51 protein-coding genes and 1 tRNA gene (2 of these 52 only partly in view) are annotated in these 56,644 nt (G+C 67.1%); 33 read left to right on the top strand and 19 right to left on the bottom strand.

The features are described from left to right. The 3 genes in view from B146_RS0114690 to B146_RS0114680 are tightly spaced (each overlapping or abutting the next) and all read left to right on the top strand, a layout consistent with a single transcriptional unit that may run on beyond the window. A protein-coding gene (locus tag B146_RS0114690; RefSeq protein ID WP_019997212.1) for a branched-chain amino acid ABC transporter permease crosses the window boundary here: on the top strand, window positions 1-991 show its 3' portion. It extends 59 nt beyond the left edge of the window; 991 of the gene's 1,050 nt are visible here — the last part of the coding sequence; the start codon falls outside the window, past its left edge; its stop codon occupies window positions 989-991. After that, window positions 988-1,740: an ABC transporter ATP-binding protein gene (locus B146_RS0114685; RefSeq protein ID WP_019997211.1), complete on the top strand. Its 753-nt coding sequence runs from the start codon at window positions 988-990 to the stop codon at window positions 1,738-1,740. The genes B146_RS0114690 and B146_RS0114685 overlap by 4 nt, the downstream gene beginning before the upstream one ends. Then, complete coding sequence (locus tag B146_RS0114680) at window positions 1,733-2,467, top strand: ABC transporter ATP-binding protein (protein ID WP_019997210.1); 735 nt, start codon at window positions 1,733-1,735, stop codon at window positions 2,465-2,467. Before B146_RS0114685 ends, B146_RS0114680 begins: the two co-directional genes overlap by 8 nt. 26 nt (window positions 2,468-2,493) lie before the next feature. Here B146_RS0114680 and pcaQ read toward each other — a convergent pair whose 3' ends face one another. Next, a complete protein-coding gene (gene pcaQ / locus B146_RS0114675; protein WP_026358623.1) occupies window positions 2,494-3,414 on the bottom strand; it encodes a pca operon transcription factor PcaQ in 921 nt (306 codons plus the stop codon). A 92-nt stretch (window positions 3,415-3,506) separates the two neighbouring features. Here pcaQ and pcaDC point away from each other — a divergent pair, with 92 nt between their 5' ends. Genes pcaDC through B146_RS0114640 form a run of 7 tightly spaced genes read left to right on the top strand, consistent with a single transcriptional unit; the run spans window position 3,507 to window position 9,677 of the window. Beyond that, window positions 3,507-4,685, top strand: a complete 1,179-nt coding sequence (pcaDC, locus tag B146_RS0114670; RefSeq protein ID WP_019997208.1) for a bifunctional 3-oxoadipate enol-lactonase/4-carboxymuconolactone decarboxylase PcaDC — start codon at window positions 3,507-3,509, stop codon at window positions 4,683-4,685. Then, the gene (pcaH, locus tag B146_RS0114665) at window positions 4,682-5,404 is read left to right on the top strand and encodes a protocatechuate 3,4-dioxygenase subunit beta (RefSeq protein WP_019997207.1); all 723 of its coding nucleotides are present in this window, start codon (window positions 4,682-4,684) and stop codon (window positions 5,402-5,404) included. The genes pcaDC and pcaH overlap by 4 nt, the downstream gene beginning before the upstream one ends. Continuing rightward, complete coding sequence (gene pcaG / locus B146_RS0114660) at window positions 5,404-6,030, top strand: protocatechuate 3,4-dioxygenase subunit alpha (protein WP_019997206.1); 627 nt, start codon at window positions 5,404-5,406, stop codon at window positions 6,028-6,030. Before pcaH ends, pcaG begins: the two co-directional genes overlap by 1 nt. A 4-nt stretch (window positions 6,031-6,034) precedes the next feature. After that, on the top strand, window positions 6,035-6,769 hold the full coding sequence (locus tag B146_RS0114655) for a 3-oxoacid CoA-transferase subunit A (RefSeq protein WP_019997205.1): 735 nt from the start codon (window positions 6,035-6,037) through the stop codon (window positions 6,767-6,769). Then, entirely contained in the window at window positions 6,766-7,437 is a 672-nt protein-coding gene (locus B146_RS0114650) for a 3-oxoacid CoA-transferase subunit B (protein WP_019997204.1), read from the top strand. Before B146_RS0114655 ends, B146_RS0114650 begins: the two co-directional genes overlap by 4 nt. A gap of 1 nt (window position 7,438) precedes the next feature. Then, window positions 7,439-8,641, top strand: a complete 1,203-nt coding sequence (pcaF, locus tag B146_RS0114645; RefSeq protein ID WP_019997203.1) for a 3-oxoadipyl-CoA thiolase — start codon at window positions 7,439-7,441, stop codon at window positions 8,639-8,641. A gap of 4 nt (window positions 8,642-8,645) precedes the next feature. Continuing rightward, complete coding sequence (locus tag B146_RS0114640) at window positions 8,646-9,677, top strand: 3-carboxy-cis,cis-muconate cycloisomerase (protein ID WP_019997202.1); 1,032 nt, start codon at window positions 8,646-8,648, stop codon at window positions 9,675-9,677. Between the two features lie 27 nt (window positions 9,678-9,704). On the opposite strand, the gene B146_RS27845 is transcribed toward B146_RS0114640, so the two are convergent. After that, window positions 9,705-10,715 (bottom strand): LysR family transcriptional regulator, encoded by a 1,011-nt coding sequence (locus B146_RS27845; RefSeq protein ID WP_155897510.1) that lies wholly within the window; start codon window positions 10,713-10,715, stop codon window positions 9,705-9,707. A gap of 124 nt (window positions 10,716-10,839) precedes the next feature. Between B146_RS27845 and B146_RS0114625 the strand changes: the two genes are divergently transcribed. Beyond that, a complete protein-coding gene (locus B146_RS0114625; RefSeq protein ID WP_019997199.1) occupies window positions 10,840-11,172 on the top strand; it encodes a hypothetical protein in 333 nt (110 codons plus the stop codon). A gap of 133 nt (window positions 11,173-11,305) precedes the next feature. Here B146_RS0114625 and B146_RS0114620 read toward each other — a convergent pair whose 3' ends face one another. From B146_RS0114620 to B146_RS0114595, 6 genes are read right to left on the bottom strand one after another with little or no spacing between them, the layout of a single operon-like run. Then, on the bottom strand, window positions 11,306-12,349 hold the full coding sequence (locus B146_RS0114620; protein ID WP_019997198.1) for an enoyl-CoA hydratase/isomerase family protein: 1,044 nt from the start codon (window positions 12,347-12,349) through the stop codon (window positions 11,306-11,308). Further along, window positions 12,346-13,140, bottom strand: a complete 795-nt coding sequence (locus tag B146_RS0114615) for an enoyl-CoA hydratase-related protein (protein ID WP_019997197.1) — start codon at window positions 13,138-13,140, stop codon at window positions 12,346-12,348. The genes B146_RS0114620 and B146_RS0114615 overlap by 4 nt, the downstream gene beginning before the upstream one ends. A gap of 10 nt (window positions 13,141-13,150) precedes the next feature. Beyond that, on the bottom strand, window positions 13,151-14,278 hold the full coding sequence (locus B146_RS0114610) for an acyl-CoA dehydrogenase family protein (RefSeq protein ID WP_019997196.1): 1,128 nt from the start codon (window positions 14,276-14,278) through the stop codon (window positions 13,151-13,153). Beyond that, window positions 14,278-15,468: an acetyl-CoA C-acyltransferase gene (locus tag B146_RS0114605; RefSeq protein WP_019997195.1), complete on the bottom strand. Its 1,191-nt coding sequence runs from the start codon at window positions 15,466-15,468 to the stop codon at window positions 14,278-14,280. The genes B146_RS0114610 and B146_RS0114605 overlap by 1 nt, the downstream gene beginning before the upstream one ends. Window positions 15,469-15,507: 39 nt before the next feature. Further along, window positions 15,508-16,275, bottom strand: coding sequence for a 3-hydroxyacyl-CoA dehydrogenase (locus B146_RS0114600; RefSeq protein ID WP_019997194.1), 768 nt, complete (start codon window positions 16,273-16,275; stop codon window positions 15,508-15,510). A gap of 10 nt (window positions 16,276-16,285) precedes the next feature. Continuing rightward, window positions 16,286-17,950, bottom strand: coding sequence for an acyl-CoA synthetase (locus B146_RS0114595; protein WP_026358622.1), 1,665 nt, complete (start codon window positions 17,948-17,950; stop codon window positions 16,286-16,288). A 128-nt stretch (window positions 17,951-18,078) separates the two neighbouring features. Here B146_RS0114595 and B146_RS0114590 point away from each other — a divergent pair, with 128 nt between their 5' ends. Then, the gene (locus B146_RS0114590) at window positions 18,079-19,092 is read left to right on the top strand and encodes an AraC family transcriptional regulator (protein WP_051091578.1); all 1,014 of its coding nucleotides are present in this window, start codon (window positions 18,079-18,081) and stop codon (window positions 19,090-19,092) included. Here the strand turns inward: B146_RS0114590 and B146_RS0114585 are convergent. The 3 genes from B146_RS0114585 to B146_RS0114575 all read right to left on the bottom strand — a co-directional run bounded on the left by B146_RS0114585 (window position 19,089) and on the right by B146_RS0114575 (window position 22,250). Beyond that, window positions 19,089-19,973, bottom strand: coding sequence for a GNAT family N-acetyltransferase (locus tag B146_RS0114585; protein WP_019997191.1), 885 nt, complete (start codon window positions 19,971-19,973; stop codon window positions 19,089-19,091). The genes B146_RS0114590 and B146_RS0114585 overlap by 4 nt on opposite strands. A 254-nt stretch (window positions 19,974-20,227) precedes the next feature. After that, entirely contained in the window at window positions 20,228-21,505 is a 1,278-nt protein-coding gene (locus B146_RS0114580) for an NAD(P)/FAD-dependent oxidoreductase (RefSeq protein ID WP_019997190.1), read from the bottom strand. Between the two features lie 76 nt (window positions 21,506-21,581). Beyond that, a complete protein-coding gene (locus B146_RS0114575) occupies window positions 21,582-22,250 on the bottom strand; it encodes a haloacid dehalogenase type II (protein WP_026358621.1) in 669 nt (222 codons plus the stop codon). A gap of 355 nt (window positions 22,251-22,605) precedes the next feature. Between B146_RS0114575 and B146_RS0114570 the strand changes: the two genes are divergently transcribed. The 6 genes from B146_RS0114570 (at window position 22,606) to B146_RS0114545 (ending at window position 30,122) form a co-directional block, all read left to right on the top strand. Further along, a complete protein-coding gene (locus B146_RS0114570; protein WP_019997188.1) occupies window positions 22,606-23,982 on the top strand; it encodes an aspartate aminotransferase family protein in 1,377 nt (458 codons plus the stop codon). 212 nt (window positions 23,983-24,194) lie between these two features. Beyond that, entirely contained in the window at window positions 24,195-24,899 is a 705-nt protein-coding gene (locus B146_RS0114565) for an HAD-IA family hydrolase (protein ID WP_019997187.1), read from the top strand. A 52-nt stretch (window positions 24,900-24,951) separates the two neighbouring features. Continuing rightward, window positions 24,952-26,562, top strand: a complete 1,611-nt coding sequence (locus tag B146_RS0114560) for an ABC transporter substrate-binding protein (RefSeq protein WP_019997186.1) — start codon at window positions 24,952-24,954, stop codon at window positions 26,560-26,562. Window positions 26,563-26,647: 85 nt separating this feature from the next. Then, window positions 26,648-27,604 carry an ABC transporter permease gene (locus B146_RS0114555; RefSeq protein ID WP_019997185.1) on the top strand — a complete coding sequence of 319 codons (957 nt, stop codon included), beginning with the start codon at window positions 26,648-26,650 and terminating at the stop codon, window positions 27,602-27,604. Beyond that, window positions 27,601-28,464, top strand: coding sequence for an ABC transporter permease (locus B146_RS0114550; RefSeq protein WP_019997184.1), 864 nt, complete (start codon window positions 27,601-27,603; stop codon window positions 28,462-28,464). The genes B146_RS0114555 and B146_RS0114550 overlap by 4 nt, the downstream gene beginning before the upstream one ends. Beyond that, complete coding sequence (locus B146_RS0114545) at window positions 28,461-30,122, top strand: ABC transporter ATP-binding protein (RefSeq protein WP_019997183.1); 1,662 nt, start codon at window positions 28,461-28,463, stop codon at window positions 30,120-30,122. The genes B146_RS0114550 and B146_RS0114545 overlap by 4 nt, the downstream gene beginning before the upstream one ends. A 4-nt stretch (window positions 30,123-30,126) precedes the next feature. Here the strand turns inward: B146_RS0114545 and B146_RS0114540 are convergent, their stop codons facing one another. Continuing rightward, window positions 30,127-30,603 (bottom strand): Lrp/AsnC family transcriptional regulator, encoded by a 477-nt coding sequence (locus tag B146_RS0114540; protein ID WP_019997182.1) that lies wholly within the window; start codon window positions 30,601-30,603, stop codon window positions 30,127-30,129. A gap of 200 nt (window positions 30,604-30,803) precedes the next feature. Between B146_RS0114540 and B146_RS0114535 the strand changes: the two genes are divergently transcribed. Beyond that, window positions 30,804-32,129: an NAD(P)/FAD-dependent oxidoreductase gene (locus tag B146_RS0114535; RefSeq protein WP_026358620.1), complete on the top strand. Its 1,326-nt coding sequence runs from the start codon at window positions 30,804-30,806 to the stop codon at window positions 32,127-32,129. A 115-nt stretch (window positions 32,130-32,244) separates the two neighbouring features. Here the strand turns inward: B146_RS0114535 and eutC are convergent, their stop codons facing one another. Both eutC and B146_RS0114525 read right to left on the bottom strand, forming a co-directional pair. Continuing rightward, entirely contained in the window at window positions 32,245-33,054 is an 810-nt protein-coding gene (eutC, locus tag B146_RS0114530) for an ethanolamine ammonia-lyase subunit EutC (protein WP_019997180.1), read from the bottom strand. Beyond that, a complete protein-coding gene (locus tag B146_RS0114525; RefSeq protein ID WP_019997179.1) occupies window positions 33,051-34,442 on the bottom strand; it encodes an ethanolamine ammonia-lyase subunit EutB in 1,392 nt (463 codons plus the stop codon). The genes eutC and B146_RS0114525 overlap by 4 nt, the downstream gene beginning before the upstream one ends. A 314-nt stretch (window positions 34,443-34,756) precedes the next feature. Between B146_RS0114525 and B146_RS0114515 the strand changes: the two genes are divergently transcribed. The 9 genes from B146_RS0114515 to B146_RS0114475 all read left to right on the top strand — a co-directional run bounded on the left by B146_RS0114515 (window position 34,757) and on the right by B146_RS0114475 (window position 45,888). Continuing rightward, window positions 34,757-36,187 (top strand): NAD(P)-dependent oxidoreductase, encoded by a 1,431-nt coding sequence (locus B146_RS0114515; RefSeq protein ID WP_019997178.1) that lies wholly within the window; start codon window positions 34,757-34,759, stop codon window positions 36,185-36,187. An 11-nt stretch (window positions 36,188-36,198) separates the two neighbouring features. Next, window positions 36,199-37,548 (top strand): NAD-dependent dihydropyrimidine dehydrogenase subunit PreA, encoded by a 1,350-nt coding sequence (preA, locus tag B146_RS0114510; RefSeq protein WP_019997177.1) that lies wholly within the window; start codon window positions 36,199-36,201, stop codon window positions 37,546-37,548. Window positions 37,549-37,876: 328 nt separating this feature from the next. Then, window positions 37,877-39,205 (top strand): omega-aminotransferase AptA, encoded by a 1,329-nt coding sequence (locus tag B146_RS0114505; protein ID WP_019997176.1) that lies wholly within the window; start codon window positions 37,877-37,879, stop codon window positions 39,203-39,205. A 7-nt stretch (window positions 39,206-39,212) separates the two neighbouring features. Continuing rightward, the gene (locus B146_RS0114500) at window positions 39,213-40,460 is read left to right on the top strand and encodes a Zn-dependent hydrolase (protein ID WP_019997175.1); all 1,248 of its coding nucleotides are present in this window, start codon (window positions 39,213-39,215) and stop codon (window positions 40,458-40,460) included. Between the two features lie 157 nt (window positions 40,461-40,617). After that, the gene (gene hydA / locus B146_RS0114495) at window positions 40,618-42,066 is read left to right on the top strand and encodes a dihydropyrimidinase (protein WP_019997174.1); all 1,449 of its coding nucleotides are present in this window, start codon (window positions 40,618-40,620) and stop codon (window positions 42,064-42,066) included. Between the two features lie 4 nt (window positions 42,067-42,070). Further along, window positions 42,071-42,889 carry an ABC transporter ATP-binding protein gene (locus tag B146_RS0114490; protein ID WP_019997173.1) on the top strand — a complete coding sequence of 273 codons (819 nt, stop codon included), beginning with the start codon at window positions 42,071-42,073 and terminating at the stop codon, window positions 42,887-42,889. 81 nt (window positions 42,890-42,970) lie between these two features. Continuing rightward, window positions 42,971-43,909 carry an ABC transporter permease gene (locus B146_RS0114485; RefSeq protein ID WP_019997172.1) on the top strand — a complete coding sequence of 313 codons (939 nt, stop codon included), beginning with the start codon at window positions 42,971-42,973 and terminating at the stop codon, window positions 43,907-43,909. Next, window positions 43,906-44,871 (top strand): ABC transporter permease, encoded by a 966-nt coding sequence (locus B146_RS0114480; RefSeq protein WP_019997171.1) that lies wholly within the window; start codon window positions 43,906-43,908, stop codon window positions 44,869-44,871. The genes B146_RS0114485 and B146_RS0114480 overlap by 4 nt, the downstream gene beginning before the upstream one ends. Before the next feature lie 30 nt (window positions 44,872-44,901). Continuing rightward, a complete protein-coding gene (locus tag B146_RS0114475) occupies window positions 44,902-45,888 on the top strand; it encodes an ABC transporter substrate-binding protein (protein WP_019997170.1) in 987 nt (328 codons plus the stop codon). A gap of 139 nt (window positions 45,889-46,027) precedes the next feature. Here B146_RS0114475 and B146_RS0114470 read toward each other — a convergent pair whose 3' ends face one another. Continuing rightward, the gene (locus tag B146_RS0114470; protein WP_019997169.1) at window positions 46,028-46,984 is read right to left on the bottom strand and encodes an AraC family transcriptional regulator; all 957 of its coding nucleotides are present in this window, start codon (window positions 46,982-46,984) and stop codon (window positions 46,028-46,030) included. A gap of 688 nt (window positions 46,985-47,672) precedes the next feature. On the opposite strand from B146_RS0114470, the gene B146_RS0114460 reads away from it, so the two are divergent. Beyond that, window positions 47,673-50,138 (top strand): PAS domain-containing hybrid sensor histidine kinase/response regulator, encoded by a 2,466-nt coding sequence (locus B146_RS0114460; protein ID WP_019997167.1) that lies wholly within the window; start codon window positions 47,673-47,675, stop codon window positions 50,136-50,138. 135 nt (window positions 50,139-50,273) lie between these two features. Here the strand turns inward: B146_RS0114460 and B146_RS0114455 are convergent. Together B146_RS0114455 and B146_RS0114450 are read right to left on the bottom strand one after the other, a co-directional pair. After that, window positions 50,274-50,349, bottom strand: a tRNA-Thr gene (locus tag B146_RS0114455). Window positions 50,350-50,471: 122 nt separating this feature from the next. Further along, window positions 50,472-51,443 carry an NAD(P)H-dependent flavin oxidoreductase gene (locus B146_RS0114450; protein ID WP_019997166.1) on the bottom strand — a complete coding sequence of 324 codons (972 nt, stop codon included), beginning with the start codon at window positions 51,441-51,443 and terminating at the stop codon, window positions 50,472-50,474. A 219-nt stretch (window positions 51,444-51,662) separates the two neighbouring features. Here B146_RS0114450 and B146_RS0114445 point away from each other — a divergent pair, with 219 nt between their 5' ends. The 4 genes from B146_RS0114445 (at window position 51,663) to B146_RS0114430 (ending at window position 55,408) form a co-directional block, all read left to right on the top strand. Further along, on the top strand, window positions 51,663-52,475 hold the full coding sequence (locus B146_RS0114445; RefSeq protein ID WP_019997165.1) for a hypothetical protein: 813 nt from the start codon (window positions 51,663-51,665) through the stop codon (window positions 52,473-52,475). Window positions 52,476-52,530: 55 nt separating this feature from the next. Further along, entirely contained in the window at window positions 52,531-53,340 is an 810-nt protein-coding gene (locus B146_RS0114440) for an exonuclease domain-containing protein (RefSeq protein WP_040408636.1), read from the top strand. A gap of 67 nt (window positions 53,341-53,407) precedes the next feature. Next, window positions 53,408-55,069, top strand: a complete 1,662-nt coding sequence (locus tag B146_RS0114435; RefSeq protein WP_019997163.1) for a cisplatin damage response ATP-dependent DNA ligase — start codon at window positions 53,408-53,410, stop codon at window positions 55,067-55,069. Window positions 55,070-55,138: 69 nt separating this feature from the next. After that, window positions 55,139-55,408: a DUF6460 domain-containing protein gene (locus tag B146_RS0114430; RefSeq protein ID WP_019997162.1), complete on the top strand. Its 270-nt coding sequence runs from the start codon at window positions 55,139-55,141 to the stop codon at window positions 55,406-55,408. Between the two features lie 9 nt (window positions 55,409-55,417). Here B146_RS0114430 and B146_RS0114425 read toward each other — a convergent pair whose 3' ends face one another. Then, window positions 55,418-56,317, bottom strand: a complete 900-nt coding sequence (locus B146_RS0114425; protein WP_019997161.1) for a histone deacetylase family protein — start codon at window positions 56,315-56,317, stop codon at window positions 55,418-55,420. A gap of 15 nt (window positions 56,318-56,332) precedes the next feature. After that, window positions 56,333-56,644 carry the 3' end of a quinone-dependent dihydroorotate dehydrogenase gene (locus B146_RS0114420; protein WP_019997160.1) on the bottom strand. 804 nt of this gene lie beyond the right edge of the window, so the window shows 312 of its 1,116 coding nt (coding positions 805-1,116); its start codon lies beyond the right edge, outside the window; it ends in the stop codon at window positions 56,333-56,335.

The following is a 56,644-nucleotide window of genomic DNA, read 5'->3' as shown; positions in this document are numbered from 1 at the left end:
CCGCGTGCCGGGGCTGGAGGCGCTGCGCCGCCGCTCGCGCTGGCGCATGACCGAGATCGGCTTCTGGCTGGCCGCCCTTGTCAGCCTCTTCCTGCTGCCGGACCATCTCCTCCTTCTCAACGAGATCGCGATCCTGGCGCTCTTCGCGCTCTCGCTCGACCTCATCCTCGGCTATGCCGGCATCGTCTCGCTCGGCCACGCCGCCTTCTTCGGCTTCGGCGCCTATGCGGCGGGCCTCTTCGCCCGCGACATCTACGGCGAGCCGGTGACGGGGCTGCTCGTGGCGGGCGCGGCGTCGGGGCTTCTCGGCTTCGCGACGAGCTTCCTCGTCCTGCGCGGCTCGGACCTCACGCGGCTGATGATCACGCTCGGCCTCGCCCTGATGCTGTTCGAGGCGGCCAATCGCTTCGCGGGGCTGACCGGCGGGGCGGACGGGCTCCTCGGCATCACCATGCTGCCGATCCTCGGGCTCTTCGAGTTCGACCTCTGGGGGCAGGTCGCCACCAGCTACAGCCTCGCGGTGCTCTTCGTGCTCTTCCTTCTCGCGCGGCGGATCGTCCATTCGCCGTTCGGCCTGTCCTTGAAGGCGATCCGCAACAACCCGTTGCGCGCCGCCGCCCTCGGCATGGCGCCCAAGCGCCGGCTCGTCGCGGTCTATACGATCGCCGCCGCCTATGCGGGCGTCGCGGGCGCGCTTCTCGCCCAGACCACGCAGTTCGTCTCGCTCGACGTGCTGGCGCTGCACCGCTCGGCCGACGCGCTCCTCGTGCTGGTGCTCGGCGGCGTCGGCACGCTCTACGGCGGCATCGTCGGCGCGGTGATCTTCCGCGTGCTGCAGGAATGGCTCTCGGGCATCACGGCGCAATACTGGCAGTTCTGGATCGGCTTTATCCTCGTCGCGATCGTGCTCGTCGGGCGCGACCGGCTGACCGGGGCGCCGCGCCGGCTCCTCTCAGGCATGCGCCACCGCCTCAAGGGGAGGGCGGCATGAGCGCGGTTCTCGAAACCCACGCCATCGAGAAGCGCTTCGGCGGCCTCGTGGCGACGAACAAGGTCTCGCTGTCCCTCGAACGGGGCGCGCGGCACGCCCTGATCGGGCCGAACGGCGCGGGCAAGACGACGCTCATCAATCTCCTCACGGGCGTCCTGTCGGTGAGTTCGGGCGCGATCCGGCTGGAGGGGGAGGACATCACCCATCTCAAGCAGGACGGGCGCGTGCGTCGGGGCCTGACGCGCACCTTCCAGATCAACCAGCTCTTCGCCGACCTGACGCCGCTCGAGACGATCTGCCTCGCGATCTCGGAACGCGAGCGCGGCGGCGGGCGCTGGTGGGCGCCGCTCGCCGCCCACAAGGCGACGGTGCGCGAGGCCGGCGAGATCATCGAGCGCTTCCTTCTCGCGGACGTCTGCAACGAGCGGACGGGCGACCTTGCCTACGGCAAGCAGCGCCTTCTGGAGATCGCCACCGCCGTGGCCTTGAGGCCGCGCGTGCTCCTGCTCGACGAGCCGGCGGCCGGCGTGCCGGAGGAGGAGCGCCACGAGATCCTCGGCATCGTGAAGGCGCTGCCCTCGGACGTGACGATCCTCCTGATCGAGCACGACATGGACCTCGTCTTCGCCTTCGCCGACCGCATCTCGGTTCTCGTCTCGGGCGCTCTCCTGACGGAAGGCACGGCGGCGGAGATCGCCGCCGATCCGCGCGTGCGAACGGCCTATCTCGGGGAGGACGGGGATGACTGAACTCCTGACGGTCGAACGGCTGGAGGCCGGCTACGGCGAGGCGCGGGTGCTCGGCGGCGTGTCCTTCGCCATGAAGCAAGGCGAGACGCTGGCGCTTCTCGGCCGCAACGGGACGGGCAAGACGACGCTCATCAACTCGATCGTCGGCGTGACCACCCACCAGGGCGGCAGCTTGCGCTTTCGCGGCGAGGACGTGACGCGCCGCTCGCCGGAAGCGCGCGCCGCGCTCGGCATCGGCTGGGTGCCGCAGGAGCGCAACATCTTCCGCTCCCTCACGGTGGAGGAGAACCTGACCGCGGTGGCAAGGCCCGGCCCCTGGACCGTGGAGCGCGCCTTCGACATGTTCCCGCGCCTTCGCGAGCGCCGCGCCAATCTCGGCAACCAGCTTTCGGGCGGCGAGCAGCAGATGCTCGCCGTCACCCGCGCCCTCGTCCTCAACCCGAAACTCCTGCTCCTCGACGAGCCGCTCGAAGGGCTCGCCCCGGTGGTGGCGGACGAGCTTCTGCGCGCGCTCGCGCGGATCGTGAAGGGCGAGGGCCTGTCGGCCATCATCGTGGAGCAGAAGGCGAAGAAGATCCTGAAGCTCGCCGACCAGGCGATCGTCCTCGATCGCGGGCAGGTGGTGGAGCGCGGCACGGGCGCCGGCTTCCTCGCCGACCCGGCTATTCTCGAGCGTCACCTCGGCGTTGGCGCCGGAACGCGGCCGCCGGCGGGGGTGCCGGCCTGAGGCGCCCGCTCCTGAAGGCGCGCCGGTCAGCCGCGACGGATGTCGGCGGCGACGCCGCGCAGCTCGTCGAGGAGAACGGCGGCGGCGGGCGAGGGCACGTCGCCCGCGCGCATCGTGATGCCGACCGGCCCCCGTGTCTCCGCCGTGTCGACGGCGAGGCGATCGAGCGTGCCGCGATGGAGGTCTTCGAGAACGACGCCTTCGGAGATCAGCCAGATCGCGTCGGTCGCCAGGATATAGGCGCGCGAGAAGGCGAGCGATACGGTCTCGACCACGCGCGCGGGCGTCGGCAGGTTCGCGGCGGTGAAGAGCCGGTCCACGGTCGGGCGGATCACCGAGCCCGGCGGCGGCAGCAGGAATTCGAAGGGCAGCACCGTTTCGGGGCGCAGCGTGCCACCCGCGAGCGGATGGCCCGCGCGCACGGCGAAGACGATCACCTCCGAATAAAGATGCTCGAAGGCGAGACCCGTCATGGTCTCGGGCTCGCCCATGCGCCCGATGACGATATCGAGTGCGCCTTCGCGCAATTGCGCCGTCAGATAGGCGGTCGGGCCGGTGACGATGCGCGGAACGGCGCCGAGACTGTGGGCGAGATAGCGCCGGATCGCGAGCGGCAGGAGACGGGCCGAAACGGTGGGCAGCGCACCGACGCGCACCGGCAGCGCGCTCGGCGAGGCGGCATCCGCCACGTCTTCCAGGCCCCGGCGCAGGGATGCCAGACTCGCCTCCGCATGGCGCAGGAAAATCTCCCCATAGGGCGAGAGCAGCGCGCCGCCGCGTTCCCGCGCGAGAAGCGGCGCGCCGAGAATCGTCTCCAACTCCTTGATCGCCTTGGAGACGGCGGGCTGCGTGATCGCCAATTCCTCCGCCGCCCGCCCGACGCTGCCCTGCCGGGCGACCGCGACGAAGGTCCTCAGGTGACGCAGGCGAAGGGCGGAAGAGAGCATCGTCATAACCTGTGAGTTATCGTCGGCGCACGAATCCTCATTTTACAGGCCGTTTCAAGCGGCCTAATCCGAAAGGCAGGGAGGACGGTTTCATGGCATTCGTGACCGCGAACGGCATTTCGATCCACCATCGCATCGAAGGGCGGAGAGGCGCGCCGCGCCTCGTCTTCCTCAACTCGCTCGGCTCGGACCTCAGGATCTGGGCCGACGTGGCGGATCGTCTGCGGGATCGTTTCGAGATCCTCCTGGTCGACAAGCGCGGCCACGGCCTGACCGAGGCGACGCCCGGCCCCTATTCCATTCCGCTTCTCGCCGAGGACCTGACCGCGCTGCTCGACGCGCTCGGTTGGCGCAAGACCTCGATCGTCGGCCTGTCGATCGGCGGGCTCATCGCGCAGCATGTCGCGATCCACGCGCCGGAGCGGGTCGAAAGCCTCGTCCTGATGGACACGGCCGCCCGCATCGGCGAGGCGCAGGCCTGGAACGACCGGATCGCCACTGTCCAGAAAAGCGGCGTCGCGGCGATCGGCGAGGCCGTTGCGTCGCGCTGGTTCTCCGAAGCCTTTCCCGCCGAGCATCCCGCCCGTTTTGCCGCATGGCGCGCCATGCTGGAGGCGACGCCGCGCGAGGGGTATGCCGGGGCCTGCGCGGCGGTGCGGGACGCGGATTATCTCGGGGAGGTCCCGCGCATCGCCGCGGCGGTTCTCGCCATCGTCGGCGATGCCGACAAGCCGACCTCGCCGGACCTCGTGAAGGGGACCGCCGACCTCATTCCCGGCGCGCGCTTCGCCGTTGTCGCGGGCGCGGGCCATCTGCCCTGCCTGGAGCGGCCGGCGGAGGTCGCCGCGCTCATTGCCGATCACGTCGAGGCCAGCCGCGCGACGACCGCCGCGACGCGCTTCGACGCCGGCATGGCGGTGCGTCGGCAGGTGCTCGGCGACGCGCATGTGGACCGCGCGAGCGCGGCGATCACGCCCTTCGACGCGCCCTTCCAGCACTTCATCACGGAAGGCGCCTGGGGTTCGGTCTGGGCCGGCGACCGGTTCACGCGGCGCGAGCGCTCGATCGTGACCATCGCGCTCCTCGCCGCGCTCGGTCAGGACGACGAGGTGGCGATGCATGTGCGCGCGACCCGCAACACGGGCGCGAGCGCCGAGGACATTGCCGAAGCGCTGATGCACGTTGCCGTCTATGCCGGCGTGCCGGCGGCCAATCACGCGATCAAGATCGCTAAGAAGACCTATGCCGAGATGGAGGACGCGGCCCGATGAGCGGTTCCTATTTCCAACGCGACCGCGACTGGCACCCGCCGGCGCTGACGCCGACCTACAAGACCTCCGTCCTGCGCGCGCCCCGTCAGGCGCTTCTGTCGCTGCCGACCACGATGTCCGAGGAAACCGGCCCGGTCTTCGGTCATGACGTGCTCGGTCCGCTCGACAACGACCTGATCCGCAACTTCTCCAAGGACGGCGGCGAGGCGATCGGCCAGCGCATCGTCGTCTATGGCCGGGTGCTGGACGAAGCCGGCCGGCCGGTGCGCGGGGCGCTCGTCGAGTTCTGGCAGGCCAATGCAGGCGGGCGCTACCGCCACAAGAAGGAAAGCTATCTCGCCGCGATCGACCCGAATTTCGGCGGCTGCGGGCGCGCGATCACTGACGACGAGGGGCGCTACTCGTTCCGAACCGTGAAGCCCGGCGCCTACCCCTGGCCGAACGGCGTCAACGACTGGCGCCCGGCCCATATCCACTTCTCGGTCTTCGGCCACGCCTTCGCGCAGCGCCTCATCACCCAGATGTATTTCGAGGGCGATCCGATGATCTGGCAATGCCCGATCGTGAAGACCATTCCCGACCGGGCCGCGATCGACCAGCTCGTCGCCGCGCTCGACCGACATGCCACGATCCCGATGGACAGTCTCGCCTACAAGTTCGACATCGTCCTGCGCGGCCGCCGCTCCACGATGTTCGAGAACCGGATGGAGGGCAACTGATGGCGCAACGTCTCGACTATCTGAAAGAGTCCCCGTCGCAGACCGCCGGCCCTTACGTCCATATCGGCACCAATCCGAACTGGGTGGAGATCACGGGCGTCTGGAAGGACGATCTCGGTCTGGTTCTCGTCGGGCCCGAGACCAAGGGCGAGCGCGTGATCATCGAGGGCACGGTCACGGACGGCGCCGGCAATCTGGTGCGCGATGCCCTGATCGAAATCTGGCAGGCCGACGCCGAGGGCCTGCACAATTCGCCGCAGGAAACGCGCGGGACCGCCGACCCGGCCTTCGCCGGGTGGGCGCGCCAGCCCGTCTCCGAGAAGGACGGCACGTTCCGTTTCGAGACGATCCGCCCGGGCCGCGTGCCCTGGCCGGACGGGCGATCCCAGGCGCCCCACGTCACGATCTGGATCGTCGCGCGCGGCATCAATCTCGGCCTGCACACGCGCCTCTACTTCGGCGACGAGGTGGAGGCCAACGCCGCCGACCCGCTCCTCAACCGCATCCCCGAGCCGGCACGGCGCGCGACGCTGGTCGCGCCCCGATCGATGCGCGACGGGCTTCCCGTCTTCACCTTCGACATCCGCCTTCAGGGCGAGAACGAAACCGTCTTCCTGGATATGTGAGCCCATGGACAAGACCCTTTCCAGCCTCCAAGAGGCGGTCGCCGCTATCCGAGACGGCGACGTGGTGATGATCGGCGGCTTCGGCGGCTCGGGCGCGCCGATCGAGCTGATCCACTCGCTGATCGACCGCTTCCTCGCGACCGGCTCGCCGAAGGACCTCACGATCGTCAACAACAACGCGGGCAACGGCCATGTCGGCCTCGCCGCCCTGATCGAGCAGGGCATGGTACGGAAGCTCATCTGCTCCTTCCCGCGCTCGGCCGACCCGCGCGTTTTCACCGAGCGGTATCTCGCCGGTGAGATCGAGCTGGAGCTGGTGCCGCAGGGCACGCTCGCCGAGCGCATCCGCGCCGGCGGGGCAGGCATTCCGGCCTTCTACACGCCGACGAGCTACGGCACGGATCTGGCCAAGGGCAAGCCGGTCGAAGAGTTCGAGGGGCGGCCGTATGTGCGCGAGAACTGGCTGAAGGCGGACGTCGCCCTCATCAAGGCCCATCGCGGCGACCGGCTCGGCAATCTCGTCTTCAACAAGGCGGCGCGCAACTTCAACCCGCTGATGGCGACGGCCGCGGCGGTGACAATCGCGCAGGTGTCTGAGATCGTCGAGCCGGGCGCGATCGACCCGGAAAGCGTCGTGACGCCGGGCATTTTCGTGCAAGGCGTGGTCGAGGTCGCGAACCCCGCGCAGGAAGAAGAGCTGAACCGCGCCAACGCCGTCTACGCGGAGCAGGCCGCATGAGTGCGAAACTCTCATCCACCCAGATCGCCTGGCGCGCCGCGCAGGACATCGCGGACGGTGCCTACGTCAATCTCGGCATCGGCTTCCCCGAGATGGTGGCGAAGTTCCAGCCGCCGGGCCGCGAGGCGATCTTCCACACCGAGAACGGCATCCTCGGCTTCGGCGAGGCCCCGAAGGCCGGCGAGGAGGACTGGGACCTCATCAACGCCGGCAAGAAGGCCGTGACCCTGAAGCCCGGCACCGCCTTCTTCCACCATGCCGACAGTTTCGCCATGGTGCGCGGCGGTCATCTCGACGTCGCGATCCTCGGCGCCTACGAGGTGGCCGAGACGGGGGATCTTGCCAACTGGTCCACCGGGCCGAAGGGCGTGCCGGCGGTCGGCGGGGCGATGGACCTCGTCCACGGCGCCAAGCGCGTCGCCGTCATCACCGAGCATGTGACCAAGGACGGCAAGCCGAAGCTCGTGAAGCGCTGCTCCCTGCCGCTGACGGGCGTTGCTTGCGTCACTCGCGTCTACACGAGCCTTGCCGTCATCGACATCGAGGGCGGCCGCTTCGTCCTGCGCGAGAAGCTGCCGTCCCTGTCGGTCGACGAACTCCAGGCGATGACCGGGGCCGAACTCGTCGTCCCCGGCACGGTCGCCGACCTTATCGTCCCGGAGCTTTGAAATGAGCGAAGCCTATATCTGCGCCTATCTGCGCACGCCCATCGGCCGCTTCGGCGGGTCGCTCTCGTCCGTCCGGGCCGACGACCTCGGCGCCGTTCCGCTCAAGGCCCTGATGGAGCGGCATCCATCATTGGACTTTGCCGCCGTTGACGAGGTGATCTACGGCTGCGCCAACCAGGCGGGCGAGGACAACCGCAACGTCGCGCGCATGTCGCTGCTGCTGGCTGGGCTCCCCGAGACGGTCCCCGGCACGACGGTGAACCGCCTCTGCGGCTCGGGCATGGACGCGCTCATCATCGCGGCGCGCGCCATCAAGGCCGGCGAGGCAGAGCTCGTGATCGCGGGTGGCGTGGAGAGCATGTCCCGTGCGCCCTTCGTCATGCCGAAGGCCGAAACGGCCTTCTCCCGCCATGCCGAGATCCACGACACCACGATCGGCTGGCGCTTCGTCAATCCGCTGATGAAGCAGCAATACGGCGTCGATTCCATGCCGGAGACCGGCGAGAACGTCGCGGAGGATTTCGGCATCTCCCGCGAGGACCAGGACGCCTTCGCCGTGCGCTCGCAGAACAAGGCGGCGGAAGCGCAGGCGAACGGGCGGCTGGCGCGGGAGATCGTCCCGGTGACGATCCCGCAGCGCAAGGGCGATCCGAAGGTCGTGGACACTGACGAGCATCCGCGCGCCACCACGATCGAGACGCTGGCCAAGCTCCCGACCCCGTTCCGCAAGGGCGGCACGGTGACGGCGGGCAATGCGTCCGGCGTCAACGACGGGGCGGCGGCGCTGATCGTGGCGTCGGAGGCCGCGATGAAGCGCCACGGCCTCACCCCCATCGCCCGCGTCCTCGGCGGGGAGACGGCGGGTGTCGCGCCCCGCATCATGGGCTTCGGCCCGTCGCCGGCCTCGAAGAAGCTGATGGAGCGGCTGGGGCTCGCCCAGACCGATTTCGACGTGATCGAGTTGAACGAGGCCTTCGCCAGCCAAGGCCTCGCGACGCTCCGCCACCTCGGCATCGCCGACGACGACATCAGGGTGAACCCGAACGGCGGGGCGATCGCGCTCGGCCACCCGCTCGGCATGTCGGGCGCGCGCATCGCCGGGACGGCCGCCCTGGAACTCCAGCTCAACGGTGGCCGCCGCGCGCTCGCCACCATGTGCATCGGCGTCGGCCAGGGCATCGCCGTGGCGCTGGAACGGGTCTGACCGCATGGCGCCGCTTCTCGACGCCCTGACCGGCGATCCCGAAATCGCGGACCTCTTCGCGCCGGAGGCCGAGATCGCCGCGCTCCTGCGCGTCGAGGCGGCGCTGGCCGAGGCGCAAGGCGCGCTCGGCACGATCGATCCCGCTGCGGCCGCGCGCATCGGCGCGGCGGTGCGGGCCTTCACGCCCGACGAAGCGGCCCTCCGCCGTGGCCTTTCGCGCGATGGCGTCGTCATCCCCGAACTCGTGCGCCAGCTTCGCGGCGCTGCGGGTGAGGCGGGCCCGAGCGTTCATCAGGGCGCCACCAGCCAGGACGTGATCGACACCGGCCTCATGCTGCGGCTGCAAGGTCTCCTCGGCCTCCTCGGTGCCCGTACCGACGCGGTGCTGACCGAGATCGCGCGGCTGTGCGCGGAGGAGGGCGACAGGCCGCTGATGGCGCAGACGCGGATGCAGGCGGCGCTTCCCTTCACCGTCGCCGACAAGCTGGCGACCTGGGCACGGCCCCTCCGGAGCCATCGCGAGCGCCTTGGCGAACTCGCCCGCTCGCTTCCGATCCAGCTCGGCGGTCCGATCGGGAATGGCGGCAGCTTCGGCCCGTCCTACGAGGCCCTGCGGGCCGACATGGCGACGCGCCTCGGATTGCGCGACGCCGCGCCCTGGCATTCCGACCGCACGCCGATCCTCGACATCGCCCAGGGCCTCGCGCTCCTGTCCGGCACGCTCGGCAAGATCGGGCAGGACCTCGCATTGATGGCGCAGAGCGAGGTCGGCGCGGTGAAACTGTCCGGCGGCGGGGGATCGTCGGCCATGGCGCACAAGCAGAATCCTGTCGGCGCGGAGGTTCTCGTGACGCTCGCGCGGCTGAACGCCGGCCTGCTCGGCACGCTTTCCCAATCCATGGTCCACGAGAACGAGCGCTCCGGCGCCGCCTGGACGCTCGAATGGATGGTGCTGCCTGCTATGGCGGAGGCAACGGGAGCCGCGACGCGGCACGCGCATGCGCTTCTCTTGGGCCTGCATTTCCGGGAGAGTTGAGCGCGCTTGCGAGCGGGCTTTGAAGGTTCAGCCCACGCTGACGATCTCGTCGGAAGAACCCGCCGCGCCTCCCGTCTCGCAAAAACCCCCGCTCGGCACCGATCCGTCCGTCGCCTCGCGCAGACATGCGAGAAGCCATTCGACGCCGGGATCGTGCTTCGAGCGCGCGGCGACATGGGCGCCGATCTGGGCGGGCGGATTGAGCGTCGAGATCGGGATGGACCGCAACTGGTGGCCGAGATGCGAGCGGGTCGCGATGCGGCTCGGCACGAGCGCCGCGAAGCCGTTTTCCAGAACCAGAACGAGGGCGCTCAGACTGTCGGGAACGATCACGGCCGGCTCGCAGGCCGGCTCGTTCGCGCAGCCCTGCCGCTCGCGATCGATCAGGTCGGCATAGGCCGTGCGGTTTCGCTCCCCGACCTGCTGGGACCAGAGATCGGGCGTGAGAATCCGCGCGAAGGGAATGGTTCTCAGCCGCTCATGGGTCATGCCCTCGCGGATCGCCGGATGATCGGCGCGGACCACCCAGACCAGCGATTCCTCGAAAAGGACATGGCATTCCATGCCGTCGTGCTCGCCGCGCACGCGGGTCACGATCACGTCGATCTCGCCGTTCTGCAGATCGCGCATCGAATGATCCGTCAAGCGCACGGTGCGCAGCCGGACATGCGGCGCCTCTCGATGAAGAACGCGCAGAAGCGGGGGAATCACGACGAGCGAGACGTAAGGAACCGTCGCGATCACGAATTCCCGCGTGCTCTCGGCGGGAACGAAACTCTTGCTTTCCAGAACGTCCTGAAGCTGGCGCAGGATTTCGAGGATCGAGGGCGCAATCTCCAGAGCGCGCTGCGTCGGCACCATCTTGCCGGGAACGCGGATGAAGAGCGGGTCGCCCAGTGCCTCGCGCAGGCGCGCCGTCGCATGGCTGACGGCCGATGGGCTGAGCCCCAGCCGACGACCCGCGAGAGTGGCGTTGCGATCCTCGTAAAGGGCTTCGAAGACCCGCAGGAGATTCAGATCGAACAGCCGGAAGTGCATGAAATTCACACCGACCCTGACAACACTTCAGTTCCATTCATAACGCAGCTGCGTCATCTTGTTGTCAAGGATCGCGGCGCTGTCGAGTTCGAAGCGGCGATCTTTCTGGCAAGGACGAAATATCATGAAGATCGTTACCCTCATCGCGCTCGCCTCGATGGCCGCGACTGCCGCTCCCGCTTTTGCCGATTCCATCGTGCCGGGCTCCGACGCCTCCTTCTATTCGCAGGCGACGCCCGCTCCGATCCACAGCTCGACCAGCCGCTACGGCATGCCCCGCACGGCCGCGACGGGCGGCGCACTCGCGACCGTGTTCGACGGTACGCTGGTTCCCGGTTCCGACGCGGCCTTCGAAGGCCCCGCGCCGAAGGCTCCCGTGATGCACAAGGTCGTTCAGCCGGCCGTCGGCATCGATCAGGACATGGTGCCCGGTTCGGACGCCGCGTTTCTGAACTGATCGCTGGCTGAACCGACCCTTGGACGATCGGATCGCCATCCGGTCGCCTCCTGCCTCAACGCCTGCCATCCCGTTTCGCGTCGCTTCTCCCAGGCGCGAAACGGGAGGCAGGCGTTTTTCGCTTTTCGGGGGATCAGCCTTTCGCTGCGGGAGCGAAGAGTGAGGGCTGGGGACGGAGCGATGCCAAAAGCGCGTGCCGATCGACGGCCGACAACGACGCGGGACGCCAGACCGGATTGCGATCCTTCTCGATCACGGCGGCGCGGACGCCCTCGTAGAAGTCGTGCCCTTCGAGAATAGCGACATCCGCCGCATATTCGCGATCGAGACAGGTTTCGAGATCGGGCGCGCCGATCGCCTCCTGCAGGAGATGCAGCGTCAGGACGAGGCTCGTCGGCGATTTCGCGTCGAGAAGCGCCAGCGTTTCCATCGCGAAGTCCGACGCATCCGCTCGAAGCGAATCGAGGATCGCCGCCATCTCGGCGCCCGCGAAGGCCGACTGGATAAGCGCTGCGTTCTCGCGCAGGCGCGAGGGGCCGGGATCGACGGCACGGGCGGCGATCGCCTCCTCGACCGGACGGCCGGCGGCAAGATCGGCGAGGAGCGTGGGCAAATCGTCCGAGCGCAGCATCGCATCCGCGAGACCCGCCGCGATCGTGTCCGCCGCGCCGACCGCCGCGCCCGTCAGCCCCAACCAGAAGCCCAGCCGATTGGGCGCGCGCGAGAGGGCATAGGTGCCGCCGACATCGGGGAAATAGCCGATCCCGGTCTCGGGCATGGCGAAGCGCGTGCGCTCCGTGACGACGCGATGGCTGCCATGAACGGACAGCCCGACGCCCCCGCCCATGCAGATGCCGTCCATGATCGCGACCCAGGGCTTGGGCGCTCGCGCGATCCGCGCGTTCAGCCGATATTCCTCGGCCCAGAAGGCGAGCGCCGCGTCCGGTTCGCTGCGGCCGGTGCGCCAGATCATCTTGATGTCGCCGCCCGCGCACAGGGCGCGGCCTTCGCCCGTCAGCGCCACGGCGCGCACGCGATCGTCGGCCTCGAACCCGTCCAGCGCTTGCGCGATGGTTCTGACCATGTCGAGGTCGAGACTGTTCAGCGCCTCGGGCCGGTCGAGATGCACGCGCCCGAGGGCGCCGTCGATCGTGGCGCGAACGAAGGGCGTCGTCATGCCCCGCGCTCCGCCGCCTCGTCCGGCTCGTGGAACCGGGCAGGGCGCTTTTCCAGGAAGGCCGCCATGCCCTCGCGCTGGTCCTTCGTGCCGAAGAGGCGGTGGAACAGGGCGCGCTCGTAGCGCACGCCCTCGCCGAGCGGCAGTTCCTCGGCCTTCGCCACGGCCTCTCGCGCAAGGCGCACCGCCGCGCGGGAATGGGCGGCGATCTCGGCCGCCGCCGCCATGGCGGTGGACACGACCTCGGCGTCCGGCACGACGCGGGCCACGAGCCCTGCGCGCAGCGCTTCGTCCGCCCGCATGGTGCGCCCGGTCAGATGCAGATCCATGGCGAGCGAGCGGCCGATCAGCCGGGTCATGCGCTGCGTTCCGCCCATGCCGGCGATGACGCCGAGCCGCACCTCGGGCTGGCCGAAGCGCGCGCCTTCGCCGGCAATGGCGAAATCGCACATCATCACGACCTCGCAGCCGCCGCCGAGCGCATAGCCGTTCACCGCCGCGATCTTCGGGATGCGGGCGGCGGCGAAGCGGTCCCAGATCGCGAAGAAGTCGCGCTCCACCATGTCCTCGGCGCTCTTGTCGGCCATCTCCGCGATGTCGGCTCCGGCGGCGAAGGCCTTGTCCGAGCCGGTCAGAACCATGGCGCCGACGCTCCGGTCGGCGGCGAGCGCTTCGGTGGCCGCGACGAGTTCTTCCGCGAGGGCGAGGTTCAGCGCATTGAGTTGCGCGGGGCGGTTCAGCCGGACGAGGGCGACCCGGCCCTCGCGCGTGATCTCGATCAGATTCGGCATGGAACTCTCCTCAAAGCGCGCGGGCGATCACGAGGCGCTGCACCTCGCTCGTGCCCTCGTAGATCTGACAGATGCGAACGTCGCGATAGATGCGCTCCACCGGATAGTCGGCTAGATAGCCATAGCCGCCATGGACCTGGATCGCCGCCGAGCAGACCTTCTCCGCCATTTCGGAGGCGAAGAGCTTGGCCATGGAGGCCTCCTGCAAACAGGGCTGGCCGGCTTCCTTGAGCGCGGCGGCATGGAGAACGAGCTGGCGCGCGGCCGCGATCTGCGTCGCCATGTCGGCCAGCGAGAAGCCGACCGCCTGATGCTCGATGATCGTCTTACCGAAGCTCTGCCGCTCCTTGGCATAGCGCGTCGCGGCCTCGAAGGCGGCGCGCGCCATGCCGACGGCCTGCGCGGCGATGCCGATGCGCCCGCCCTCCAGATTGGCGAGCGCGATCCGGTAGCCTTCGCCTTCCGCGCCGAGCCGGTTCTCGGCGGGAATGCGCATCCCGTCGAAGGCGAGGGCGCAGGTGTCCGAACTGTGCAGCCCGAGCTTGTGCTCGACGGTGACGACCTCGTAGCCCGGCGTGTCGGTCGGTACGATGAAGGCGGAAATGCCCTTCTTGCCCGCATCGGGATCGGTCACGGCGAAGACGATCACCATCTGGCCGTTGCGGCCGGAAGTGATGAACTGCTTGGAGCCGTCGATCACGTAATGATCGCCCTCGCGCCGGGCGCGGGTGCGCAGCGCCGAGGCGTCCGAGCCGGCCTGCGCCTCGGTCAGCGCGAAACCGCCGATCCATTCGCCGGACGCGAGTTTGGGCAGAAAGCGCGCCTTCTGCTCGTCCGTGCCAAAGCGCAGGATCGGAACGCAGCCGACCGAGGAATGAACCGAGACGATGGTGGAACAGGCACCGTCCGCCGCCGCGATCTCTTCCAGCGCCAGCGCATAGGCGACGGTTCCGGCGTCCGAGCCGCCATAGTCCTCTGACACCAGCATTCCGAGAAAGCCGAGTTCGCCCATCTCGCGAAGCTCGTCGCGCGGGAAGCGGCTTTCCCGGTCGCGCAGGGCTGCACCGGGCGCTAGCCGCTCCTGCGCAAAATCCCGGGCGGCGTCGCGGATCTGCGTCTGAAGATCGGTCAAAAGCATCAGTGCATCCTCTCGATCGCGACGGCCGTCGCCTCGCCGCCGCCGATGCATACGGAGGCCATGCCGCGTTCCAGCCCGCGATCCCGCAGGGCGGCGAGGAGCGTCACGAGAATGCGCGCGCCCGATGCGCCGATCGGATGGCCGAGCGCGCAGGCGCCGCCGTTCACGTTCACCTTATCGTGCGGAAGCGAGAGGTCGCGCATCGCCGCCAGCGCCACCACGGCGAAAGCCTCGTTGACCTCGAAGAGATCGACATCGCCGAGCGCCCAGCCCGTGCGCTCGCTCAAGCGGCGCAGCGCGCCGACGGGAGCCGTCGGAAACAGCGCGGGCTTGTCGGCGAATGTCGCATGGCCGACGAGCCGTGCCTGAGGCGTCAGTCCCCGCCGCTCGGCCTGCGAGGCGCGCATCAGGAGAAGCGCCGCCGCGCCGTCCGAAATGGAGGAGGCGTTGGCCGCCGTCACCGTGCCGCCGTCGCGAAAGGCGGGGCGCAGCGTCGGGATCTTGTCGGGCCGCGCCTTGCCGGGCTGCTCGTCTTCCTCGACACGGAGCGTCGCGCGGCCGGATGGGGCATCGACCGGCACGATCTCGCTCGCGAACCGACCTTCCGCGATCGCGGCCTGCGCGCGGGCGAGGGAGGCGAGGGCATAGGCGTCCTGCGCCTCGCGGGTGAACTGATAGCTCTCGGCGCAATCCTCGGCGAACGTGCCCATGAGCCGGCCGCGATCATAGGCGTCCTCCAGCCCGTCGCAGAACATGTGGTCGATCACTTCGGAATGGCCCATGCGCTGGCCGACGCGCATCCGGGGCAGGAGATGCGGGGCGTTCGACATGCTCTCCATGCCGCCGGCCACCACGATGTCGGCCGAGCCGGCGAGGAGCAGGTCATGCGCGAGCATCGCCGCCTTCATGCCCGAGCCGCACATCTTGTTGACCGTGGTCGCGCCCGTGCCGAGCGGCAGGCCGGCGCCGAGCGCGGCCTGGCGCGCGGGCGCCTGGCCCTGGCCGGCCGTGAGGACGCAGCCCATCACGACCTCCGACACGGCATCCGGCGCGAGCCCTGCGCGCTGGAGCGTGCCGGCGATGGCCGCCGCGCCGAGATCGGCGCTCGGCAGGCCCGACAGGGCGCCCATGAAGCCGCCCATGGCGGTTCGCGCGGCCGACACGATGACCACCGGATCGCGTTCGCTCATCCTCGGTTTCCTTCCTGTCTCGATACTGCGGGCGGGCTCTCAGCGCGGCGGCATGCGCAGCGCGCCGTCGAGGCGGATGACCTCGCCGTTCAACATCGGATTTTCCACGATATGGCGCACCAGCGCGGCGTATTCCGATGGCTGGCCGAAGCGGGCCGGGAAGGGGACGGAGGCGCCGAGCGTGTCCTGCACCTCCTGCGGCATGCCGGCCACCATCGGCGTTTCGAACATGCCGGGCGCGATCGACACGACGCGGATGCCGTGTCGCGCCAGATCGCGCGCGGCCGGCAGCGTCATCGCCGCGACGCCGCCCTTGGACGCGGCATAGGCGGCCTGCCCGATCTGCCCTTCGAAGGCGGCGACCGAGGCGGTGTTGACGATCACGCCTCGCTCGCCCGCCTCATTGGGGTCCTGCTTCGCCATCGCGTCGGCGCAGAGGCGGAGCATGTTGAACGTGCCGATCAGATTGACGGCGACGACCCGCGTGAAGAGATCGAGATCGTGGGGCCCCTCGCGCCCGACGATCCGCTGGCCGGGCACGATGCCGGCGCAGTTCACGAGCACGTCGATCCGCCCGAAGGCGTCGAGCGCCGACTTCACGGCGGCCATGCCCTCGTCTTCGCGCGTCACGTCCACCCGGCAGGCCCGCGCGTTCGGCCCGAGGCCCGCCGCGACGGCCTCGACCGCTGACTGATTGATATCGGCGAGAAGAACCCGCGCGCCGGCGGCGATCGCCATGGCGGCGACGCCCGCGCCGAGGCCGGAACCGGCGCCGGTGACGAGGAAGACGCTGTCGGTGATGATCATCCGTGCCTCCTCATGCGCGGCCGAGCCGTTCGATCTCGGCCTTGCGCAGAACGAAGCGCTGGATCTTGCCGCTCGGCGTCTTTGGCAATTCGTCCAGAAACTCGACGGCGCGCGGATAGGCGTGCGCCGAGAGGCGCGTCTTGACATGCTGCGCCAGTTCCTCGGCGAGCGCCGGGGAACCGTCGAACCCGTCGGCGAGAACCACGAAGGCTTTGACGATCTCCGTGCGGTCGGGATCGGGAACGCCGATCACCGCGGTTTCCACCACGGCCGGATGCTCGATCAGCGCGCTTTCCACGTCGAACGGGCCGATGCGGTAGCCGGACGAGGTGATGAGGTCGTCGGAGCGGCCGATGAAGCTGACCGAGCCATCGGGCTCGAGTTCCACCGTGTCGCCGGTGCGATAATAGCCTCCGCCGATGGCCGGCGTGTCCTGGTTCAGATAGCCCCGGAACCAGAGAAGCGGCGAATGCGCGATATCGACCGCCAGAACGCCGGGCTGGTTCGGCCCGAGTTCGCGGCCCGCCTCGTCCAGAACCGCCATGCGATAGCCCGGCATCGGGAAGCCCGCCGAGCCCGGCCGCACGGGATGGGTCAGGCCATGGTGGTTGTTCACCATCATGCCGTTCTCGGTCTGCCCGTAATGGTCGTGGATCGGCACCGCCAAATGTTCGGCGAACCAGCGGAAGACTTCCGGGTTCAGCGGCTCGCCGGCGCTGCTGCACACGCGCAGGCGCCCCTTCACAGGCTCCGCCGCCCTCGGCCCGGCTGCCACGAGAAGGCGATAGGCCGTGGGCGAGCCGGCGAGATTGGTGACGCCCATGCGCCGGACGATGCGATAGGTGCTCTCCGCCGTGAACCCGCCCTCGTAGAGGATCGTCACTCGCCCGAGCATCAGCGGTCCGGTGATTGCGTAATAGAGCCCGTAGGCCCAGCCCGGATCGGCGATGTTCCAGAAAGTGTCGTCTTCGCGCAGGTCGATCGCGTAGCGCATATAGGCGGAAAAGGCGTTCAGCGCCTTCAGCGGCACGGGCACGCCCTTGGCATGGCCCGTCGTGCCGGAGGTCGACATGAGCATGAAGAGATCGTCGCCCCGGCGCATCACCGGCGCCGTCGTGGGCTCGGCGGCGGCGAGCTCATTGCGGAAATCGAGATCGCCGGGCGGGACCGCACCGGGCTCCGCCACGGTCGCGACGCGAAACGCGCCCGCGATCCCCTTGAGCTTGGAGCGGTTGGCCGGATTGGTGACGACGAGTTTTGCCCCGCTCAAGCCCAGTCGGTGCTCGATCGCCTTCGGCCCGAAGGCCGTGAACAGCGGCTGGTAGACCGCGCCAAGCCGCCATGCGCCGAGGATCGCGACCACGAGTTCGGGCGTCCTCGGCAGAAGGCCGGAGACGACGTCGCCGGGGCCGATGCCGGCGGCCCGGAACACGGTCGCGGCCCGCGCCGACAGGTCCCGCAGTTCCTCGAACGTGACTTCGCGCAGGGTCTCGTCGGACGACAGGCAGCGCAGCGCGACCCGCTCGCCGCCGACATGTCGGTCGCAGCATTCCACACAGGCATTGATGGCCTCGTCGAGATCGCCCGCGAGCCGGGCGCTCGCGTCTTCCAGCCGGAAGTTTTCGTATTCGTGGGCGTAGTCCGGCACCGCAGCGGTCGCAGATGGGATTGGCATCCGTTCCTCCCTGATCCCCGTCCGTTGGACGCCTCCATGGGATCGCCCCGACGCTATCCGTTTTGGACTGGCGTACAATGGCCCATACGGTCACGATGCCTGATCGGATTTGCCAGAGGGACGGGCGGATCATGCGACGGATGATTTCGCCCGGCTTCGTGGAGGACGCGCTCGACAGCTTGCGTCGCGCCGGGATCGATCCGGCGCCGGTGCTGGCCGAACTAGGGCTTGCCTTTCCCGTGACGGCTCCGGTCTCCAACCTTCAATATGGCACGCTCTGGCTGCGGATCGCGGACGTCCTCCAGGACGAATTCTTCGGCAATGGCGCGCGCCCGATGCGGCCCGGCAGCTTCAAGCTCCTGTGTCACAGCGTGCTGAGCGCGCGGAGCCTGGAACAGGCGCTGCGGCGTGCGCTGCGCTTCTTGGAGATCGTGCTGGACGACCCGACCGGCGAGCTTCACCATCGCGGCGGACAGGCCGAGATCCTCTTGCGGACCCGAGGCGCGCCCTGCTCGGCCTTCGCCTATCGAACTTATTGGCTCATTCTTTTGGGCGTTCTGTGCTGGCTGATCGGTCGGCGCGTTCCGCTTCTGCAGGTGGATTTCGCCTGTTCCGCGCCGGAAAACCGAGCGGATTACCACCAGTTCTTCGGCGCGCCGGTGCGCTTCGACCAGCCTTCCTGCCGGCTCGCCTTCAACGCCTCCTATCTGGCGCTGCCGATCATCCGGGACGATAAGGCGCTCGGCCCTTTCCTGCGGGCCGCGCCCGCGAACATCCTGCTCGGCTATCGCCACGACCAGAGCGTTTCGGCGCGGGTGCGCAGCCGTCTCCAGGCGACGCCTCTCGCCGAGTGGCCGGACTTCGATCGCGTGGCGGCCGATATGCGCCTGTCGCCGGCGACCTTGCGCCGCCGCTTGCGGGACGAGGGGCAGAGCTTCACGCTGATCCGCGACGAACTGCGCTTCGTGCTGGCGCGGGACCTCCTGTCCCGGCCCGGCCGGACGATCGCCGACATCGCCGCGCTGCTCGGCTATGCCGAGCCGACCGCCTTCTACCGCGCCTTCCAGAAATGGTCCGGCCTGACGCCGGCCGTCTTTCGCGCCGCGCAAAGCGGTGCGGCCGGCGCCGAGCCGAGAGCCTAGCTCAGCGGTTGAGCGGCAAGGCCGTAGATGCCGGGCCGGCCGGGCTCGACCTTGGGAAGCGGCGCGCCGCGCGTGAGGGTCCTCACCGTGTCGAACACCGCAAGACCGGACGCCAGGAGGAACGACCGGAGGCGCCCTTCGGGCTGGCGCGTGTCGACGCGCGCGAAGCGTCCTTCGAGATCGGCAAGGAGCGGTGCGGCGAGGGCGATCGCGTCCTCTTCGCTCTGTGCGACGATCGGCCCGATAACCTGACCGCGACCAAAGGCCCGTCGCATCGCGTAGCCTTGCAACACGCCGTCGCGGCGCAGGCCGACAATGCGCGACAAGGGCGCGAGACGCGACACGAGATTGGTGCGATCCGAGCCGAAGGCCGCCCGGTCGAGGGCGAGGAGGGCGGGGAGTTCGGCGGGGGTGATCTCCTCGACACCCTCCGTGCCGAGCGCCGCGAGGGCCGCGGCGGCGCGCACCGTCCCCTGCATCTGCTGCACCACGGCCTGGAACTCGAAGCCAAGCGAGATGTAGAGCGCATAGCCCGCGCGGGTGGAATTGACGATCACCCGGCGATCCCCGCATTCGTCCAGCATGCGTTCCATCATCCAGCGGCCGCCGCCATGGGTCTGGACGCGGGGCGAGGTGATGACCATGCCGATCGTCGCGCAATCCTCGCCATGGCTGAACCACATGCTGGAGCTGAAGACGCGCCCGATCTCGTCCAGCGCCACGAGGCCTTGACCCACGGATCGCAGGAATTGCCAGTCTACCTGCCGATGCGGCCAGCCGACGCTGATGGACAGCGCGTGGAGCGCGTTGAGATCCACCGTCGAGATGTCCTGCGTCGCGAGATCGTAGGACTGCAAGTGCAGCGTGTCCGACTTTGCCACTACCGTTTTCCCGTCCGCAGCCGGTCGGTCGATTCGGGCGGGCCGCTGCTGGAGCCCGGCGCGATGGCATGAGCCGCCATGATGTCTCGTCGAGATGGAGAATGTCCGAACGCGCGCGGAACTTCACGCTGGAATTGAAGGGCGATTCGACATGTTCGGCCAAAGCGCCTGGCCGAGCGGCACGAAAATCTCTCGTGCCGCTCTGAACGCCGCCGGGTTCGAGCGTGGCTTCCTCGCAGCGCTACCGATGACCCTCAGCGGATCTTGTCGAGCATCTTGTAGTAGAGGCCGACCATGGGCAGGAACCAGGGCTTGCCGGAATAGCCGGCGATGGTCGGCCAATCGAGACCGTCCACCGGATTGCGGTTCTCACGGCCGAGGATCGCGTCGGCCAGGATGAGGCCCATCTCCACCGACATCTGCGCGCCGTGGCCCGAATAGCCCATGGCGAACCACATGCCGTCTGCGAAACCCGCGCGCGGAAAGCGATCCTGCGTCATGTCCACGAGCCCACCCCAGCAATAGTCGATCTCGATATCGGCGAGATGGGGGAAGAACTGTTTGAGGCTCGCCCGTAGGATGTCGCCGCTGCGCGCGTCCGAGGTCTGGTCGGACGTGGTCGAGAATCGGGCGCGTCCGCCGAAGATCAGGCGCCCGTCCGGCGCGAGGCGGAAATAATTCCCGATGTTCATGGACGTCACGTAGGTCCGGTTGCCGGGCAGCGTGCGCGCGATCTCGTCCGGCGTCAGCGGGCGCGTCGCCAGCAGGAAGCTGCCGACCGGAATGATGCGGCGGCGGAAATGCGAGAAGCCTTCGGTCGTATAGGCGCCCGTCGCCAGGAGCACGGTTTGGGCCGTGACCGTCCCGCGCGATGTGACGATCCGGCTGCGGCCGTCCTCCACCCTGCGTTCGGAAACGACCGCGTTCTCGTAGATCGCGGCGCCATGGCGCACGGCGGCCTCGGCGAGGCCCACGACGAAGCGGCCCATATGCATCATGCCGCTCTTCTTGGAGAGCATGGCGCCGTGGAACGCGTCGGAGCCGATTTCGGCGCGAAGGTCCTCCCGGCTCAGAAAGGCCGTGTCGGGATCGACTTCGGCATGAACAAGCTCGAAATTGCTGCGGATGGCGGCGACATGGCCCGGCTTGGACGCGAGCTTCAGCTTCCCGGCGCGGCGGAAATTGCAGTCGATGCCTTCCTCGCGCACGATCCGTTCGATCGAATCCACCGCGTCGTCATAGGTCTTGTAGAGCTGTTTGGCGCGCTCGGCGCCCAGATGGGCCTTGGCGCTCGCATAGCCGTGGGCGATGCCATTGTTGAGATGGCCGCCATTGCGCCCGGACGCGCCCGCGCCGACCGTTCCGCCCTCGACCACGATGACGCGCACGCCGGACTTGGCGAGGTGCAGCGCTGCCGAAAGCCCGGTGAAGCCGGCGCCGATCACGGCGACGTCGTAATGCCCCTCCACGGGACCCGCAGACCCGCCTGCGAAACGAGGGGCCGTGTCGTGCCAGTAGGACTTGAACTGCATGGGTGCGTTTCCCGGCTGAGAGCCATGAGGAGCCCGGCGGCCGCGTGGCCGCCGGGCCGGCGCTTCGGTGGATGGCTCAGAGGCCGACGACGCCCGGCAGTCCGCCGATGTCCTTGATCTCGGTGTAGCCGTAATAGGGGTTGGCCGGCTCGTGGCCGCGATTGACCCAGACCTTGTTCTTGATGCCGAGGTCGTGCGCCGTCATCAGATCGTAGCGGAACGACGAGGAGACGTGGAGGATGTCCTCCGGGCGCGCGTTGAGCTGATCGAGCATGTACTCGAAGCCCCGCATGCGCGGCTTGTAGGATTGGGCCTGCTGCGCGGTGAACACGGCGTGGAACGGAGCGCCGAGCTTCTCGACATTGTGCGGAATCTGCTCGTCCATGGCGTTGGACAGGATCACGAGCGGGATTTCCTTGGCGACCTTCGCCAGGCCCGCCGGCACGTCCGCATGCGGGCCCCAGCTCGGGACCTTCTCGTAGATCTTGCGCGCGTCGGCCGGGTCGAAGGCGACGCCATTGCGCTTGCAGGTGCGCTCGACGGCGTTGTGCACCACTTCGTTGTAGGGCTTCCAGTCGCCGAGAATCTCGTCGAGTCGGTAGGCCGAGAAGTTCTTGATGAACTCGCGCATCCGCTCTTCGCTCAGCTGCGCGCCGTAGATCTCCTGTGCGGCTTCCGCCATCTGGAAATTGGTCAGCGTGCCGTAGCAGTCGAAGGTGATGAATTTCGGCCGGAACTGGCTCATGAGGCGATCCTTGGGGAAATGGCGACGGCAGGCTTTGCCGAACGACCCGATCATAAGGACCTCGATTTCGGAGGTTCGACCGCTTTACCCGCGTCGCGAAGCAGAATGTTGCGTATCCTCTGATCGGGGCGGCAGAGAGTTTCTCGCTCGCTGCGTTCCGTCCCGGTCAAGACGCGGCGGAGAAGGCCGCGACCGGCCGTCTGCGGCATAAGATGCGGAAGGGAACGGCGCTTTAGGCGCGAAACGCTGGGGCCGCATAGGCAACTTGAAAGCCGCTGCCGGCTCGGCTGGTCTATTCCTTCTTCAGCAACTTCGCCCTGGTGTTTCGGGCGCTCGGCTGAACAGGAGCCTTCCCATGCTGATGAATTCGCTGGTCGAACTGGACCGGGCCCATCTGGTTCACCCCGTCGCCTCCTATCGCGGTCACGAGAAGGCGGGCGTGCGGGTTCTGGCTTCGGGCAAGGGCGCGCGCGTCAAGGACGCCTCCGGCCACGAGCTGATCGACGGCTTCGCCGGCCTGTGGTGCGTCAACGCCGGCTATGGGCAGGACAAGATCATCGAGGCGGCCACGCGCCAGCTGCGCGAGCTGCCCTATGCGACGGCCTATTTCGGCCTCGGCTCCGAGCCCGCCATCCGCCTCGCGTCCGAGCTCGCCGACCGCGCGCCGGGCGATCTCAACCATGTCTACTTCACGCTGGGCGGTTCGGACGCGGTGGATTCCACCGTGCGCTTCATCCGCTACTACTACCATTCGCTCGGCAAGCCGGAGAAAGACCAGTTCATTTCGGTCATGAACGGCTATCACGGCTCTTCCACGGTCGGCGCTGGCCTCACCGCGCTGCCGGCCTTCCACGCTGGTTTCGGTCTGCCCTACGATTGGCAGCACAAGATTCCGTCGCACTACAGCTACCGCAATCCGGTCGGCTCCGACCCGCAGGCGATCATCGACGCTTCGGTGGCTGCCCTGCGCGCCAAGGTCGAGGAACTCGGCGCCGAGCGCGTCGCGGCCTTCTATATCGAGCCGATCCAGGGATCGGGCGGCGTGCTCGTGCCGCCCGATGGCTGGCTGAAGGCCATGTGGGACACCTGCCGCGAACTGGACATCCTGTTCGTGGCCGATGAGGTCATCACCGGCTTCGGCCGCACCGGCCCGCTCTTCGCCTGTGCCGACGACGGCGTGGTGCCCGATCTCATGACCACGGCCAAGGGCCTCACCTCGGGCTATTGCCCGATGGGGGCGGTGTTCCTGTCGGACAAGGTCTACAACACCATTGCCGACGGCGCGGGCGCGGCGGCGGTGGGTCACGGCTACACCTATTCGGCGCATCCGGTCAGCGCCGCCATCGGCCTCGCCTGCCTCGATCTCTACGAGAACGGCCTTCTAGAAAACGGGCAGCGCGCGGGACAGCGTCTGATGGCGGGGCTCAACGCCTTGGCCGATCACCCGCTCGTCGGCGATGTTCGCGGTCGCGGGATGCTGGCGGCCATCGAACTCGTGACCGACAAGGCGAACAAGACGCCACTCCCCGCGAGCGCCGAGCCCGCCAAGCGCGTGTTCGATCGTGCCTGGGACAACGGCCTCGTCGTGCGGGCCTTCCCGACCGGCGTCATGGGCTACGCGCCGCCGCTCTGCTGCACGGACGGCGACATCGACCTGATCCTGGAGCGCACGCGACTGACGCTCGACCAGACGCTGGCCGACCCGGAGGTCCGCGCTGCTATGCGAGACTGATCGTTTTCTGCGCAGCTGCAGCATCTGCCTGGATTCTGCCTAGCTGTCATATTCGCAATATTGTGCCGTCGGCCGATCGCATTTCGGCGCAATTCGCGAAGGCCGAACGGCAAACTCGATCCTAACGGAATCTTCCGGACCCGATCGGATGTGAGGGTTCGGAAGACGACGCGAAAACCAAACGTCGCCAGAGCGGCAGGGAAGGGAAATTCATGGCAAAAGACCTCCAATCGTTCCGCTACATGACGTTCGATGTCGTCGGCACCCTCATCGATTTCGAAGGCGGGCTCGTGACCTCGCTGCAGAAGATTGGCGCGAAGGCTGGCGTCGAGGTCGATGGCGAGCAGGCGCTGGCCCTTTACCGCAAGGCTCGCACCGACAAGGATGCCGGACTGTTTCCCGACGATTTCCTGCGCGTGTATCAGATCATCGCGCCGACGCTCGGCCTGCCGACCGGGCGCGAGCACGGCCTTGCCATTCGCGAGGACGTGAAGACCTGGAGCGCTTTCCCGGATAGCGCCGAGGCGATGGCGCGCCTTGCCAAGCGCTACCGTCTGATCGCCATGACCAATGCGCAGCGCTGGGCCTTCGAGGGCTTTTCGCGGACGCTCGGCGAACCCTTCTACGCCAGCTTCACCACCGACGACACGGGCACCGAAAAGCCGGACCCGGTCTTTTTCCAGAAGGTCTTCGCCTTCGTGGAAAGCGAGGGCCATTCCAAGGACGACATCCTGCATGTCGCCCAGAGCCAGTACCATGACATCGGCGTCTCCCGCCAACTCGGGATGACCAACTGCTGGATCGAGCGCCGCCACGGGCGGGAAGGCTATGGCGGTTCGATCGAACCGAGCGCCTTCACCCAGCCGGACTACCATTTCACCACGTTGGCGGCTCTCGCCGACGCGGCGGAAGCCTGAAATCCCGCTTCACCCTCAACCGACCTTCTGTCGTCAACCCAGGGGAAATGCCATGTCCGATAAGATTGCCAACTGGTCGTCTCGCGACGATGCGATGGTCGAAAATGCGATTCGGCGGGGCGCCAATCGCCGTGAGCTTCTGCAGATGATGCTCATGGGCGGCGTCGCGCTCGCGGCCGGCACCACGATCCTCGGCCGCGCCACGGCGGCGCTCGCCGCCGAGCCGGTCAAGGGCGGGCATCTGCGTGCGGCCGGCTGGACCTCGTCCACGGCCGACACGCTGGACCCGGCGAAGGCGTCGAACTCCACCGACTATTCGCGCATCTGCTGCGTCTACAATCGCCTGACCTTCATCGACGGGTCCGGCAAGGCGACGATGGAACTGGCCGAAAGCATCGAAAGCCAGGACGCCAAGGTCTGGACGATCAAGCTGCGCAAGGGCGTGACCTTCCACGACGGCAAGAGCCTGACGGCCAAGGACGTCGTGTTCTCGCTCAAGCGCCATCTCGACCCGGCCGTCGGCTCCAAGGTCAATGCGATCGCCAAGCAGTTCGCCGACGTGAAGGCGGTCGACGACGCCACCGTCGAGATCACGCTCAACGCGCCGAACGCCGATCTGCCGACCATCCTCGGCTTGCATCACTTCATGATCGTGGCCGACGGCACGAGCGACTTCTCCAAGGGCAACGGCACCGGACCCTTCAAGCTCCGCGAGTTCCAGCCGGGCATGCGCGCGGTGGTGGAGCGCAACGAGAACTACTGGAAGGAAAACGGCCCCTATCTGGACTCCTTCGAGTCCTTCGCCATCGCGGACGAGACGGCGCGCCGCAATGCGCTCCTTTCCGGCGATATCGGCCTTGCCGCCAATCTCAACCCGCGCTCCGTGCGCGCGCTCGAGAACGACCCGGCCGCTCAGCTCTTCGTCTCGAAGCTCGGCACCTATACCAACCTGAACATCCGCCTGGATGCGGCACCGGGCGACAAGGCCGGCGTCATCGAAGGCTTCAAGTATCTCGTCAATCGCGAGACCATCCAGAAGTCGGTGATGCGCGGGCTGGCGGAACTGGCCAACGACCATCCGATTCCGTCCTGGAACCCCTATTTCAACGCCGAACTGAAACAGCGCGAGTTCGACCCCGAGCGCGCCAAGTCGCTGTTCCAGAAGGCGGGCGTGATGGGTCAGGAAATCCACGTCACCGCGTCGGAAGCGGCGACCGCATCGCTCGACTATGCGGCGGTGGTCCAGCAGGCGGCGGGCCAGATCGGCCTCAACATGGTGATCGATCGGGTTCCCTCCGACGGCTACTGGTCCAACCATTGGATCAAGGACGCGGCGCATTTCGGCAATATCAACGCCCGTCCGACGCCCGACATCCTCTTCTCGCTGCTCTACCAGTCCGAGGCGGCGTGGAACGAAAGCGGCTACAAGTCGCCGAAGTTCGACTCCATGCTTCTCGAAGCGCGCGGTCTTCTGGACGAGGCCAAGCGCAAGGAGATCTACGGCGAGATGCAGGCCATGATCCACAACGACGCCGGCACGATCATTCCGGTCTTCCAGTCCAATGTCGACGGCGTGGCGCCCAAGCTGAGGGGCCTCGTGTCCAACCCGCTGGGTGGCCAGATGGGCTTCAACGCCGCCGCCTACGTCTGGTTCGAAGCCTGATCCGATCCCTGTCCACCCGGGCGAGGGCGCATGTCGCGCCTTCGCCCGGTCATCCATTTCCCTCGTCGCAACGGATGGGCCGCTCATGAACTCTCTCATCCTGCGCTTGATCGCGGGCCGTATCCTCGTCGCACTCGTGACGTTGCTCATCGTTGCGGTCACGATCTTCTGCGCCACCGCCCTGCTGCCAGGTGACGTCGCCGAGATTCTGCTGGGTCAGGCAGCGACGCCCGAGGCGGTCGCCGGACTTCGGACCGCCATGAATCTCGACCAGCCCGCCTTCGTGCGGTTCTTCCTCTGGCTCGGAAACCTCGCCACCGGCGATCTCGGCGTTTCCTACGTCAACAACATGCCGATTGCCGATCTGATCGGCTCGCGTCTGGTCAACTCGTTGAAGCTCGCAGGCATCACCGCCGCGCTTTCGGTTCCCGTCGCACTCACGCTCGGCATCGCCGCCGCGATCCTGCGCGGCACGGTCTATGACCGGATCATCTCCTTTCTGACCATCGGCGTCATTTCGGTCCCCGAATTCATGGTGGCGACGCTCGCCGTGATCGTCTTCGCCGTCTATCTCGGCTGGCTGCCGGCCCTCTCGATGACGGGCGACGTCACGACCTTCGCGGGGCTTCTGAAGGCGTTCGCGATGCCGGTCATCACGCTGAGCTTCGTGATCTCGGCGCAGATGATCCGCATGACGCGCGCCGCCGTGATCGAGACGCTGAACGCGCCCTATGTCGAAATGGCGCTTCTGAAGGGCGCCTCGCGTCGGCGCATGGTTCTTCATCACGCCCTGCCCAACGCACTCGGCCCGATCGTCAACGCCGTCGCGCTGTCGCTGTCCTATCTCCTGGGCGGCGTCATCATCGTGGAGACGATCTTCAACTATCCCGGCATCGCCAAGCTGATGCTCGACGCCGTTTCGACGCGCGACCTGCCGCTGATCCAGAGCTGCGCGATGATCTTCTGCATCGCCTATCTCCTCCTCATCACGATCGCCGATCTCGTCGCCATCGTCTCCAACCCGAGGCTCCGCCGGTCATGACCCTTTCGATTCCGAGCGCGGGCAAGCCGCGCCGCAGCCGTTTCGGCTACCGCGTCAACGCCATCGGCGTCCTCGCCTTTCTCGTGATCCTCGGCTGGGCGGTCGTCGCGATCCTCGCGCCCTGGATCGCGCCCCATCCGGTCGGCGAGATCGTGGATTTCGACTTCTTCGGCCCGATCTCCGCGCAGTATCCGGCCGGAACCGACTATCTCGGCCGTGACGTCCTGTCCCGTATCATCCACGGCGCGCGCTACACGGTCGGCATCTCACTGGCGGCCGTCACCATCGCCTGCGTCTGCGGCGTGACGCTCGGCATGACGGCGGCGGTGATCGGCGGCTGGTTCGACAGCGCGCTCAGCCGCTTCCTCGACGCCCTGACCTCGATCCCCAACAAGATCCTGGCGCTGGTTCTGGTGGCGGCGGTCGGCTCCTCGATCCCGATCCTGATCGCGACGCTCGCCTTCATCTACATCCCCGGCTGCTACCGCTTCGCGCGCGCCCTTTCGGTCAACATCAACGCGATGGACTACGTGACCGTGGCGCGGGCGCGTGGCGAGCGGCTCGGCTATCTCATCCGCGCCGAGATCCTGCCGGGCATCATCGGTCCGGTGCTGGCCGATGTCGGCCTGCGTTTCGTGTTCATCGTGCTTCTCCTGTCGAGCCTGTCCTTCCTCGGCCTCGGCGTGCAGCCGCCCAATGCGGACTGGGGCGCGCTGGTGAAGGAGAATATCGGCGGTCTGTCCTTTGCCGCGCCAGCCGTGATCTTTCCCTCGATCGCCATCGCCAGCCTGACGATCAGCGTGAACCTCCTGATCGACAATCTGCCCCGCAAGATCCGCGACCGGAGCGAAGAAGCATGAGCCGTCTCGTCGAAGTTCGCGACCTCAAGATCGAAGCCCGCACCGATTCCGGCCGCAATGTCGAGATCATTCGCGGCGTGTCGTTCGACATCGCCGAGGGCGAGATCGTCGCCCTGATCGGCGAGAGCGGATCGGGCAAGACGACGATCGCGCTCAATCTCATGGGCTACACGCGGCCAGGGTGCCGCGTGACCGGAGGCTCCGTGCGCTTCGAGGGCGACGACATGGTGGCGCTCAGCGAGCGCCAGCGGGCCGAAAAGCGCGGCTCGGACGTGTCCTACGTGCCCCAAAGCGCGGCAGCGGCCTTCAACCCCGCCCATCGCATCATGGATCAGGTCGTGGAGGTCACGCGCATCCATGGCTCGATGCCCGTGGCCGAGGCGCGCCGCAAGGCGGTCGAACTCTTCCGCGCGCTGGCGCTTCCCAACCCCGAGACGATCGGCGACCGCTTTCCGCATCAGGTGTCGGGCGGCCAGCTGCAGCGCCTGTCGGCGGCCATGGCGCTGATCGGCGACCCGAAGCTCGTGATCTTCGACGAGCCGACCACGGCGCTCGACGTGACGACGCAGGTCGAGGTGCTGCACGCCTTCAAGTCGGTGATGAAGAAGGGCGGCGTCGCCGGCGTCTACGTCTCGCACGATCTCGCCGTCGTGGCGCAGATCGCCGACCGCATCATCGTCCTTCGCCATGGCGAGGTGCAGGAAGAGGGGACGACGCAGGACATTCTGGACCGTCCGCAGCATCCCTACACACGCGAGCTTCTGGCCGCCTTCCGCCCCAAGGCGACGGCGCGCGCGTCGGACGCCGGCATCGAGACGCCGGCCCCCTTGCTCGTCGTCAAGAACATCGTCGCGGGTTACGGCGATCTCCTGCCCGACGGCACGCCCAAGATCCGCGTTCTCGACGATGTCAGCCTGGAGCTGCATCGCGGTCGCAATCTCGGCATCATCGGCGAGTCCGGCTGCGGGAAATCGACGCTCGCCCGGGTCATCGCAGGCATTCTACCCGCCACGGCGGGCGAGGTCGTGTTCGACGGCAAACCGCTGGCGCGGGATTTGCGCCAGCGCAGCCGCGAGGAACTGCGCGATCTGCAGATCGTGTTCCAGTTCGCGGACACCTCGCTCAATCCGTCGAAATCGATCGACGAGATCCTGGCCCGGCCGTTGATCTTCTATCACGGCATGGGCGCGCGCGCGCGCGAGGCGCGGATCGGCGAGCTCTTGGACATGGTGCATCTGCCGCGCGCCCTGCGCCACCGCCGCCCCGGCGAGCTGTCGGGCGGCCAGAAGCAGCGCGTCAACTTCGCGCGGGCGCTCGCCGCCGATGCCAAGCTGATCCTGTGCGACGAGATCACCTCGGCGTTGGACACGGTGGTGGCCGCCGCGATCATCGACCTCCTGAAGGAGCTGCAGCGCGAGCTGTCGCTGTCCTACCTCTTCATCAGCCACGATCTCACGACGGTCCGCGCGATCTGCGATGAAGTGGTGGTCATGTACAAGGGCCAGAAGATCGAGCAGCTGACGCCCGAACTCGACGGCGGGCGCGCGAGCCACCCCTATTCGCGGCTTCTCTTCTCGTCCGTGCCGCAACTGCGCACCGGCTGGCTCGACAGTCTGGAGCAGGACCCGGAACTCCTGCGCGCCTTCGCGCAGCGCTGAAAGCTCAGGCGGGAAACATCGTGTCCAGCGACAGATGGGTGCGGATCAAGGGGGACTTCAGGACGATGAAGCTGAAATACTTCTCGATCCCGATATCCATTTCCAGAAGCCGCTCCATCGTCGTCTGGTACTCGACGATGCCGGGCATCATGAATTTCAGGAGATAGTCGTAGCCGCCCGAAATCAGGTGGCATTCCATCACGCCGTCCACCTTCTCGATCGCGGTCAGGAAGCGGGCGAAGTCGCTGCGGCGGTGGTTCTTGAGCGTGACCTCGGTGAAAACCGTGAGGGTCTGACCGAGTTTCGAGATATCGATCTGCGCCGAGTAGTTGAGGATATAGCCCTCGCTCTGGAGCTTCTTGACCCGCATGAGGCAGGGGCTCGGCGACAGGTGAACCAACTCGGCCAGCTCGACATTCGTGATGCGGCCGTTCTTCTGCAGCTCGGATAAAATTCTGAGATCGATCCGGTCGAGCTTCATGGTCCTCGGTCTGGCTCCCTTCCTGCCTGATCCTTAAAGCAGCTTCCGCGACGGCTCGCCATGGGATGGGTTCGGCCTGTGCGAAACAATCCCCCGTTCGGCGAGCGGCGAACGATAGGATATGCGGACGCGGACCTGTCCTGCGCAGTCCAATTTTCTCGCCGCGTCGCTATCGTGCCGGCCGACGGCAAGGAGACTTCATGCGCGCGCCATTGATGCAGATCGAGTCGAGCCCCAGGCTCCCGGAGGAAGCCGACGCGGTGGTGATCGGCGGCGGCGTCGCGGGCGTCTTTTCGGCCTATTATCTAGCCCGGCGGGGGCTGAAGGTCGCGCTGGTCGAGAAGGGGCGCGTCGGCGCCGAACAGTCCAGCCGCAATTGGGGCTGGTGCCGCCAGCAGAACCGCGACGCGCGCGAGCTTCCAATCTCGACCAAGAGCCTCGATCTCTGGGATCGTCTGGCCGAGGAGACCGGCGAGGATGTCGGCTTCCGCCGCTGCGGCCTGTTCTACCTGTCGCAGAACGAGGCCGAGCTGGAAGGCTGGGCGAAATGGCGCGACTTCGCCCGCACGGTCGGCGTCACCACGCATATGCTGTCACCCGCCGAGGCCACCGAGCGCGGCCATGCCACGGGCCGCGCCTGGAAGGGCGGCGTCTTTTCGCCGAGCGACGGCACGGCCGATCCCTCACGGGCCGTGCCGGTGGTCGCGCGCGCGATCATCGCGGCCGGCGGCTCGGTGCATCAGAACTGCGCGGCGCGCGGTCTCGAACTCAACGGCGGGCGCGTCAGCGCGGTCGTGACCGAAAAGCGCACGATCCGCACCAAGGTCGCGATCATGGCGGGCGGCGCCTGGGCCTCGTCCTTCTGCCGCCAGCTCGGCCTGCGCTTCCCGCAGGCGGCGGTGCGCTCCTCGATCCTCGCGGTGTCGCCCGGCGCCAACGATCTGCCGGACGCCCTGCACACGGCCGATGTCTCCGTCACGCGGCGCGGCAATGGCGGCTACACGCTTGCGATCAGCGGGCGCGCTCGCGTCGACCCGACGCCGCAGCAGTTGCGCTTCTCGCGCGAATTCGTGCCCATGTTCGCCCGCCGCTGGAAGAGCCTTGCGCCCGGCGGTCTGGAAGGCTGGACCTCCGGCCACGAGACCTTGCGCCGCTGGCGGCTGGACGAGGTGACGCCGATGGAGCGAAACCGCATTCTCGACCCCAAGCCCGACGCGAAGCAGATCCGGCTCACCCATGAGCGCGCGCTCGACCTTCTGCCGGGCCTGCGCCAGACGACGATCACCCATAGCTGGGCCGGCTATATCGATTCCACGCCCGATGGCGTGCCGGCGATCGGCGAGATCGCGGCGGTGCCGGGCTTCATCCTCGCGGCCGGCTTCAGCGGGCACGGCTTCGGCATCGGGCCGGGCGCGGGCCATCTCGTCGCCGATCTCGTGACCGGCGCCGAGCCCATCGTCGATCCGCGTCCCTACGATCCGGCGCGGCTCGACAAATCCGCCTGGGGCAAGGTCGCCGAGTTCTGAGGCGCCTCGCGCCGCGAGGCTGGCCTCCGGCTCGGCCGGTCGAGGGCCGCGAGCGGCGAGCTGACGCCTTCGCTCAACCGAAAAGCACACGGCGCTCGTAGGATCGAGCGCCGCGTTACGGCTTGGCTTCGGCGAGGCGTTCGATGGCGGCGACATCGCTGTCGTCCTTGAGGCGAACGCCGCTCGTACCCGACGCCGAGGCCTGACGAACGAGCCAGCTCAGCTTGAAGGCGGCCGCGTCCGGGCTCAGGCCGCCGCTTCGAATATTGGAAACGCAGTTTCGCTCCGCATCCGTTCGGCCCACGCGCGGCGCGAAGGTGAGATAGGCGCCGAGACTGTCGGCCGCCGAAAGGCCAGGCCGCTCCCCGATCAGAACGAGCGAGAGACGCGCGCCCATCGCCTCACCGATCTCGTCTGCCAGCGCGACGCGCGCCTGCGAGGCGAGAACGATCGGCGCGACGGTGAGCTTGTCCGCCTCGAATTGGCGCATCAGCCCGGCGATCAGCGGCGCGGCACCCTGTTGCACGGCGGTCGAGGACAGGCCGTCGCCGACCATGATGACGAGATCGGCCGTGTCCGGCTGGCGATCTTGGAGGAGGGCGCGCGAGGCGTCCGACAGTTTTCGTCCGAAATCGGGGCGTCGCAGATAGGTCTGCCGGTCGGGCGCGGCGCTTTCCACGCGGATCGTTTCCAGGCCGAGCGCGCGCAGATCGTCTGCCAGGGCTTCGAAGTCGAGCGCGGTGTGAACGGCGTCGCGGGCGCGGGCGTGATCCAGCGCGAAGGCCAGAACCGCCTTGGTCGGCTGGCTGGCGCCGACGCGGCCGAGCGCGAGGCGGGCGGCGGTCACACCCTCCGGCAAGCCGAGACGATCGGACACCGGCTCGGCCGACCAAGGCTGAAGCGTGGTTTCTGTCTCGTTCGTCATGCGGGCAACAGTCTCATGGCTTCGAACTGCAGCGGATGGTTCGTCTTCACCGGCTTCAGGCGGCCGCTTTCGTCGCAGAGATCCATCCGCTCCAGCCATTCGGCGAATTCCGGGGCGCGGCGAAGTTTCAGGACCTCACGGACATAGAGCTGATCGTGGAACGAGGTGGACTGGTAGTTCAGCATGATGTCGTCGGCGCCCGGCACCGCCATGACGAAACTGACCCCGGCCGTTCCCAGAAGCGTCAGGAGCGTGTCCATGTCGTCCTGATCGGCTTCCGCGTGATTGGTGTAGCAGATGTCGCATCCGAGCGGCACGCCGAGCAGCTTGCCGCAGAAATGGTCCTCCAGCCCGGCCCGGATGATCTGCTTGCCGTCATAGAGATATTCGGGCCCGATGAAGCCGACCACCGTGTTGACGAGAAGCGGCTTGAACGGGCGGCAGACGGCATAGGCGCGCGCCTCGCAGGTCTGCTGGTCGACGCCGTGATGGGCGTTGGCCGACAGGCAGGAGCCCTGGCCCGTCTCGAAATACATGACGTTCTCGCCGATCGTCCCGCGCTTCATCGACAGGCCGGCGTCATGGGCTTCCTTCAGGATGGCGAGGGAAACGCCGAAGGAGGCGTTCGCCGCCTGCGTGCCCGCGACGGACTGGAACACGAGATCCACCGGCACCTTGCGCTCGATCAGCTCGATCGAGGTCGTGGCATGGGTGAGGACGCAGGATTGCGTCGGAATGTCGAAGCGGGCGATCAGCTCGTCCAGAAGGCGGACGAGATCGGCGACGGCCTTGGGCGAGTCCGAGGCCGGATTGATGCCGATCACCGCATCGCCGCAGCCGTAGCTCAAACCCTCCAGGGTGGAGGCGAGGACGCCGCGCGGATCGTCGGTCGGGTGGTTGGGCTGCAGGCGCGTCGCCATCGTGCCGGAGAGGCCGATCGTGCTGCGGAAACGGGTCGTCACCCGCACCTTGCTTGCGGCCAGGATCAGGTCCTGATTGCGCATGAGCTTCGACACGGCCGCCGCCATTTCCGGCGTCAGACCGGGGGCGAGTGCGGCGAGACGCTCGGTCGTGGCCTGGTCCGACAGAAGCCAGTCGCGAAACTCGCCCACCGTGAAATGGGCGATCGGCCGGAAGGCGGCCTCGTCGTGACTGTCGACGATGAGCCGCGTCACCTCGTCGGTCTCGTAGGGGATCAGGAGTTCGGTCAGAAAGGTGCGCAGCGGCACGTCCGCCAGCACGATGCGGGCCGCCGCCGCTTCTTGCGCCGAACCCGCCGCGATGCCGGCTAGAAGATCGCCCGACCGCAGCGGCGTCGCCTTCGCCATCAGTTCCTTCAGGTCCGCAAAGACCCAGGTCTGGCCACCGAGCGAAACCTTGTATGCCATCCTTGCGGACCTCGAACATGGATCGGATCGCTGACCATCCGCGCCGTGAAAAGGGCCGATGTCAACCCGGCCGCTCTTGCACCGCAAAACGGCCCGCGCCGCTCGCCAGACTGCGCAGCGCAGTTGCGAAATGAATCGCCGTCCTGACCCCAAGGGAAGCTCAGTATTTCATCGTGCAGTGCATGAAAAAGAGGCGTTGCGAGTGAAGTTTGACCAAGAGATCAAAATATTTGACGGTCTCTAAAATTCGGATCATTCTAATCTGAACCGGTTCCAAAGAAGGGGCCGGACGGGTCGAGGAAACGAGGTTCGCAATGAACGAGATATCCCCCGTCAAACCCGATATCGCGCCCGGACGACTGGGGGAAAGCGATCTCGCCCGCAACTTCGACGACCTTCATCCACCCCTGGAAAAGCACGAGGCGCTGGTCGAGGCGGATCGCTGCTATTTCTGCTACGACGCGCCCTGCATGGAGGCCTGCCCGACCTCGATCGACGTGCCTTTGTTCATCCGGCAGATCCAGGCGAACAATCCGACCGGCGCGGCCAAGACGATCCTGTCGGCCAATATTCTCGGCGGCATGTGCGCACGGGTCTGCCCCACCGAAACGCTCTGCGAGGAAGCCTGCGTGCGCGAGGCCGCCGAGGGCAAGCCGGTGAAGATCGGGATGCTGCAACGCTACGCGACCGATCATCTGATCGGGGGCGGTCGTCATCCCTTCACCCGCGCGGCCGAAACGGGCCGGCGGATCGCCGTGGTCGGCGCGGGGCCGGCCAGCCTGTCCTGCGCCCATCGCCTCGCGATGCACGGGCATTCGGTGACGATCTTCGAGTCGCGGCCGAAGCCCGGCGGCCTCAACGAATATGGCATCGCCGCCTACAAGGCGACGCGCAACTTCGCGCAGGCCGAGGTGGACTTCATCCTCTCCATCGGCGGCATTACGATCGAGACCGGCAAGGCGCTCGGCCGCGACCTCCATCTCGACCAGCTCCGCCAGGAATTCGATGCCGTGTTTCTCGGCCTCGGTCTTGCCGGCGTCAACGCGCTCGGAGCGGAAGGCGAGGGCGAAAGCGGCAGCCATGACGCCGTCGCCTGGATCGCCGACCTCCGGCAGACGACCGAACTCGGCAGCCTGCCTGTCGGCCGCCGCGTCGTCGTGATCGGCGGCGGCATGACGGCGGTGGACGCGGCCGTGCAGGCGAAGGCGCTCGGCGCGGAGGAGGTGACGCTCGCCTATCGGCGCGGACGCGACGCCATGAACGCCTCGCGCTACGAGCAGGACCTCGCGCAGACGCGCGGCGTGACGATCCGCTGCCATCTCCAGCCCAAGCGCCTCATCGCCCATGCGGGGCACATCGCCGCCATCGAATTCGAGCGCACGCGGATGGAGGGCGATCGGCTCGTCGCGACCGGCGAAAGCGTGGTGATCGAGGCCGATCAGGTCTTCAAGGCCATCGGACAGAGCTTTGCGCCGGACGGCGTCTCGGCCGAGGCGGCGAGGCTCGATCTCGAGCGCGGGCGCATCAAGGTGGACGCCGCGCGCCGCACCAGCATGGCCGGCGTCTGGGCGGGTGGCGACTGCATTTCCGAGGGCGACGATCTCACCGTGATCGCCGTCGAGGACGGCAAGATCGCGGCCGAGGACATCCATCGCGAACTGACGAGCCGCATGGCGGAGATCGCGACGCTCGGTGCCGGGCAGTGGCCGCAAGCGGCCTCTGCCTTCGTGCCCGGCGCGCTCTGAGGGAGGAAGACATGGCCGACCTTTCCACGAACTTCCTCGGCATCCGCTCGCCGAATCCGTTCTGGCTCGCCTCCGCGCCGCCGACGGACAAGGAATACAACGTCAATCGCGCCTTCGAGGCGGGGTGGGGCGGCGTCGTCTGGAAGACGCTCGGCTCCGCCGGCACGCCGCTCGTCAATGTCAACGGCCCGCGCTACGGCGCGATCCACGGACCCGACCGACGGCTCCTCGGCTTTAACAATATCGAACTGATCACCGACCGCGATCTCGAGACCAATCTCGAAGAGATGGCGCGGGTGAAGCGCAACTGGCCGGACCGCGCGCTGATCGCCTCGCTGATGGTACCCTGCGACGAGGAAAGCTGGAGGGCGATCCTCTCGCGCGTCGACCGCACGGTCTGCGACGGGGTGGAGCTGAACTTCGGCTGCCCGCACGGCATGAGCGAGCGCGGCATGGGCTCGGCGGTCGGTCAGGTGCCCGACTATATCGAGATGGTCGCCCGATGGTGCAAACTGCACTCCGACCTGCCGGTGATCGTGAAGCTGACGCCGAACATCACGGACATCCGCTTTCCGGCGCGCGCGGCGAAGAAGGGCGGGGCGGACGCCGTTTCGCTCATCAACACGATCTCCTCCATCGTCTCGATCGATCTCGACAATTTCGCGCCGACGCCCACCATCGACGGCAAGGGCTCGCATGGTGGCTATTGCGGCCCGGCCGTGAAGCCGATCGCGCTCAACATGGTCGCGGAAATCGCGCGCGATCGCGAGACCTACGACCTGCCAATTTCCGGCATCGGCGGGATCACGACCTGGCGGGACGCGGCCGAGTTCATCTCGCTCGGCTGCGGCACGGTGCAGGTCTGCACGGCCGCCATGACCTACGGTTTCAAGGTCGTGCAGGAGATGACGGCCGGCTTGTCCGACTGGATGGACGAGAAGGGCTATGCCTCGATCGAGGATTTTCGCGGACGCGCCACCCGCAACGTCACGGAATGGCAGTATCTGAACCTCAGTTACGTCACCAAGGCGCGGATCGACCAGGATCTCTGCATCAAATGCGGGCGCTGCCACATCGCCTGCGAGGACACGTCGCACCAAGCCATCACCTCGATGCTGGACGGCGCGCGGCATTTCGAGGTGATCGACGAGGAATGCGTCGGCTGCAATCTCTGCGTCAATGTCTGCCCGGTCGAGAACTGCATCACGATGGAGCGGATCGAGGGGTTCGATCCGCGTACCCAGCGCCCGATCCCGGCCGAATACACGAACTGGACGGCGCATCCGAACAATCCGATGCGCAAGGAGGCGATGCAGTTCGCGCCCGAGCCCATGGTTCGCGAGGCCGAACCGGCGGAGTGAGGCGCGGCTTTCGCCAGGGGAACCGTGGGCGACGGAAGGATGGTCGCCGCCCGCACCTTCTCCCTCTGCCGGAGGCAAGGTTGCGCGGGCGGGGGTGACCTCCTGCGCGACTGAAAGGATCGGCGTCCGCAGGGCGATCCCGGCGCGAAGTTCGACGGCTTTCGTTCGGATCGTCGCGCCGGAATTCTTCTCGATGCTGATCGTCTCGACACAGACTTAACTGTGCTTGACCGGCCCCCGACGCCCTTCTAGCCTCCCTTTTGACCCGTCAGTCAAGAATTCGGCCCGGCCTCTTCTTTGGCTCCGCCGCGTTCGTCGGAGACCCGCCATGACCGAGATGTCGCCTGTCCAGACCAACAATCTGGAAGCCTTCTGGATGCCGTTTTCGGCGAACCGGCAGTTCAAGCAAGCGCCCCGCATGTTCGTCGGCGCCAAGGACATGCACTACACGACGGCCGACGGGCGGCAGGTGCTGGACGGCACGGCGGGGCTCTGGTGCGTCAATGCCGGGCATTGCCGACCAAAGATCACCGAGGCCATTCAGAAGCAGGCCGCCGAACTCGACTATGCGCCGGCCTTCCAGATGGGCCATCCCAAAGCCTTCGAACTCGCCTCGAAGCTCGTGTCCATCGCGCCGCAAGGCCTCGACCATGTCTTCTATACGAATTCCGGTTCGGAATCGGTCGACACCGCGCTGAAGATCGCGCTCGCCTATCACCGCGTGCGCGGCGAGGGCGCGCGCTTCCGGCTGATCGGGCGCGAGCGCGGCTATCACGGCGTCAATTTCGGCGGCATCTCGGTCGGCGGCATCGTCGGCAATCGCAAGATGTTCGGCACGCTCCTGACCGGCGTCGATCACATGCGCCACACGCACGACCCGGAGCGCAATCCCTATCCGCAGGGCGAGACGGAGAACGGCGCCGAGCTTGCCGAGGACCTGCTGCGCATCGCGACGCTGCACGACCCTTCCACGATCGCGGCCGTCATCGTCGAGCCGGTGGCGGGCTCGACCGGCGTGCTGCCGCCACCCAAAGGGTATCTCAAACGCCTGCGCGAGATTTGCGACCAGCACGGCATCCTTCTCATCTTCGACGAGGTCATCACCGGCTATGGCCGTCTCGGCACGGCCTTCGCCTCGGATTACTTCGATGTGGTGCCGGACATCATGGTGACGGCCAAGGGCCTCACCAACGGCGTCATTCCGATGGGCGCGGTGTTCGTGAAGGACACGATCTACGAGGCCTTCATGCAAGGCCCCGAGCATGTGATCGAATTCGCGCATGGCTATACCTATTCCGGCAACCCGATCGCGTCCGCCGCCGCGCTTGCGACGATCGAGACCTACAAGGAAGAGGGCCTGTTCGAGCGCGCGAAGGCGCTGACGCCCGCCTGGACGGATGCGATCCATTCGCTGAAGGGCGCGCGCCACGTCATCGACATCCGCACCATCGGTCTGATCGGCGCGATCGAACTGGAGCCCATCCCGGGCCAGCCGACCAAGCGCGCCTTCTCGGCCTTCGTGAAGGCCTACGAGAAGGGCCTCCTGATCCGCACGACGGGCGACATCATCGCCCTGTCGCCCCCGCTCATCATCGAGGAACGGCAGATCGCCGAGATCGTCGATACGTTGAAGCCGATCCTCGAAAGCCTGGACTGAACGCGCGATGGCGCTCGAATCCAACCTCCAGATCGACGGCGACCGGCTCTGGGACTCGCTGATGGACATGGCGAAGATCGGCCCCGGCATTGCCGGCGGCAACAATCGCCAGACGCTGACCGACGCCGATGGCGAAGGGCGGCATCTCTTCCGGCGCTGGTGCGAGGCCGCCGGCATGGCGATGTCCGTGGACACGATGGGCAACATGTTCGCGCGCCGCGAAGGCGCCGAGCCCGACCTGCCGCCGGTCTATGTCGGCAGCCATCTCGATACGCAGCCGACCGGCGGCAAATATGACGGCGTGCTCGGCGTTCTCGCCGGCCTCGAACTCGTCCGCTCCCTCAACGATCTCAACATTCGGACGAAACACCCGATCGTCGTCGTCAACTGGACGAACGAGGAGGGGACGCGCTTCGCCCCGGCGATGCTTTCCTCCGGCGTCTTTGCCGGCCTTCACGAGGAGGCCTGGGCGAAGGATCGCAAGGACGCCTCGGGCAAGCGCTTCGGCGACGAGTTGAAGCGCATCGGCTGGGAGGGCGACGAGCCGGTCGGGCAGCGGCCGATCAGGGCGCTGTTCGAATATCATATCGAGCAGGGGCCGATCCTCGAGGACGAGGGGATCGATATCGGCGTCGTGACGCACGGCCAGGGCCTCTGGTGGCTGGAAGTGACGCTGACCGGCAAGGAGTCGCATACCGGCTCGACGCCGATGCGCAAGCGCCGCAACGCGGGCCTGGGTCTGGCGCGCATCACCGAACTCGTCCACGAGACCGCCATGGCGCATCAGCCGAACGCGGTCGGCGCGATCGGCCATGTCGAGGTCTACCCGAACTCGCGCAACATCATTCCCGGCCGCGTCGTCTTCACGATCGACATCCGCTCGCCGGACAAGGCCGTGCTGGACGCGATGCGCGAGCGGATCGAGGCGGGCGTCGTCCTCATCGCGGACGAGCTCCAGCTCGGCCATTCGATCGAGCCGACGGGCCATTTCGATCCCGTGACCTTCGACGAGACCTGCGTCGCCGCCGTGCGCCGCGCGGCCGAGACGCTCGGGCTTTCGCATCGGAACATCGTGTCGGGCGCCGGTCACGACGCCTGCTGGATCAACCGTATCGCGCCGACCGCGATGATCTTCTGCCCCTGCGTCGATGGCCTCAGCCACAACGAGGCCGAGGAGATCACCAAGGACTGGGCGAAACGCGGCGCGGATGTCCTGTTCCATGCCGTGCTCGAGACGGCCGGCATCTCGGACTAGGCTTTCACAGCGCCGTCGGGAGACAGGGCGATCCCGACGGCTCTCTCAATCGAAATGCCTCGAATTCGACCATGCAAATTAAATCAGCAACTCAATTGACGCCGGTGCGCGAACGTCCTTGAATGGTTCCACGCCGGACGGGTGCAGGGAGGATGGAATGTCCATCGCGATCAAGGGTGGTACGGTCGTCACCGCCGATCTGACGCATCGCGCCGACGTGCTGGTGGAGAACGGTCGGATCGTCGCGGTCGGGCCGGACCTGTCGGGCGACGAGGTGATCGACGCGTCGGGCGCCTATGTCATGCCGGGCGGGATCGACCCGCACACTCACCTCGAAATGCCCTTCATGGGCACGTTTTCCTCCGATGATTTCGACACGGGGACGGCCGCAGCGCTCGCCGGCGGCACGACGATGGTGGTGGATTTCTGCCTGCCCGCGCCGAACCAGAGCCTGATCGAGGCCCTGCAGGACTGGCACCAGAAGGCCGGTAAGGCGCGGACCGACTATTCCTTCCACATGGCGATCACCTGGTGGGGGAAACAGGTCTTCGACGAGATGCCGGAGGTCGTCAGCCGGGGCATCAACACGTTCAAGCACTTCATGGCCTATAAGGGCGCCTTGATGGTGAACGACGACGAGATGTTCGCCTCGTTCCAGCGCTGCGCCGAACTCGGCGCGATGCCGCTCGTCCATGCCGAAAACGGCGACGTCGTCGCCTCGCTCCAGCAGAAGCTTCTGGCCGAGGGCAATCGCGGGCCGGAAGCGCATGGCTACTCGCGCCCGCCGCAGGTGGAGGGGGAGGCGACGAACCGCGCCATCATGATCGCCGATCAGGCGGGCGTGCCGCTCTATGTCGTTCACGTATCCTGCGAGGAAAGTCACGAGGCGATCCGCCGCGCGCGACAGGCCGGGATGCGCGTTTTCGGCGAGCCGCTGATCCAGCACCTGACGCTGGACGAGGGCGAATATCTGAACCCTGACTGGGACTATGCCGCGCGGCGCGTGATGAGCCCGCCTTTCCGCAACCGGAAGCATCAGGATTCGCTCTGGTCGGGCCTTGCCAGCGGCTCGCTTCAGGTCGTCGCGACCGATCACTGCGCCTTCACCACCGAGCAAAAGCGCTTCGGCGTCGGTGACTTCACCAAGATTCCGAACGGCACCGGAGGCTTGGAGGATCGTCTGGCGGTTCTCTGGTCGAAGGGCGTCAACACGGGCCGGCTGACGATGAACGAATTCGTCGCCGTGACCTCGACCAACATCGCCAAGATTCTCAACGTCTATCCGCGCAAGGGCGCGATCCTGCCCGGCGCCGATGCCGACATCGTCGTTTTCGACCCGGCCGCGACGAAGACCGTGCGGGCGGCGACGCAGAAATCCGCGATCGACTACAACGTCTTCGAAGGGTTCGAGCTGAAAGGCCTGCCGAAGATCGTGCTGTCCGGCGGCAAGGTGGCCTATCGCGACGGCGACGTGCGAGCCGAGACTGGCTCGGGGCGCTTCGTCGAGCGCCCGGCCAACGCGCCGGTCAATAAGGCGCTTTCGACCTGGAAGGAACTCGTCGCCCCGCGCCCGGTCGAGCGCGCCGGCATTCCGGCGGGCGTGTAACCAGATGTTGCAGGTGGTGCCGAGTCCCAAGGCCGAGATCGATGGCGGACGGGTGGTGATCGAGGCGAAGGCGCTGTCGCTCACCTTCCGAACCGCCGACGGCCCGGTCCACGCCTTGAAGGATGTGGACCTGACGGTGCGGGAAGGGGAGTTCATCTCCTTCATCGGTCCGTCCGGCTGCGGGAAGACGACGCTTCTGCGCGTCATCGCCGATCTGGAGCAGCCGAGTTCGGGCGCGATCTCGGTCAACGGCATGACGCCGGACGAGGCGAGGCGCGCGCGCGCCTATGGCTACGTGTTTCAGGCGGCGGCGCTTTATCCCTGGCGGACGATCGCCGGCAATGTCGGCCTGCCGCTCGAGATCATGGGGCATGACAAGGCCGAGCGGGCGCGGCGGGTGGAAGCGGGGCTCGATCTCGTCGGGCTCTCTGGCTTCGGTCGCAAATTCCCGTGGCAGCTGTCCGGCGGCATGCAGCAGCGCGCCTCGATCGCCCGCGCGCTGTCCTTCGATCCGCAACTCCTCCTGATGGACGAGCCCTTCGGCGCCCTGGACGAGATCGTGCGCGACCGGCTCAACGAGGAATTGCTGAAGCTCTGGGCCAAGACGCGCAAGACCGTGATCTTCGTCACGCATTCGATCCCCGAGGCGGTGTTCCTGTCCACCCGCATCGTCGTCATGAGCCCGCGACCCGGGCGCATCCACGAGATCGTGGACTGCGACCTCGGGCCCGAGCGCCCGCTCGAAATCCGCGAAACGCCGCGCTTCCTCGAAATCGCCCAGCGCGTCCGCGAAGGGCTGAAGGCGGGGCATAGCTATGATTGAGGGGGAATTCCGAAGCGGAAAGCCGCAGGTCTTGTCGCTGGGCCTGGAAGAGAATTCGTCTCCAGCGAGGGAGCGTCGCGGATGACCGTCGCGCCGATTGCGGAGCCTGGGGCGGGGATCGGGCGCAGCGGCGAGGTGAGCCTTCTCACCCGGGCCATGAGCGGCAAGGCTCTGCCGATCCTCATCGTCGTCCTTGCGATCGTCGCGATCTGGTATGCCGGCGCGGTCTGGCTGAACTGGCAGACGGTGGCGGATCGTCTCGCGCGCAGCGGCACGGCGCCGGACATGCTGACGATCCTTGCGGGCACGATGGCCTCCGATCGTCCCATCCTCCCGGCGCCGCATCAGGTGGCGCTCGATCTCTGGAAGACGATCGTCGAGACGCGGCCGACCTCGCCGCGCTCGCTCCTCTTTCATGCCTGGGTGACGCTGTCTTCGACCTTGCTCGGCTTTGCGATCGGCACCGCGCTCGGCATTCTCCTGGCGGTCGGGATCCTTCATTCGCGCACGCTCGACAAGAGCCTGATGCCCTGGATCATCACCAGCCAGACCATTCCGATCCTCGCCATCGCGCCGATGATCATCGTCGTCCTGTCCTCGATCGGCGTCACGGGTCTTCTGCCGAAGGCGGTGATCTCGACCTACCTGTCCTTCTTTCCGGTCACGGTCGGCATGGTGAAGGGGCTGCGCTCGCCCGACACGATGCTGATCGATCTCATGCACACCTACAGCGCCAGTCGGGGCCAGGTTCTGGCGAAGCTACGCCTGCCGGCCTCGCTGCCCTTCCTCTTCGCCTCCATGAAGATCGCGGTCGCCGCCGCGCTCGTCGGCGCGATCGTCGGCGAATTGCCGACGGGGGCGCAGGCGGGGCTCGGCGCGCGGCTTCTGGCCGGCTCCTATTACGGGCAGACCGTGCAGATCTGGTCGGCGCTGGTCATGGCCTCGGTTCTGGCCGGAACGCTCGTGGCCCTCGTGGGCTTGGCCGAGACGGCGGTGCTCAAGCGGACGGGCGCGCGATGAGTGCGATCCTCCCCAGACTTCGCGGCGGCTTTCTCGTTCCCCTCATCCTGTCGCTCGCCGGCATCGCAGCCCTGTTCGCCTCGCTGGAACGGGGCGAAGTCGACGCCTTCTTCTGGCTGCTTCTTGTCGCCTTCTGGCTGGTCGCCTGGCAGTTGACGGCACGGCTCGCCGGCCTTCGTCCGCACCATGCCTGGGGCGCGAGGGTTGCCGACACGGCGGTGCCCATCGCCTTCGGCGTGACGCTCCTCGTTCTCTGGGAATGCATCGTGCGCGGGCTCGCGGTCCCCTCGGTCCTCCTGCCGCCCCCGTCCGCGATCGGTGCGCGGATCGCCGGCTCCCTGCCGATCCTCTGGGCCGATTTTCGCCAGACTTATCTGAAGGCCGTGCTCGCCGGCTATGCGATCGGCTGCGGCGCGGGCTTTCTCGCGGCGATCCTGATCGACCGATCGCCCTTCCTGAAACGCGGCCTCCTGCCGGTCGGCAATCTCGTCTCGGCGCTGCCGATCATCGGCATCGCGCCGATCATGGTGATGTGGTTCGGCTTCGACTGGCCCTCGAAGGCGGCGGTCGTCGTGGTGATGACCTTCTTCCCGATGCTGGTGAACACGCTGGCGGGTCTCACAGTCGCGGGCGCGATGGAACGCGACCTCATGAAGACCTATGCGGCGAGCGATCGTCAGGCGCTTCTGAAGCTCCGCCTGCCGGCCGCCTTGCCCTTCGTGTTCAACGCGCTGAAGATCAATTCGACCCTCGCGCTGATCGGCGCGATCGTCGCCGAGTTCTTCGGCACGCCGATCGTCGGCATGGGCTTTCGCATCTCCGCCGAGATCGGCCGGATGAACACCGACATGGTCTGGGCCGAGATCGCCGTGGCCGCGCTGGCCGGCTCGCTTGGCTACGGCCTCCTATCCGTCGTCGAGCGGCTCTCGACATTCTGGCATCCGTCCTTCCGCGCTCGATAGGGCGGACCTCGAACAAGGAGCATAGGGGTCATGAAGTCGCTGAAACTCGCCGGTCTCGCGCTGGCATTCTCGGCTGCCGCGTCCGCGCAGGCGCTCGCCGCCGACCCGCTGACGCTCCAGCTCAAATGGGTCGCCCAGGCCCAGTTCGCCGGCTATTACGTCGCGCAGGAGAAGGGCTACTACACGGATGCCGGTCTCGACGTGACGATCAAGCCGGGCGGCCCGGACGTCGCACCCGAGCAGGTGATCGCGGGCGGCGGCGCCGACGTGATCGTGGACTGGATGCCGGCCGCGCTCTCGGCGCGCGAAAAGGGCCTGCCCCTCGTCAACATCGCCCAGCCCTTCGCGAAATCCGGGTTGATGCTGACCTGCCGGAAGGACACCGGGATCGCCTCGCCGGCCGATTTCAAGGGCAAGACGCTCGGCGTCTGGTTCTCCGGCAACGAATATCCCTTTCTCGCCTGGATGGCGAAGCTCGGCCTCAAGACCGATGGCGGTCCGGACGGTGTGACCGTGGTGAAGCAGGGCTTCAACGTCGATCCGCTCCTGCAGAAGCAGGCCGACTGCATTTCCACCATGACCTACAACGAATACGGGCAGGTGCTGGACGCCGGCCTCAAGCCCGAGGATCTCGTCGTGTTCCGATACGAGGATCAGGGCGTCGCGACGCTGGAGGACGGGCTCTATACGACCGAAAAGGAACTCGACGATCCCAAGAAGGTCGATGCCCTCGCGCGCTTCGTCGCCGCCTCGATGAAGGGCTGGCAATATGCCAAGGCGCACCCGGACGAGGCGGCGGAGATCGTTCTCGACAACGACACGACCGGCGCGCAGACCGAAGCGCATCAGAAATTCATGATGTCGGAAGTCGCCAAGCTCCTCGGCGACACGCCGAAGCTCGACACGGCGACCGCCGACACCACGGTGAAGGTCCTCATGTCCGGCGGCTCGGCCCCCGTGATCTCCAAGGCGCCCGAGGGGGCCTGGACGTCGAAAGTCACGGATGCGATCAAGTAGCGACGAGCACTGAGGCGCCTCGGGTTCGCTCGCGCGAGCCGGAGAGGGGTGATCGGTTCTGATGGTGAATTGGCGGTGCTGGCCAGATCAAGGGCCGGCATCGCGTCGTCGTATTCGTTCTCTCTGATGGAGATAGGGATCAGTCCTGACGCGCGGGGGTCGAAACCGCCCGGTGACGCCACTCCCTCGGGCTGCAATCATAGGCGGCCCGAAACACCTTGTTGAACGTGTCGCTTCGCGGGATGCCGACGCTATAGGCGATCTCGGAGATGAGGCGGCGATCCTGCGGGTCCTGCAAGGCTGCGGCGGCCTTGCGCAGGCGGAGATTGTGGAGGGCCGCCGCAATGCCGGTCGAGCCGCCGAACGCGCGGTAGAGCGTGGCGCGGGAGACGCCGGCGAGGCTCGCGATCTTGTCGATGTCGAGATCGGCTTCCCGATACCGCTGCTCCAGGATCCAGCAGATCTCCGTCTTGAGACGCCGCTTGGCCGCGTCCGCGGACAGGGTGCAGAGTTCGGACTGACCGAGGCATGACAGAAAGGTCCCGGTCAGCCTTTCTCCAAGAGTGGTCCCGGCCGCGTCTTCCAGCGAGGAGAGCTGTTCGAGGTCCTGCAAAACCTGATGCACCAGGGGTTCGGCATCCCGGCCGGACAGGACGAGACCGTGAAGCGTTCCGATGCGCGGGACCAGCTTCTCCACCGTTCCGCGATGGAAGCTCAGGCTGATGACGCGCGCGTTGGTGAAGGACTGGTCGAAGGGCACGCTCATGTCGCCGATCAGCACGCTCCCGGCGGCGCCGCGAAAGGAGGTGGCGGGCGTTTCGCCATGGAAACGCCCTTCGAGGACGAGGGCCAAGGTCACGACATCGAACCCGTCGGACCGGATCATGGACGTGGTGCGAACATAGCCTTGGCCCGCCATCCTCGTGTCCGAGAACTCGAGTATTCCCAGATTGAACGTACGGGAATGCGAGTAGAATTCGCCCGGCGAGCGCTCCGTTCGCAGGATATGGGCGTAGCTCGGCCAGGGCCGCCCGCGCCAGGCATCGTAACGCTCCTGAGGCCTTACACAGTCGGTGGTGAAATCAAGCGAGCGCATGCGGCCGATCGAGCGTCGGAGTGAACTCTCATCCCTGACCTCATGCGAGGTCGGAGGTTGGAGCTTGTAAGTCGGCCCCGATCAATTCGATCCCTCGAATGGACGAAACGTTTCCTCGTGTCGTGCGACCGGACGAGAACCTCGCGAACCGCCTCCGCTTGCCCGTTTCGTCCTTGGCTCGAAGGCCCTTCCTGTTGGCCATCACGCCATCCGACTCATCGCCAATCCGCAACCCGGCGCCTTCGGCAATCGCAGCATGGACGCGGTCTTCAGCGCGATCTCGAAGACGGGCTGGCGGCAGAAAACTCCGCGCGATGTCCACCGCAACTGGCCGAGGATGCCGTGAACGACACGAATCGGGAAAGGAAGGCGTGGATGAGGGCCGGGGGGGGGGGCGATACGCTCGGCCCGGCGGGGAAGACCGCCATCGGGATTTTACTGCGGTCGGGCATCTTGACGCAGGGCGCGCTCGCAGAGGGCAGGCGACACCGTCCCTGCGAACCTGCTTATCACGAGTTCGCCCGCGACCTATCCGGTGCGGCATGGGTCTCAGCTAGCGATGAGAAGACGACGTCTCGCCAACTCCAACCGACCGCGAACGCGTCTTTGTCGCCGTGACGCGCGGGTGAAAGCAGCGTAGACCGGGTGAGGGGCGTGGCTTGTCCGTCCGCCTTCCGGGGGGTGAAACGTGTTCGATACGCAGTCTCAGCTCTTTCGGCAGGCCCTCGCGGACGGCGGCGCTTGCGGCGCGCTGATCGCGTCCGAAAACTGGGAAGACACTCCCCTCGGGGCCCTTGCGACCTGGCCCGTCAGCCTGCGCATGGCGGTCTCGCTGATGCTGCGCTCGCCCGTTCCCATGGTTATCCTGTGGGGCGAAGACGGCATCATGCTCTACAACGACGCCTATTCCCGCTTTGCGGGAAAGCGGCATCCGGACCTCCTCGGCGCGAAGGTGCATGACGGATGGCCCGAGGTCGCCGCCTTCAACCGCAACGTCCTGCAGGTCGTCCTGGCGGGCGGCACGTTGCAGTACCGGGATCAGGAGTTCACGCTCGATCGCACCGGGCGCCTGGAGCCGGTCTGGCTGAATCTCGACTTCTCGCCCATTCCCGACGAGGCGGGACGGCCGGGCGGCGTCCTCTGCGTTCTCGGCGAAACGACGGATCGCATCAGGGCCGAGCGGCAGCGGGACGCGGCCCGTGTCGCGCTGCGGGAAACGGACGCGCAGTTCCAACTCATGGTGAACTCCGTTCCGCAGATCATCTGGATCGCGGATGGTGACGGGCGGATGGAGTACCTGAACCGTCAGTTCACCGAATATACCGGCGCCGGCTTCTCATCGATGTCGCCGAGCGAAATCGCCGGCGCGTTCATCCATCCCGCCGACGCTCCGAAGGTCGTCGCCGCGTTCCAGTCGGCCCGCGACGAGGGCAAGCCGCACAGTTGCGAACACCGGATTCGGTCCGCGTCCGGCGAGTATCGCTGGTTCCTCGACCGCGCCGAACCCTATCGCGACCAGCGAACCGGACGGATCACGCGCTGGTTCGGGTCCTCCGTCGATATTCACGACCGAAAGATCGCGGAAGATCGTCTGCGCGCCGCCAATGACGGCCTGACGGAACGGGTGGCCGAACGAACGGCCGAGCGCGATATCCTCGCGACGCTCGTCGAGCACACCGACATTCTGGTCATGGCGGTGGACCTCGACTTCAACATCCTCGCCCTCAACGCCGCCAATGCCGACGAGTTCGAACGGATCTTCGGCATCCGCCCGAAGGCGGGCGACAACATGCTGGCGCTTCTCGCCGATCAGCCACAGCATCAGGAAGAGGTTCGCGCCGGCTGGGCGCGGGGCCTGAGCGGCGAGCATGTGGATTTCGTCGAGACATTCGGCGATCCGAACCGGGCGCGCCCCTATTACGAGATCAAGTTTCGACCGCTCTTCGACGAAGGCGGAAGGCTGATCGGCGCCTATCAGTTCGTCATCGACGTCTCGGACCGGCTCCGGCGCGAGGCGCAACTGGCCGAGGCGCAACTGGCCTTGCGGCAAAGCCAGAAGATGGAGGCGATCGGACAGCTGACGGGCGGCGTCGCGCACGACTTCAACAATCTCCTGATGGCCGTGCTCGGCAATCTGGAACTCTTGCGCAAGCACGCCGATCCCGACCCGAGAACCAGGCGCTTGATCGACGGCGCGATGAGCGGCGCGCAGCGCGGCGCGGCCTTGACGCAGCGCCTTCTCGCCTTCGCCCGCCGTCAGGACCTCCAGCTGGAGCCGAGAAATCTCGCCGATCTCGTGAAGGGCATGGTGGAACTGCTCGAGCAATCCATCGGCGCGGCCGTCGAACTCAGGCTTCTGCCGCCGGACGTGGCGGCTGTGGCCCTCGTGGACGCCAACCAGCTGGAGCTGGCGATCCTGAACCTTGCCGTCAACGCGCGAGATGCCATGCCGAACGGCGGGGAGCTGACGATCGCGATCGAGCGCCGCGCCGGCGATGGCGAGCTCGCGCCCGGCGACTATGTCTGTCTCACCGTATCCGACACCGGAAGCGGAATGGACGCCGACACGCTCAAGCGATCGACCGAACCGTTCTTCTCGACCAAGGGGGTCGGCAAGGGGACAGGGCTCGGCCTGTCGATGATCCATGGACTGGCGGTTCAGCTCAACGGCGCGCTGCGCCTGTCCAGCGTCCCGGGCCAGGGAACCCGCGCCGAACTCTGGCTCCCCGCGGCCGAGAGCAAAACCGATATCGAAGTGCCGATCCCCACCGCGCCCGCTTCGACCCGTGACCACAAGCCGACCCGCGCGCGGATTCTGGTGGTCGACGACGACATGCTGATCGCCATGAGCACGCTCGATATGCTGCAGGATCTCGGTCACGAGACCGTCGAGGCCAATTCCGGTCAGGAAGCGCTCGACATCCTTCGCAGCGGCGCCGTCTTCGATCTGATGATCACCGATTTCGCCATGCCCCGGATGAATGGCGGCGAACTGGCGGAAGCCGCGCTCGCGCTCCGGCCCGACCTCCCCATCCTCCTGGCGACCGGCTATGCCGAACTACCCCCGGGAATGCGTCTCGACCTTCCGCGCCTCGGCAAGCCCTACAGCCAGAGCCAGCTGGCAAACGAGATCAACCGGCTTCTCGCGAGCTGAGAGCGGGGCGGCTTTTGCCCGACGGGCGGCTAGCGGGTTTCCGTCAGCTGGAAGTTCGCTTCTGCCTTCCGGACCACACCGAGGCCACGAAAAGCAAAAGGGGCTAGCGAATGAACGCTAACCCCTCGAAACTGCTGGTGCCGCTTAGGTGACTCGAACACCTGACCCCATCATTACGAATGATGTGCTCTACCGACTGAGCTAAAGCGGCTTGGCTTGGCGTTGTCCGCCGGCCGTGAGCGGGTTACTAGCCAATTCCTCCGAGCGGCGCAACAGGAAAATGACGGGCTCGAAGAGATGATCGAAGGGGCGGTTGTAAGGCTCTGATGCGCCTCACGGTTTCGCCGTGGGGGAGAGAAGCTTTTCGCGGGCTCGGGCGTATTCCGAGGCGAGGCGGTCGACGAGCGTGCCGGCCGGAACGATGGAATCGACCGCGCCGATTCCCTGGCCGGCGCCCCAGATGTCCTTCCACGCCTTGGCGGCCTTCTCGCCGCCGAAATCCATTTTCGACGGATCGGATTCCGGGAGGTTGTCCGGGTCCAGCCCAGAGGCCTCGATCGAGGCGCGCAGATAATTGCCGTGAACGCCGGTGAAGAGGTTGCTGTAGACGATGTCGGTCGCGTGGCCTGCGACGACGGCGTCCTTGTAGGCGGCCGCCGCGTTCGCTTCCTCGGTGGCGATGAAGGCCGAGCCGATATAGGCGCCGTCGGCCCCCATGGCTTCGGCCGCCAGGATACCGGCGCCGGTCGCGATCGCGCCGGAGAGGAAGAGGGGCCCGTCGAACCAGCGGCGGATTTCGGAAACGAGCGCGAAGGGCGAAAGCGTGCCCGCATGGCCGCCGGCCCCGGCGGCAACGGCGATCAACCCGTCCGCGCCCTTTTCGATGGCCTTGTGGGCGAAGCGGTCGTTGATGACGTCGTGCAGAACGATGCCGCCGTAGGAATGCACGGCCTGATTGACCTCCTCGACCGCGCCGAGCGAGGTGATCACGATGGGCACCTTGTGGTCGACGCAGACGCGAAGGTCCGCGTCGAGCCGCGCGTTGGAGCGGTGGACGATCTGGTTCACCGCGAAGGGGGCGGAGGGCCGGTCGGGATGGGCGGCGTCATGCGCGGCCAGCGCCTCTGCGATCTCCGACAGCCACTCGCTCAAACGTTCGGCCGGCCGGGCGTTGAGGGCCGGAAAGGCTCCGACGATGCCGGCCCTGCACTGGGCGATCGTCAGCGCCGGATTGGAGATGATGAAGAGCGGCGCGGCGATCGCGGGAAGGCGCAGGCGCCCGTGGAGCGAGGTGGGCAGGGACAAGGCTTCCTCCGCATCTAACGTAAACGTAAGACAAGAGCTAACGCAGCCTGGGACGCCTGCCAAGAGGTTTCCGGGCTCGGCGCTGCGGGAGGCTAGCGAAACGCTCCGCTAACCATCGTTGCTGCTTCGCAACAGAGCTGTGGATTCGCCGGCGGGCTGGCCCCGGAATGGGCTCATTCGCGTTGGAAGTCTGTCTCGCTCGATACGGAAGGCCCGCCCATGTCATCTCGCTCCACCCGCTTTGCCATCGCCTCGCTCGGCATTCTCGGCTTTTGCGGTTTGGGCGCGGCGATGAGCGGTTTCTCCATCGCCGCCGATGCCGACAGTCCGGCGGTGACGCGCGGGGTTCCCGACGCGAGCGCGCCCGCCGCCGTTTCCGCGCCGCAGGATCTCGCCGCCCCCTTCGGCGGCAGTTGCTCGGAGGAATGTGAGAATACACTGTCGCTCCTGTCCGACAGCGACCGCGAAGGGCTGATCGATCTGCCTTCGCGCGTGGAACGCACGCTCGCAGCCATCGGGCCGATCAAGGGCGATGGCGGCACGAAGGCCGCCGCGAGCGTCGCTATGCGCCTCGATGACATCGACGCCTCCGGCACCGTGGCCGAACCGGGCGTCGAGGAGACATTGGCCGCGCCGATCGACATCCAGGCGGGAGAAGCCGACTGCACGCTGCGCTGGTTCGGCTTCCTGGACGAAGCCAGCCGGACGGTTGGCACCCATCGCTGCCGGATCGAGAAGGCGGGAGACGGCACCGTGACCATCGAGAAGCTGACCGGCGAAAGATTCCTCGTTCATCTCGCGCCGCTGAACGACCGCTTCTCGGCCGCCATCGGCCGGTCCTATCTCGCCGAGCAGCCGGAGCGCGACTACGATCTCAAGGCTCCGCTCAACGCCGGAAACGCCAATTTCGGCAATGTCTCGGGTCTGGCGACCTTGAGCGGCGGGCAGATCGTGTTGATCGGCGGCGCGGAACTCGGGATGAAGCCGGCGGACGACACGTTCTTTTCGGTGCTGACCATCGCCGGTCATTGAACCGATTGCCGCACAGGTCTTGCGATAGGGCGCGAAGCGGCCGATTTTGACCGTCATGGACTCACTCTTCCCCGCGTCTCCCCTCACGCCGCAGCTCTTTCCGGACATGGGCCCGACAACCGTGCGGGTGATCGATACGGAAACCGCCGGCCAGAAGCTGGAGGAGGACGCGGTGATCGAGATCGGCTCGGTCGATCTCGATCTCGCAACGGGCCGCATCGTCAACCCGATGCAGACGCTGGCCGATCCGGCCGGCGTCGAGATCAATCCGCACGCCCGCCGCGTTCACAAGATCACCGACGAGATGCTGGAAGGCGCGCCGCCCTTCGCGGAAGCCGTCCAGCCCTTCGCCGATATAAGGCTGTTCGCCGCCCAGCGCGCGAGCTTCGATCGCTCGCGCCTGCGCCTCGCCGGCACCTGGCTCTGTACCTACAAGCTGGCGCTGCGGGCCTTCCCGGATGTGAGGGCGCACGGGCTGCAGTCACTGGTGAAATACGTGCCGCTCGATCTCAGCGACGTCGCGCCCGATCTGGAGGGGCTGCATCCGCACCGGGCCCTGTTCGATGCGCTTTGCACGGCGGTTCTGCTGCGACGGATCACGGCCGAGCTTCTGCCGCGCTGCCGCGACCTCGCCGATTTTCTGGAGCGCGCCGAGCGCGTGTCGAACGAGCCGGCGCTTCTGGCGCGGCTGCGCTTCGGCCGGCATCGCAACATCGCCTTGCGCGACGTGCCGACGGACTATCTGGAATGGCTGATCCGCGAGCCGGGGATGGACGCGGACGCCGTGTTCACGGCGCGCCATCATCTCCAGAAGCGCACGGAAAAGGCGCTGTCGGCCTTCGCGCGGCCTCTGCCCGCCGCGTGACGCCTTCCGGGTGCGGGTTCGGGCGCTAGGTATCGTCGCCTAGAGGCCCACCGTGGAGCCAGCCGCCTTGCAGCGCTTTGCCGAACTTCTCGATCGTCTGGTTCTCACGCCGTCGCGCAACGGCAAGCTGAAGCTGATGGTGGATTATTTCCGCTCGGTGCCCGATCCCGAGCGCGGCTACGCGCTGGCGGCGCTCACCGGCGAACTCGACATCCGCTCCGTGAAGCCCGCGATGCTGCGCGATCTGATGGCGAGCCGGATGGACGAAGTCCTGTTCGGCTATTCCTACGATTATGTCGGCGATCTCGCGGAAACGATCGCGCTCGTCTGGCCTTCGCCGCACGATGGCGAGGCGAGGGGGCGCAACGACGTTCCGAGCCTGTCGGAGGTCGTCACCACGCTCGACGCCGCGAGCCGCACTGAGGGACCGAAGCTCGTGGAGGACTGGCTCAACCGGCTGGATTCGTCCGGCCGCTACGCCCTTTTGAAGCTCGTGACCGGTGCGCTGCGCATCGGCGTGTCCTCGCGCCTCGCCAAACAGGCGCTGGCCGATTTCGGGGCCAAGGAGATCGCCGAGATCGAGGAACTCTGGCACGGGCTGCGCGCGCCCTACGAGGAGCTTTTCGCCTGGCTGGAGGGCGACGCCGAGAAGCCCGTTTCCGCCGCTGCCGCGCCGTTCCGGCCGGTGATGCTGTCGCAGCCGCTGGAAGCGCCCGACTACGGCCGGATCGATCCCGAGACCTATGCCGCCGAATGGAAGTGGGACGGAATCCGCGTGCAGGCGACGGTGGAGCGCGGCGTGCGCCGGCTCTATTCGCGCACGGGCGACGACATTTCCGGTGCCTTTCCCGATCTCTTGGACTTCATGACCTATGACGGCTCGCTCGACGGCGAGTTGCTGGTGGCGCGGCCGTCCGGCAAGAGCGGCGCGCCGAAGGTCGAGCATGAGAGCGGCGCGGTGCGCGACGATATCGTGGTCGGCACCTTTTCCGATCTTCAGCAGCGGCTGAACCGCAAGACCGTCTCGGCGGCGGTGATGAAGAAGCATCCGGTCTTCCTGCGGACCTACGATCTCCTGCAGGACGGCGCGGACGACCTGCGAACGCTTCCCTTCGCCGAGCGGCGCAAGCGGCTGGACCGGTTCGTCGCCGATCTGGAGCCGACCCGCTTCGACATCTCGCCCTTCGTGCCCTTTGCCGATTTCGAGGCGTTGTCGCGCCTGCGCGCCGAGCCGCCCCATCCGGTGATCGAAGGCCTGATGCTGAAGCGCTGGGACTCGGCCTATGTGCCGGGCCGGCCGAAAGGTCCGTGGTTCAAGTGGAAGCAGGACCCGCATCTCATCGATGCCGTCCTGATGTATGCCCAACGCGGGCACGGGAAGCGGTCGAGCTTCTATTCCGACTACACGTTCGGGGTCTGGACCGGGCCGGCCGATCAGCCGGAACTCGTGCCCGTCGGCAAGGCCTATTTCGGCTTCACCGACGAGGAACTGAAGCAGCTCGACAAATATATCCGCGACAACACGATCGACCGCTTCGGCCCGGTGCGCTCGGTGCGGGCCGAGCCCGATCATGGGCTGGTGCTCGAAGTGGCCTTCGAGGGGCTGGCGCGCTCGACGCGCCACAAGTCGGGCGTCGCCATGCGCTTTCCGCGCGTGTCACGCCTGCGCTGGGACAAGCCCGCCTTCGAGGCGGATCGGCTGGAAACGCTTCAGGCCATGCTGGAATGAGCCACGCCTTGCATCGCCACAATCGCGCCTTTACCTCCAAGGTCTGAAACCGGGCCGAGAAGAGGTGCCATGTCCAGCCGATTGACGACTTTTCTGGGTGGCTCGCCCTTGGGCGTGATCGTGCGCCTTCTGGTCATCTCGCTTCTGGTGGGCGTCGTCCTGTCCTGGCTCGACCTGCGGCCGGCCGAAATCCTCGACAGCCTTGTGAATCTCGTCCACTGGGCCTGGGTCAGCGTCTTCGGTTCGCTGAACCGCGCGGTCGACTACGTGCTCATGGGCGCGGCGATCGTCGTTCCGATCTTCCTGATCTCGCGCCTCCTGAAGACGCGCGGCGTCTGAGCACTCGGCTCAGACGAACTCCGCCGCCGTGCGATGCAGGATCGTGTGGCGGCGGGACAGCGCCTCGATGTCGCGCGAATAACCACCGCCGATGACGCCGACGATGGGAATGCCGCGCTCGCGAAAGAAGCCGATGACGCGGCGGTCGCGTTCGGCCAGCCCTTCGTCCGAGAGGGCGAGACGCCCCAGCCGGTCGTCCCGGTGCGGATCGACGCCGGCATTGTAGAAGACGAGATCGGGCCGCGCTGCCGCGAGGCTGTGGGCGAGGAGATCGGGCAGAAGCGCCAGATAGGCCTCGTCCTCCATCCCGTCCGGCAGCGGCACGTCGCAGTCCGAGCGCGCCTTCTCGTGCGGATAGTTGCGCTCGCCATGCATGGACAGCGTGTAGACGAGCGGATCGCCCTCGAAGATGCGCGCGGTGCCGTCGCCCTGATGAACGTCGCAGTCGAACACGAGAACGCGCCCGAGCGTCCCCTCGTGCAGGAGCGTCGCGGCGGCCACCGCCACGTCGTTGAAGACGGAAAAGCCCGCGCCCCCCTCGCGGCTCGCGTGATGGCTGCCGCCCGCCGTGTTGCAGGCGAGCCCGCCGTCGAGCGCTAGCCGGGCGGCAAGAAGCGTGCCACCCGTGGCGCAGCGCGAGCGCAGGGCGACCCGCGCGTCCACCGGAAAGCCGATGGCCTTTTCGGTCGCGCTCGGCACGGTCTGCGTCAGGACCGCTTCGACATAGGCGGGGTCATGCGCGAGTTCGAGCTCGTCCGGCGAGGCCGGCGCCGGCACATGGAAGCCAGCCGGCACCAGACCGTCCTCCACCAGAATTTCGGCAAGCCGCGTGAACTTGCGCATGGGGAAGCGATGCGCCTCGTCGAAGAGCGCGTCGAAGGCCGGGTGATGCACGAGCGGCAGCGGCATGGCGGCGCCCCCGCCTCAGACCCGTTCCTGCTCCCAGCCGAGCGGCGGCGTGCCGGCGAGGATGTCGTCCACCTTCGAATCTCTGAGATGTGCGATCGTGTCGAGCCCGGTCTTGTCGAGAAAGCGGATCATGTCCTTGAGGATGCGGATCGGCAGCTCCGGTCCGCCATAGACCATCGCGCTGTAGAGCTGCACGAGGTCGGCGCCGGCCTCGATCTTGGCGAGCGCCGTGCGCCCGTTCTCGACGCCGCCCGCGCCGATCAGCGGAAATTCGGGGCCGAGCGCGCGGCGGAAGGCGGCGAGAACATAGGTCGAGCGCGCAAAGAG

This window comes from Aureimonas ureilytica DSM 18598 = NBRC 106430 (assembly GCF_000382705.1).
In the GTDB taxonomy this organism is placed as follows: domain Bacteria; phylum Pseudomonadota; class Alphaproteobacteria; order Rhizobiales; family Rhizobiaceae; genus Aureimonas; species Aureimonas ureilytica.
This window is presented reverse-complemented; position numbering and strand designations above follow the sequence as displayed.

Bases quoted from the DNA above. Each gene is read 5' to 3' on its own strand.
- B146_RS0114685 (WP_019997211.1), top strand. From the start codon at position 988: ATGAGCGCGGTTCTCGAAACCCACGCCATCGAGAAGCGCTTCGGCGGC.
- B146_RS0114680 (WP_019997210.1), top strand. From the start codon at position 1,733: ATGACTGAACTCCTGACGGTCGAACGGCTGGAGGCCGGCTACGGCGAG.
- pcaQ (WP_026358623.1), bottom strand. From the start codon at position 3,414: ATGCTCTCTTCCGCCCTTCGCCTGCGTCACCTGAGGACCTTCGTCGCG.
- pcaDC (WP_019997208.1), top strand. From the start codon at position 3,507: ATGGCATTCGTGACCGCGAACGGCATTTCGATCCACCATCGCATCGAA.
- pcaH (WP_019997207.1), top strand. From the start codon at position 4,682: ATGAGCGGTTCCTATTTCCAACGCGACCGCGACTGGCACCCGCCGGCG.
- pcaG (WP_019997206.1), top strand. From the start codon at position 5,404: ATGGCGCAACGTCTCGACTATCTGAAAGAGTCCCCGTCGCAGACCGCC.
- B146_RS0114655 (WP_019997205.1), top strand. From the start codon at position 6,035: ATGGACAAGACCCTTTCCAGCCTCCAAGAGGCGGTCGCCGCTATCCGA.
- B146_RS0114650 (WP_019997204.1), top strand. From the start codon at position 6,766: ATGAGTGCGAAACTCTCATCCACCCAGATCGCCTGGCGCGCCGCGCAG.
- pcaF (WP_019997203.1), top strand. From the start codon at position 7,439: ATGAGCGAAGCCTATATCTGCGCCTATCTGCGCACGCCCATCGGCCGC.
- B146_RS0114640 (WP_019997202.1), top strand. From the start codon at position 8,646: ATGGCGCCGCTTCTCGACGCCCTGACCGGCGATCCCGAAATCGCGGAC.
- B146_RS27845 (WP_155897510.1), bottom strand. From the start codon at position 10,715: ATGCACTTCCGGCTGTTCGATCTGAATCTCCTGCGGGTCTTCGAAGCC.
- B146_RS0114625 (WP_019997199.1), top strand. From the start codon at position 10,840: ATGAAGATCGTTACCCTCATCGCGCTCGCCTCGATGGCCGCGACTGCC.
- B146_RS0114620 (WP_019997198.1), bottom strand. From the start codon at position 12,349: ATGACGACGCCCTTCGTTCGCGCCACGATCGACGGCGCCCTCGGGCGC.
- B146_RS0114615 (WP_019997197.1), bottom strand. From the start codon at position 13,140: ATGCCGAATCTGATCGAGATCACGCGCGAGGGCCGGGTCGCCCTCGTC.
- B146_RS0114610 (WP_019997196.1), bottom strand. From the start codon at position 14,278: ATGCTTTTGACCGATCTTCAGACGCAGATCCGCGACGCCGCCCGGGAT.
- B146_RS0114605 (WP_019997195.1), bottom strand. From the start codon at position 15,468: ATGAGCGAACGCGATCCGGTGGTCATCGTGTCGGCCGCGCGAACCGCC.
- B146_RS0114600 (WP_019997194.1), bottom strand. From the start codon at position 16,275: ATGATCATCACCGACAGCGTCTTCCTCGTCACCGGCGCCGGTTCCGGC.
- B146_RS0114595 (WP_026358622.1), bottom strand. From the start codon at position 17,950: ATGCCAATCCCATCTGCGACCGCTGCGGTGCCGGACTACGCCCACGAA.
- B146_RS0114580 (WP_019997190.1), bottom strand. From the start codon at position 21,505: ATGCAGTTCAAGTCCTACTGGCACGACACGGCCCCTCGTTTCGCAGGC.
- B146_RS0114575 (WP_026358621.1), bottom strand. From the start codon at position 22,250: ATGAGCCAGTTCCGGCCGAAATTCATCACCTTCGACTGCTACGGCACG.
- B146_RS0114570 (WP_019997188.1), top strand. From the start codon at position 22,606: ATGCTGATGAATTCGCTGGTCGAACTGGACCGGGCCCATCTGGTTCAC.
- B146_RS0114565 (WP_019997187.1), top strand. From the start codon at position 24,195: ATGGCAAAAGACCTCCAATCGTTCCGCTACATGACGTTCGATGTCGTC.
- B146_RS0114560 (WP_019997186.1), top strand. From the start codon at position 24,952: ATGTCCGATAAGATTGCCAACTGGTCGTCTCGCGACGATGCGATGGTC.
- B146_RS0114555 (WP_019997185.1), top strand. From the start codon at position 26,648: ATGAACTCTCTCATCCTGCGCTTGATCGCGGGCCGTATCCTCGTCGCA.
- B146_RS0114550 (WP_019997184.1), top strand. From the start codon at position 27,601: ATGACCCTTTCGATTCCGAGCGCGGGCAAGCCGCGCCGCAGCCGTTTC.
- B146_RS0114545 (WP_019997183.1), top strand. From the start codon at position 28,461: ATGAGCCGTCTCGTCGAAGTTCGCGACCTCAAGATCGAAGCCCGCACC.
- B146_RS0114540 (WP_019997182.1), bottom strand. From the start codon at position 30,603: ATGAAGCTCGACCGGATCGATCTCAGAATTTTATCCGAGCTGCAGAAG.
- B146_RS0114535 (WP_026358620.1), top strand. From the start codon at position 30,804: ATGCGCGCGCCATTGATGCAGATCGAGTCGAGCCCCAGGCTCCCGGAG.
- eutC (WP_019997180.1), bottom strand. From the start codon at position 33,054: ATGACGAACGAGACAGAAACCACGCTTCAGCCTTGGTCGGCCGAGCCG.
- B146_RS0114525 (WP_019997179.1), bottom strand. From the start codon at position 34,442: ATGGCATACAAGGTTTCGCTCGGTGGCCAGACCTGGGTCTTTGCGGAC.
- B146_RS0114515 (WP_019997178.1), top strand. From the start codon at position 34,757: ATGAACGAGATATCCCCCGTCAAACCCGATATCGCGCCCGGACGACTG.
- preA (WP_019997177.1), top strand. From the start codon at position 36,199: ATGGCCGACCTTTCCACGAACTTCCTCGGCATCCGCTCGCCGAATCCG.
- B146_RS0114505 (WP_019997176.1), top strand. From the start codon at position 37,877: ATGACCGAGATGTCGCCTGTCCAGACCAACAATCTGGAAGCCTTCTGG.
- B146_RS0114500 (WP_019997175.1), top strand. From the start codon at position 39,213: ATGGCGCTCGAATCCAACCTCCAGATCGACGGCGACCGGCTCTGGGAC.
- hydA (WP_019997174.1), top strand. From the start codon at position 40,618: ATGTCCATCGCGATCAAGGGTGGTACGGTCGTCACCGCCGATCTGACG.
- B146_RS0114490 (WP_019997173.1), top strand. From the start codon at position 42,071: ATGTTGCAGGTGGTGCCGAGTCCCAAGGCCGAGATCGATGGCGGACGG.
- B146_RS0114485 (WP_019997172.1), top strand. From the start codon at position 42,971: ATGACCGTCGCGCCGATTGCGGAGCCTGGGGCGGGGATCGGGCGCAGC.
- B146_RS0114480 (WP_019997171.1), top strand. From the start codon at position 43,906: ATGAGTGCGATCCTCCCCAGACTTCGCGGCGGCTTTCTCGTTCCCCTC.
- B146_RS0114475 (WP_019997170.1), top strand. From the start codon at position 44,902: ATGAAGTCGCTGAAACTCGCCGGTCTCGCGCTGGCATTCTCGGCTGCC.
- B146_RS0114470 (WP_019997169.1), bottom strand. From the start codon at position 46,984: ATGCGCTCGCTTGATTTCACCACCGACTGTGTAAGGCCTCAGGAGCGT.
- B146_RS0114445 (WP_019997165.1), top strand. From the start codon at position 51,663: ATGTCATCTCGCTCCACCCGCTTTGCCATCGCCTCGCTCGGCATTCTC.
- B146_RS0114440 (WP_040408636.1), top strand. From the start codon at position 52,531: ATGGACTCACTCTTCCCCGCGTCTCCCCTCACGCCGCAGCTCTTTCCG.
- B146_RS0114430 (WP_019997162.1), top strand. From the start codon at position 55,139: ATGTCCAGCCGATTGACGACTTTTCTGGGTGGCTCGCCCTTGGGCGTG.
- B146_RS0114425 (WP_019997161.1), bottom strand. From the start codon at position 56,317: ATGCCGCTGCCGCTCGTGCATCACCCGGCCTTCGACGCGCTCTTCGAC.